Origin of the sequence: Klebsiella michiganensis, from assembly GCA_000963575.1 — a bacterium.
Taxonomy (GTDB): domain Bacteria; phylum Pseudomonadota; class Gammaproteobacteria; order Enterobacterales; family Enterobacteriaceae; genus Cedecea; species Cedecea michiganensis_A.
Genome location: CP011077.1, coordinates 5008764 through 5066233, shown reverse-complemented (window position 1 = coordinate 5066233; position 57470 = coordinate 5008764). Strand labels below are relative to the sequence as shown.

General features: G+C 56.9%; 53 protein-coding genes and 1 pseudogene (2 of these 54 cut by a window edge). 29 read left to right on the top strand and 25 right to left on the bottom strand.

What is annotated here, in order from left to right:
- Positions 1-543 carry the 3' portion of a phosphate ABC transporter ATP-binding protein gene (locus tag VW41_23495; GenBank protein ID AJZ91769.1) on the top strand. It extends 231 nt beyond the left edge of the window, so the window shows 543 of its 774 coding nt (coding positions 232-774); the start codon falls outside the window, past its left edge; it ends in the stop codon at positions 541-543.
- Between the two features lie 13 nt (positions 544-556).
- The gene (locus tag VW41_23490) at positions 557-1282 is read left to right on the top strand and encodes a transcriptional regulator PhoU (protein ID AJZ91768.1); all 726 of its coding nucleotides are present in this window, start codon (positions 557-559) and stop codon (positions 1280-1282) included.
- Positions 1283-1371: 89 nt separating this feature from the next.
- Here the strand turns inward: VW41_23490 and VW41_23485 are convergent, their stop codons facing one another.
- The 10 genes from VW41_23485 to hypA form a co-directional block, all read right to left on the bottom strand.
- Entirely contained in the window at positions 1372-2049 is a 678-nt protein-coding gene (locus VW41_23485) for a 6-N-hydroxylaminopurine resistance protein (GenBank protein ID AJZ91767.1), read from the bottom strand.
- 72 nt (positions 2050-2121) lie between these two features.
- Positions 2122-2742, bottom strand: a complete 621-nt coding sequence (locus VW41_23480; GenBank protein ID AJZ91766.1) for a superoxide dismutase — start codon at positions 2740-2742, stop codon at positions 2122-2124.
- A 312-nt stretch (positions 2743-3054) separates the two neighbouring features.
- Positions 3055-4023: a chemotaxis protein CheV gene (locus VW41_23475; protein ID AJZ91765.1), complete on the bottom strand. Its 969-nt coding sequence runs from the start codon at positions 4021-4023 to the stop codon at positions 3055-3057.
- Between the two features lie 146 nt (positions 4024-4169).
- Complete coding sequence (locus VW41_23470; protein ID AJZ91764.1) at positions 4170-4517, bottom strand: hypothetical protein; 348 nt, start codon at positions 4515-4517, stop codon at positions 4170-4172.
- Positions 4518-4563: 46 nt separating this feature from the next.
- A complete protein-coding gene (locus tag VW41_23465) occupies positions 4564-6648 on the bottom strand; it encodes a transcriptional regulator (GenBank protein AJZ91763.1) in 2085 nt (694 codons plus the stop codon).
- Between the two features lie 109 nt (positions 6649-6757).
- Positions 6758-7768, bottom strand: coding sequence for a carbamoyl dehydratase HypE (locus tag VW41_23460; GenBank protein AJZ91762.1), 1011 nt, complete (start codon positions 7766-7768; stop codon positions 6758-6760).
- The gene (locus tag VW41_23455) at positions 7765-8886 is read right to left on the bottom strand and encodes a hydrogenase isoenzymes formation protein HypD (protein ID AJZ91761.1); all 1122 of its coding nucleotides are present in this window, start codon (positions 8884-8886) and stop codon (positions 7765-7767) included. Before VW41_23455 ends, VW41_23460 begins: the two co-directional genes overlap by 4 nt.
- On the bottom strand, positions 8886-9146 hold the full coding sequence (locus tag VW41_23450) for a hydrogenase assembly chaperone (GenBank protein ID AJZ91760.1): 261 nt from the start codon (positions 9144-9146) through the stop codon (positions 8886-8888). The genes VW41_23455 and VW41_23450 overlap by 1 nt, the downstream gene beginning before the upstream one ends.
- Positions 9137-10000, bottom strand: a complete 864-nt coding sequence (locus VW41_23445; GenBank protein ID AJZ91759.1) for a hydrogenase nickel incorporation protein HypB — start codon at positions 9998-10000, stop codon at positions 9137-9139. Before VW41_23445 ends, VW41_23450 begins: the two co-directional genes overlap by 10 nt.
- Positions 9993-10355 carry a hydrogenase nickel incorporation protein gene (gene hypA / locus VW41_23440; GenBank protein ID AJZ91758.1) on the bottom strand — a complete coding sequence of 121 codons (363 nt, stop codon included), beginning with the start codon at positions 10353-10355 and terminating at the stop codon, positions 9993-9995. Before hypA ends, VW41_23445 begins: the two co-directional genes overlap by 8 nt.
- Positions 10356-10963: 608 nt before the next feature.
- On the opposite strand from hypA, the gene VW41_23435 reads away from it, so the two are divergent.
- The 13 genes from VW41_23435 to VW41_23375 all read left to right on the top strand — a co-directional run bounded on the left by VW41_23435 (position 10964) and on the right by VW41_23375 (position 25329).
- A complete protein-coding gene (locus VW41_23435) occupies positions 10964-11419 on the top strand; it encodes a formate hydrogenlyase regulatory protein HycA (GenBank protein AJZ91757.1) in 456 nt (151 codons plus the stop codon).
- An 88-nt stretch (positions 11420-11507) separates the two neighbouring features.
- On the top strand, positions 11508-12113 hold the full coding sequence (locus tag VW41_23430; protein AJZ91756.1) for a formate hydrogenlyase: 606 nt from the start codon (positions 11508-11510) through the stop codon (positions 12111-12113).
- Positions 12110-13918, top strand: coding sequence for a formate hydrogenlyase subunit 3 (locus VW41_23425; protein AJZ91755.1), 1809 nt, complete (start codon positions 12110-12112; stop codon positions 13916-13918). Before VW41_23430 ends, VW41_23425 begins: the two co-directional genes overlap by 4 nt.
- Positions 13919-13927: 9 nt before the next feature.
- The gene (gene hycD / locus VW41_23420) at positions 13928-14854 is read left to right on the top strand and encodes a hydrogenase 3 membrane subunit (protein AJZ91754.1); all 927 of its coding nucleotides are present in this window, start codon (positions 13928-13930) and stop codon (positions 14852-14854) included.
- Positions 14855-14871: 17 nt separating this feature from the next.
- Entirely contained in the window at positions 14872-16581 is a 1710-nt protein-coding gene (gene hycE, locus VW41_23415) for a hydrogenase 3 large subunit (protein AJZ91753.1), read from the top strand.
- A 155-nt stretch (positions 16582-16736) separates the two neighbouring features.
- Positions 16737-17279 carry a formate hydrogenlyase complex iron-sulfur subunit gene (locus VW41_23410; protein AJZ91752.1) on the top strand — a complete coding sequence of 181 codons (543 nt, stop codon included), beginning with the start codon at positions 16737-16739 and terminating at the stop codon, positions 17277-17279.
- Entirely contained in the window at positions 17279-18043 is a 765-nt protein-coding gene (locus VW41_23405) for a formate hydrogenlyase (GenBank protein ID AJZ91751.1), read from the top strand. The genes VW41_23410 and VW41_23405 overlap by 1 nt, the downstream gene beginning before the upstream one ends.
- Positions 18043-18453, top strand: a complete 411-nt coding sequence (locus VW41_23400) for a formate hydrogenlyase maturation protein HycH (protein AJZ91750.1) — start codon at positions 18043-18045, stop codon at positions 18451-18453. Before VW41_23405 ends, VW41_23400 begins: the two co-directional genes overlap by 1 nt.
- Complete coding sequence (gene hycI, locus VW41_23395; GenBank protein AJZ91749.1) at positions 18446-18928, top strand: hydrogenase 3 maturation protease; 483 nt, start codon at positions 18446-18448, stop codon at positions 18926-18928. Before VW41_23400 ends, hycI begins: the two co-directional genes overlap by 8 nt.
- A gap of 271 nt (positions 18929-19199) precedes the next feature.
- Complete coding sequence (locus VW41_23390) at positions 19200-19745, top strand: formate dehydrogenase (GenBank protein ID AJZ91748.1); 546 nt, start codon at positions 19200-19202, stop codon at positions 19743-19745.
- A 37-nt stretch (positions 19746-19782) separates the two neighbouring features.
- Complete coding sequence (locus tag VW41_23385) at positions 19783-21933, top strand: formate dehydrogenase (protein AJZ91747.1); 2151 nt, start codon at positions 19783-19785, stop codon at positions 21931-21933.
- Between the two features lie 104 nt (positions 21934-22037).
- Entirely contained in the window at positions 22038-24329 is a 2292-nt protein-coding gene (locus tag VW41_23380; GenBank protein ID AJZ92075.1) for a carbamoyl phosphate phosphatase, read from the top strand.
- Positions 24307-25329, top strand: coding sequence for a nickel transporter (locus VW41_23375; protein AJZ91746.1), 1023 nt, complete (start codon positions 24307-24309; stop codon positions 25327-25329). Before VW41_23380 ends, VW41_23375 begins: the two co-directional genes overlap by 23 nt.
- A 32-nt stretch (positions 25330-25361) precedes the next feature.
- On the opposite strand, the gene avtA is transcribed toward VW41_23375, so the two are convergent.
- The 3 genes from avtA to VW41_23360 form a co-directional block, all read right to left on the bottom strand.
- On the bottom strand, positions 25362-26615 hold the full coding sequence (gene avtA, locus VW41_23370; GenBank protein AJZ91745.1) for a valine--pyruvate aminotransferase: 1254 nt from the start codon (positions 26613-26615) through the stop codon (positions 25362-25364).
- A 210-nt stretch (positions 26616-26825) separates the two neighbouring features.
- Complete coding sequence (gene malS, locus VW41_23365) at positions 26826-28856, bottom strand: alpha-amylase (protein ID AJZ92074.1); 2031 nt, start codon at positions 28854-28856, stop codon at positions 26826-26828.
- Between the two features lie 118 nt (positions 28857-28974).
- Positions 28975-29730, bottom strand: a complete 756-nt coding sequence (locus VW41_23360) for a hypothetical protein (GenBank protein AJZ91744.1) — start codon at positions 29728-29730, stop codon at positions 28975-28977.
- Positions 29731-30077: 347 nt separating this feature from the next.
- Between VW41_23360 and VW41_23355 the strand changes: the two genes are divergently transcribed.
- Entirely contained in the window at positions 30078-30914 is an 837-nt protein-coding gene (locus VW41_23355; protein ID AJZ91743.1) for a hypothetical protein, read from the top strand.
- 288 nt (positions 30915-31202) lie between these two features.
- On the opposite strand, the gene VW41_23350 is transcribed toward VW41_23355, so the two are convergent.
- From VW41_23350 to xylF, 4 genes are all read right to left on the bottom strand, one after another.
- A complete protein-coding gene (locus VW41_23350; protein ID AJZ91742.1) occupies positions 31203-32381 on the bottom strand; it encodes a XylR family transcriptional regulator in 1179 nt (392 codons plus the stop codon).
- 110 nt (positions 32382-32491) lie between these two features.
- Positions 32492-33673: a sugar ABC transporter permease gene (locus VW41_23345; GenBank protein AJZ91741.1), complete on the bottom strand. Its 1182-nt coding sequence runs from the start codon at positions 33671-33673 to the stop codon at positions 32492-32494.
- Positions 33651-35192 (bottom strand): xylose transporter, encoded by a 1542-nt coding sequence (locus VW41_23340; GenBank protein ID AJZ91740.1) that lies wholly within the window; start codon positions 35190-35192, stop codon positions 33651-33653. The genes VW41_23345 and VW41_23340 overlap by 23 nt, the downstream gene beginning before the upstream one ends.
- A gap of 50 nt (positions 35193-35242) precedes the next feature.
- The gene (gene xylF / locus VW41_23335; GenBank protein ID AJZ91739.1) at positions 35243-36235 is read right to left on the bottom strand and encodes a D-xylose transporter subunit XylF; all 993 of its coding nucleotides are present in this window, start codon (positions 36233-36235) and stop codon (positions 35243-35245) included.
- Positions 36236-36604: 369 nt separating this feature from the next.
- Between xylF and VW41_23330 the strand changes: the two genes are divergently transcribed.
- Positions 36605-37927: a xylose isomerase gene (locus VW41_23330; protein AJZ91738.1), complete on the top strand. Its 1323-nt coding sequence runs from the start codon at positions 36605-36607 to the stop codon at positions 37925-37927.
- 45 nt (positions 37928-37972) lie between these two features.
- Positions 37973-39427: a xylulose kinase gene (locus VW41_23325; GenBank protein ID AJZ91737.1), complete on the top strand. Its 1455-nt coding sequence runs from the start codon at positions 37973-37975 to the stop codon at positions 39425-39427.
- Between the two features lie 10 nt (positions 39428-39437).
- Here VW41_23325 and VW41_23320 read toward each other — a convergent pair whose 3' ends face one another.
- Both VW41_23320 and VW41_23315 read right to left on the bottom strand, forming a co-directional pair.
- Positions 39438-40565 carry an NADH oxidase gene (locus VW41_23320; GenBank protein ID AJZ91736.1) on the bottom strand — a complete coding sequence of 376 codons (1128 nt, stop codon included), beginning with the start codon at positions 40563-40565 and terminating at the stop codon, positions 39438-39440.
- Between the two features lie 23 nt (positions 40566-40588).
- Positions 40589-41176 carry a hypothetical protein gene (locus VW41_23315; protein AJZ91735.1) on the bottom strand — a complete coding sequence of 196 codons (588 nt, stop codon included), beginning with the start codon at positions 41174-41176 and terminating at the stop codon, positions 40589-40591.
- 267 nt (positions 41177-41443) lie between these two features.
- On the opposite strand from VW41_23315, the gene VW41_23310 reads away from it, so the two are divergent.
- Together VW41_23310 and VW41_23305 are read left to right on the top strand one after the other, a co-directional pair.
- Positions 41444-41986, top strand: a complete 543-nt coding sequence (locus VW41_23310; GenBank protein AJZ91734.1) for a hydrolase — start codon at positions 41444-41446, stop codon at positions 41984-41986.
- Positions 41983-42906 carry an AraC family transcriptional regulator gene (locus VW41_23305; protein AJZ91733.1) on the top strand — a complete coding sequence of 308 codons (924 nt, stop codon included), beginning with the start codon at positions 41983-41985 and terminating at the stop codon, positions 42904-42906. Before VW41_23310 ends, VW41_23305 begins: the two co-directional genes overlap by 4 nt.
- Here VW41_23305 and VW41_23300 read toward each other — a convergent pair.
- Complete coding sequence (locus tag VW41_23300) at positions 42903-43898, bottom strand: acetyltransferase (protein ID AJZ91732.1); 996 nt, start codon at positions 43896-43898, stop codon at positions 42903-42905. The two genes, VW41_23305 and VW41_23300, sit on opposite strands and share 4 nt — an antisense overlap.
- 145 nt (positions 43899-44043) lie before the next feature.
- Here VW41_23300 and VW41_23295 point away from each other — a divergent pair, with 145 nt between their 5' ends.
- From VW41_23295 to VW41_23280, 4 genes are all read left to right on the top strand, one after another.
- On the top strand, positions 44044-44385 hold the full coding sequence (locus VW41_23295) for a lipoprotein (protein AJZ91731.1): 342 nt from the start codon (positions 44044-44046) through the stop codon (positions 44383-44385).
- Between the two features lie 108 nt (positions 44386-44493).
- Positions 44494-45405: a glycyl-tRNA synthetase gene (locus VW41_23290; GenBank protein AJZ91730.1), complete on the top strand. Its 912-nt coding sequence runs from the start codon at positions 44494-44496 to the stop codon at positions 45403-45405.
- 9 nt (positions 45406-45414) lie between these two features.
- On the top strand, positions 45415-47484 hold the full coding sequence (locus VW41_23285; GenBank protein ID AJZ91729.1) for a hypothetical protein: 2070 nt from the start codon (positions 45415-45417) through the stop codon (positions 47482-47484).
- Between the two features lie 303 nt (positions 47485-47787).
- Entirely contained in the window at positions 47788-49449 is a 1662-nt protein-coding gene (locus VW41_23280; protein AJZ91728.1) for a chemotaxis protein, read from the top strand.
- Positions 49450-49540: 91 nt separating this feature from the next.
- Here the strand turns inward: VW41_23280 and VW41_23275 are convergent, their stop codons facing one another.
- Positions 49541-50287 carry a transcriptional regulator gene (locus tag VW41_23275; GenBank protein AJZ92073.1) on the bottom strand — a complete coding sequence of 249 codons (747 nt, stop codon included), beginning with the start codon at positions 50285-50287 and terminating at the stop codon, positions 49541-49543.
- 92 nt (positions 50288-50379) lie between these two features.
- Between VW41_23275 and VW41_23270 the strand changes: the two genes are divergently transcribed.
- The gene (locus VW41_23270) at positions 50380-50772 is read left to right on the top strand and encodes a hypothetical protein (protein ID AJZ91727.1); all 393 of its coding nucleotides are present in this window, start codon (positions 50380-50382) and stop codon (positions 50770-50772) included.
- Positions 50773-50884: 112 nt separating this feature from the next.
- On the opposite strand, the gene VW41_23265 is transcribed toward VW41_23270, so the two are convergent.
- Positions 50885-51172, bottom strand: coding sequence for a transcriptional regulator (locus tag VW41_23265; protein AJZ91726.1), 288 nt, complete (start codon positions 51170-51172; stop codon positions 50885-50887).
- A 521-nt stretch (positions 51173-51693) separates the two neighbouring features.
- On the opposite strand from VW41_23265, the gene VW41_23260 reads away from it, so the two are divergent.
- From VW41_23260 to VW41_23245, 4 genes and pseudogenes are all read left to right on the top strand, one after another.
- The gene (locus VW41_23260) at positions 51694-52509 is read left to right on the top strand and encodes a structural protein MipA (protein ID AJZ91725.1); all 816 of its coding nucleotides are present in this window, start codon (positions 51694-51696) and stop codon (positions 52507-52509) included.
- A gap of 294 nt (positions 52510-52803) precedes the next feature.
- Positions 52804-53514, top strand: a complete 711-nt coding sequence (locus VW41_23255) for a hypothetical protein (protein AJZ92072.1) — start codon at positions 52804-52806, stop codon at positions 53512-53514.
- Positions 53515-53704: 190 nt separating this feature from the next.
- Positions 53705-53928, top strand: a pseudogene (locus VW41_23250) (hypothetical protein).
- Positions 53929-53943: 15 nt separating this feature from the next.
- Positions 53944-54288, top strand: coding sequence for a hypothetical protein (locus VW41_23245; GenBank protein AJZ91724.1), 345 nt, complete (start codon positions 53944-53946; stop codon positions 54286-54288).
- 24 nt (positions 54289-54312) lie between these two features.
- Here the strand turns inward: VW41_23245 and VW41_23240 are convergent, their stop codons facing one another.
- The 3 genes from VW41_23240 to VW41_23230 form a co-directional block, all read right to left on the bottom strand.
- Positions 54313-55287, bottom strand: coding sequence for a bifunctional glyoxylate/hydroxypyruvate reductase B (locus tag VW41_23240; protein AJZ91723.1), 975 nt, complete (start codon positions 55285-55287; stop codon positions 54313-54315).
- A 56-nt stretch (positions 55288-55343) separates the two neighbouring features.
- Complete coding sequence (locus tag VW41_23235) at positions 55344-56627, bottom strand: MFS transporter (GenBank protein AJZ91722.1); 1284 nt, start codon at positions 56625-56627, stop codon at positions 55344-55346.
- Positions 56628-56695: 68 nt separating this feature from the next.
- Positions 56696-57470: the 3' portion of a 2-dehydro-3-deoxygluconokinase gene (locus VW41_23230; GenBank protein AJZ91721.1), read on the bottom strand. It continues 161 nt past the right edge of the window; only the last 775 of its 936 coding nucleotides appear in the window; the start codon falls outside the window, past its right edge — the gene reads right to left on this strand; the stop codon is at positions 56696-56698.

Here is a 57470-nt window from a genome sequence, read left to right as displayed (position 1 = left end):
AATATCCTCACCCAGAGCCAGGACATCGCCCTGCTGCGTGCTAAAGTCGGCATGGTCTTCCAGAAGCCGACGCCGTTCCCGATGTCCATCTATGACAACATCGCATTTGGCGTGCGCCTGTTTGAAAAGCTGTCCCGCAGCGACATGGATGAACGCGTGCAGTGGGCATTGACCAAAGCCGCACTGTGGAACGAAACTAAAGATAAACTGCACCAGAGCGGCTATAGCCTCTCCGGTGGCCAGCAGCAGCGTCTGTGCATCGCGCGCGGGATTGCGATTCGCCCGGAAGTGTTGCTGCTGGATGAGCCGTGTTCCGCCCTTGACCCGATCTCCACCGGGCGTATTGAAGAGCTGATCACCGAGCTGAAAGAAGACTATACCGTAGTGATCGTGACCCACAACATGCAGCAGGCGGCGCGTTGTTCTGACCACACGGCGTTTATGTACCTCGGTGAGCTGATCGAATTCAGCGAAACCGATACGCTGTTTACTACGCCAGCGAAGAAACAAACCGAAGATTACATTACTGGCCGCTACGGTTGATTTGGAGAGCGCGATGGATAACCTCAACTTAAACAAACACATTTCTGGCCAGTTCAACGCCGAGCTGGAGTACATCCGTACTCAGGTTATGACGATGGGCGGGCTGGTGGAACAACAGCTCTCCGACGCGATCACCGCGATGCACAACCAGGACAGCGAGCTGGCGAAGCGCGTTATCGCCGGTGACCAGAAGGTCAACATGATGGAAGTGGCGATCGATGAAGCCTGCGTGCGCATCATCGCTAAACGCCAGCCGACCGCCAGCGACCTGCGCCTGGTGATGGCCATCATCAAAACCATCGCTGAGCTGGAACGTATTGGCGATGTGGCGGACAAAATCTGCCGCACTGCGCTGGAAAAATTCTCCCAACAGCACCAGCCGCTGCTGGTCAGTCTGGAATCGCTGGGTCGACACACCGTGCAGATGCTGCATGACGTGCTGGACGCCTTCGCGCGTATGGATCTGGATGAAGCGGTGCGTATCTACCGCGAAGACAAGAAAGTTGACCAGGAATATGAAGGCATCGTGCGTCAGCTGATGACCTACATGATGGAAGACTCCCGTACTATCCCAAGCGTGCTGACCGCGCTGTTCTGCGCCCGTTCTATCGAGCGTATCGGTGACCGCTGCCAGAACATCTGCGAATACATCTTCTACTTCGTGAAGGGGCAGGATTTCCGTCACGTAGGCGGGGATGAGCTGGACAAGCTGCTGGCGGGTAAAGATCCGAAAGAGTAAGACATTCAGCCTCCTCTTCTTTTAGGAGCGGAGGCTGGCACATCTTGTTTTCTCCCTCCCCCCTGGGAGAGAGCCGGGGTGAAGGGCCGTTACTTCCCGAACAAGCGCCGCGAATTATCCTCAATTTTCCCTGAAATTCTGCGTTTCTGCATCGTTCTGCTCCAGCTCACCGACAGCCCCGCCGCTGACAAAAGCCGATGATACTGCGAGTCATCAAACGGCATATGCCAGGCGATGGCGATGGCTTCTGCCACGGTCACGTCGCTAACGCGGGAAGCAAGCTCCAGCGGCGCATCGGCAGAGACATTCCCCGCCAGAATCACGCGATAAAGCCAGCCGCAGTAGCCTGATTCCTGCATCCGCGCGGACATATCCTCTACGCCAAAATGGTAGTTAAGCTTAAAGCACGGGGAGCGAGGCTGGGTCACCTGAATCAGTGCTTCACCCCAACGGTAAATATCGCCCATGTAGACGTTCTTTTCCGTCATCCCTTCCGTTGACAGGTTTTCGCCGAAGGCCGGGGCATTAAACAGCTCCGCTTTATCCGGGAAAATTTGCATCCAGTGCTGATAATGCTCGCGTGGATAGTGGCACAGTGCCCTGTCGGGCCCGCCGTGAATCACCTTCTCCGCCTGCTCATCGCCCTCCAGCCCTGACTCGGTTAAGCGAAGTTCGCCGTCCACCTGAACCTTGGCGATGGCGCTGGGCCGGCTCCCTTCGTAATCACGAATCTGGCCAGCGTAAACCTGAAGCGGATAGCGATGCATAAGCGACTCCCTGCTAAATAGACATAAAAAAGCGAGCCATCAGGCTCGCTTCTCTACGGTTGTATTGCAACCTTATTTTTTAGCGGCGAAACGTGCAGCTGCTTCGTCCCAGTTAACCACGTTCCAGAACTCTTTCGCGTAGTCCGGGCGACGGTTCTGGAATTTCAGGTAGTAAGCGTGTTCCCAAACGTCCAGGACCACAATTGGGAAGCCGGAAGCGCCGGAGATAGCTTCGCCCATCAGCGGGCTGTCCTGGTTTGCAGTAGAAACCACAGCCAGTTTGTCGCCTTTCAGTACCAGCCACGCCCAGCCGGAGCCGAAACGGGTAGCAGCAGCTTTTTCGAATTCAGCTTTGAATGCATCAACGCTGCCGAAATCGCGCTCGATAGCGGCTTTCAGGTCACCTTTCAGCTCGGTGCCTTTTTTCAGGCCTTTCCAGAAGAAGCTGTGGTTAGCGTGGCCACCAGCGTTGTTACGCAGTACGGTTTTCTTATCAGCAGGCAGCTGATCCAGTTTGGTAATCAGCTCTTCAGCAGACAGGCTGGCAAACTCAGGCAGGGATTCCAGCGCGGCGTTCGCGTTGTTGACATAAGCCTGGTGGTGTTTGCTGTGGTGGATTTCCATGGTTTCTTTGTCGAAATGCGGTTCCAGCGCGTCGTAAGCGTAAGGCAGGGATGGCAGTGTATAGCTCATATTCATCGTCTCCATTAACGTAGAGCGGCTGTAATGCTGTTAACGCCGCGTAATCAGTCGGTTCATTATAGTTAATTAAATGATATTGAAAATGTTTATCAATGCCGTACTTAGTTTGTGGTTATAACTTTTCTTCATGAAACCACGGCTTACGGCTATAACGCAGCGGGTAAAAAGTTATTTTTGCAGGGTAACGACGAATTGTTACCCGGTCGTGACGTAACGGCATGCAGGGGGAGCAGCTGGCGGTATTCGCCGAAAGACGTGTTCTGGCTCAAATAGAAAACAAGGCCCGGCTTCCGGGCCTTTTTCTTAGCGGGTGGCGGCGTCTTCCAGCGCTTTATGGATCACGGAAGACAGCTCGGCGACGTCAAACTTAGCGACATAGCCGTTGGCACCGACTTTGCGGACGTGATCTTCGTTGGCGCTGCCGGAAAGCGAGGAGTGGATCACCACCGGAATGTGCTTCAGCGAAGGTTCGGTCTTAATGTTGCGGGTCAGGGTAAAACCATCCATCTCCGGCATCTCGATATCGGTCAGCACCAAGCCTATTTTATCGGTGATCGGCGTGCCGGATGCTTTGGCATCGGCGGCAATAAGTTTGATTTTTTCCCAGGCCTCCAGGCCCGTTGCGTGCATGATGGCCGGAATGCCCATCCCCTTCAGGCCCTGCTCCAGCATCGAACGTGCAACTTTGGAGTCCTCAGCGACGATAGCCACGGCGCCCGGTTTCAGGGTATAGGTTTTCTCTTCTATGGCCGCGATATTCACATCTCTCCCGGACGGGATAATGTCATAAAGGATCTGCTCCACGTCCAGCACCAGCGCCAGATCTTTGCCGGTCATCGGGTCGTCAATATTGGCGATACTGGTGATATTGCGGCTGCTGACCCCGGCTTCGGCGGCGTGTACCTGACTCCAGTCGAGGCGAATAATATTTTCCACCGACTCGACGGCAAAAGCCTGGGTGCTGCGGGCATATTCGGTGATCAGTAATAAATTCAGACCGGTGGTTGGCGTGCAACCTGTTACCGCGGGCAGATCGATAACCGGGATAATCTGGTCGCGAATGTTAGCCATGCCCAGCAGCGGCGATTCCATACCCGCGGCGCGATTAATCTTCGGCATCGGCACAATTTCACGCAGCTTAAAAACATTGATGCCGTACAGCTCAGATTTGCTGTCATGCTGGCTGGTGCCTAAGCGGAACAGCAGAAGCTCAAACTTGTTGGATAACGCCAGGTTGGCCCTTTCATCGATATCTTTCTGAAAACTATCCATTTTAACCTCAAGTGATAACCCGGCCTCAGAACCCAACCGTACGGAGTGAATGCTTGTTTAAGTTATCGGCAGCAGCAGGAAAAAATGAAGGGAGAAGGTGAAATGATTTCGTTTAGAGGGAGACTCCCCCTCTAAACGGATAGCGCTTACTTCTTCTTGTTCAGCATCGTCTTTAGGTCGGCAAACGGATTATAAGTTGCTTCGCCTACATCCTTTTGCGCATCCTCGCCGGCAATCACCGTGGAGCCGTACAGATCGGCCTCGGTGTATTTCGAATGCTCATGATCGTGGCAATACAGGCATAAAAGCTCCCAATTGCTGCCATCTTCCGGGTTATTGGTATGATCGTGGTCCATATGATGAACGGTCAGCTCACGCAGATTGGAATACACAAACTCGCGCGAGCAACGCCCGCAGACCCACGGGAAAAGCTTCAGCGCCTTTTCGCGGTAACCGCTCTCCAGCCGCGTATAGTTCTTGGGAATAATCGCCATGATTCAGGTTCCAGACAAAAAATGTAGGGTTATGTCCAGTTTCCGGCTAAAGCGCGTCTTTATCAATCCCCAGGCGCTTCATCCGCGAAAGTAACGTGGTGCGCTTCAGCCCTAATCGCTGGGCAGCACCCCGAGGCCCGGCCACCACGCCGTTGGCCTCTTTCAACACGCGCAGGATGCGCTCGTACTCATCCTCGTCCTCACGTCTCTCCGCTTCCACCGACGGCGAGAAATGGCGTTCTACCGGCGGGCGGTGATCCATTTCCGGCAGGGAAAGATGCAGCACGCTGCCCCGGGTGAGTAGCACCGCCCGCTCAATCACGTTTTCCAACTCGCGCACGTTACCCGGCCACTCCATGCGGCTCAGGGCGCGCAGCGTTTCCGCCGGAATACTGTCGATGTTACGGTTCAGGCGGCGGGCGATTTTAAAGGTGAAGGATTTTACCAACAGCGGGATATCTTCCGGGCGTTCGCGCAGCGGCGGCAGAGTAATAGGAAAAACGTTCAGCCGGTAATACAGGTCGCTGCGGAACTCCCGGTCGGCGACCATCTCTTTCAGGTTGCGGTTGGTGGCGGCTATCAGGCGCACATCCACTTCCTGAACCTTATTGCTGCCGAGCCGCTCGAACTCCTGCTCCTGCAGCACGCGCAACAGCTTAGGCTGCAGCTCGAGCGGCATATCGCCCACCTCATCCAGGAACAGCGAGCTTTTGTCTGCCAGCTCAAAGCGGCCAATGCGCTGATTATTTGCCCCGGTAAACGCCCCGCGCTCATGGCCGAATAAATCGCTCTCCAGCAGCCCGGCAGGCATGGCGGCGCAGTTGATCTTCACCATCCGGCGGCCGTTGCGCTCGCTCAGGTTATGAATGGCCCGGGCAATCAACTCTTTACCGGTGCCGGTCTCGCCGAGGATCAGCACGGTGCTGTCGCTGCCTGCCACCATCTCAACCTGCTTAAGCACGATAGACATCGCCTCGCCGCGCCCGATAATTTCGCCAAAATCGCTGTCGACGTTATTAATTTGCTCTGTGAGGTAGAGGTTCTCATCCACCAGATTCTCTTTCAGACGGTTGATTTCCTGGTAGGCGAGGGCGTTATCCACCGCGATGGCGATACGTTCGGCAATCTGGCGCAGCAGCTTGAGGTTGGCCGGCGTAAAGCCCTGTTCGCTGCACCTGGCCAGCTTCAGCACGCCCAGCATATTGTTGCCAAACTTCAGCGGCAGCAGGCAAAGCGTCTGCGGTTTGTTGTCCCACATCTCCAGCAGCATCCGCTCATACGGCGCCAGCTTGTCGCCGGGGCAAAGGTTGAGCAGCAGCATTTCGCCGCTTTTAAAGACGCGTTCTGAAAGTGTGCCTTCCTCAAGCACGTCGCTTTGATCGTGAATCGGCGAGGTTTCATCAACAAAGTGGGTGGAATAGAGCGTGAGTCGCGACTTGCGGCTGCTTTTCAGCACTATGCTGATGGAATCAATGGCGAAGTGGTAGTGAATCTCGCGGGCAATCTCGCTTATCAGTTCGTCCAGGTCCAGCTTCGACAGCACCGCGTTGGTGACGGCCACCAGAATGCGAAAATCATCGCGCTCCCGGCACAATAACTGGTGATCGTGGCTCGAATTGAGCCGGGTCTGGATCTGCTCGGTCACCAGGCCCACAATTTGCGCCAGGGTATAAAGCCGGTTTAGCTCTTTTTCAGTCCAGGCGTCTGCCCGGTTGCGGATAAATTCGCAGCCGCCAAAAATTTTGCCTTCGGAGGCCAGCGGCAGCAGGCAGTAGCGGCCAAACGGGGCGTACAAATCAAGGCTCGCCATCTGCGGCCAGGTTTCATCAAACTCCTGCTGGCTGCAAATCAGCGCCTCCGGGCGCGACAGCATGCGGCGCACCGGGCCGTTGGCCAGCGCCATTTCATCTTCGTAGTGCAGTTCCTTGCCGTGTTTATCCTTGCCATAGAAGCTCACCCGCTGATGCTGGGGATGGTAAAGCAGGATGTTAACGCGATCGGCCAGCGCGCCCTGTTTCACCAGCTGCGTCAGGCTGCTGGCGAGTTCGTTGAGATCGGGCTGCTGGAGCAGCGTGCGGGTGATATCAAATAACCCCTGCTGCCCGAGATCGCTCATCGGCGTGTATGACATTTTTGCTTTCCATTGAAATGCCCCACGGCGGGCGCAGGGCTAAAAAATATAATTAATATAAATATTGTTTAAGTTTAGTCAGCGTTGCGTGAATACATACTGGTGCAGGTCAACAAATGCGCGGTAAGGGTTCAAAATGCGGCAGATCGAGCGAGCGTTTTACGCCATAAAGCCCCGTTACGCGCACGCCTTTTCGCTCCACAACCTCGCCTATGACTGCGGCCTTTTCGCCACAAGGATGCTGCTGCAAAGCGTGTAAAACCGCAGGGGCTGACTCGGGAGAAGCGGCGATAACCAGCTTGCCTTCATTAGCAAAATTTAACGCATCCAGCCCAAGCAGCTCGCAAACGCCGCGCACCGCCGGGGTCAGCGGCAGCTTGTTTTCGCTGATTTCCATCCCGCACCCGCTGGTCTCGGCAAACTCATGCAGAACGGCGTTCACGCCTCCGCGCGTGGCGTCCCGCAGGGCTTTTACGCCGGGGATGTGTAGCAGCGGGGCTATCATTGGCGTCAGCACTGCGCAGTCGCTCTGTAGATCGCCGTCCAGGCCAAGCTTCTCGCGCAGGTTGAGAATAGTTGCGCCGTGATCGCCTAGCGTGCCGCTGACGATAAGCAAATCTCCGGCTGTAATCTGAGCCGCGCCCCAGTTAACACCAGCAGGAATAGCGCCGATCCCGGCAGTATTGATAAAAAGCTTGTCCGCCGCGCCGCGAGGCACCACTTTGGTGTCACCGGTCACGATGGCGATATTTGCCGCGCGGGCGGCGTTCGCCATGCTGGTGACCACCCGTTCAAGGGTTTCCAACGGCAAGCCTTCTTCGAGAATAAAGCCGCACGACAGCCAGCGAGGCGTAGCGCCGCTCACCGCGACGTCGTTCGCCGTACCGCACACGGCCAGCTTGCCGATATCCCCGCCGGGAAAAAACAGTGGGTCAATAACGTAGCTGTCGGTAGAAAATGCCAGCCGGTCGCCGCCGGCGGTAAGCTCTGCCAGCGAAAGCCGCGCCTGATCTTCCTGCTCCGCCAGCCACGGGTTATCGAAGGCCTGCATAAACAGGCTGGCGATCAGCTGCTGCATCGCCAGGCCGCCGCTGCCGTGGGCCAGCTCAACGGTTTTCATACTTCACACTCCTGAGAACGGTATTGATACCACGCCGCGCAGGCTCCTTCAGAGGAGACCATCAGCGCGCCGAAGGCGTTTTGCGGGTTGCAGCCGCGGCCGAACAGCGGGCATTGCTGCGGCTTGCAGCGGCCGGTGAGCACGTCGCCGCAGCGGGCTTTGGGGTCGTCGTAAACCTGCTGGGGTTTGGGCTGGAAATGGTCTTCGGCGTCAAACCGGCGGTACGCTTCGGTGAGCTGCACGCCGGAATCGCCGATCACGCCCAGGCCCCGCCATTCCGCTTCGCCGCGCACCGTAAACACTTCGCCTATCGCTTTTTGTGCCAGCAGATTGCCTTCTTCCGGCACTACGCGGCGGTACTGATTTTCCACCACGCTGTGCTGACGTATTTTTTGCTCCACCAGCATCAGCACGCCCTGCAGCAGGTCGAGGGGCTCAAAACCGGCGACCACCAGCGGCCGCTGGTGCTCAGAGGCGATGAAGTTATAGGCTTCGGTGCCAATCACCATGCTGACGTGCCCTGGTGCCAGGAAAGCGCCGATGCCGTTATCGGGCTGGGAAAGCAGGCTGCGCAGCGTTGGGATCAGCGTGATGTGCTGGCAGAAGAAATAGAAGTTATCGATGCCCTGCGATTTTGCCTGCTGAAGGGTAATCGCCGTGGCGGGCATAGTGGTTTCAAAGCCGAGGCCAAAGAACACCACTTTGCGATCCGGGTTCTGGCGCGCCAGGGTCAGCGCGTCCATTGGCGAGTAAATCACCCTGACGTCCGCGCCTCGCGCTTTGGCCTGCATCAGCGAGCCATTTTTACCCGGCACGCGCATCGCATCCCCAAAGGTGCAGAAAATCACATCCGGGTGGCTGGCTATCTCAATGCAGCTGTCTATTCTGCCCATCGGCAACACGCAAACCGGGCAGCCTGGGCCGTGGATAAACTCAATGTTTTCCGGCAGCAGCTGGTCGAGGCCGAATTTAAAAATAGCGTGGGTATGGCCGCCGCAAACCTCCATGATGCGCAGCGGGCGGGCTGCCGTGTAGTCCAGCAGCGAGGCGCGCGCTTTCAGCGTCTCAATCAGCTGCATCACGCGGTCTGGATCGCGATATTCGTCGACATAGCGCATCAGCGATGTTCCTCGCCGTAGAGTAGGGCGCCGACGTCCGGCTCAACCTCAAACATGTTTTGCAGGGCATCGAGCGTGTCGCGCGCTTCGGCTTCGTCAATAATGCTCATGGCAAACCCGACGTGGACAAGCACCCATTGCCCCACGGCGGCGTCACCCACCAGGGTTAAATTCACGTCGCGCTGCACGCCGCAGACGTCCACTTTCGCGCTGCCGTCGGCCAGCCGCTCGACTATCTGACCGGGAATGCCTATGCACATCGTTCCGTCTCCAGCCAGCTAAGCCACTCGTCCATTCCTTCCCCGCTGGTCGCGGAAACCAGCATAATTTTGATGTCCGGATTGACCTCGCGTGCAAAGGCTATGCATTGACTGACGTCGAACTGCAGGTAGGGCAGCAGGTCTATCTTGTTCAGCAGCATCAATGACGCCGCGGCGAACATATGTGGGTATTTCAGCGGTTTATCTTCACCTTCCGTCACGGACAGCACCGCGACCTTATGGCGCTCCCCTAAATCAAAACTCGCCGGGCAAACCAGGTTGCCGACGTTTTCGATAAACAGCACGCCGTCACGCTCAAGCGGCAGGCGCAGCATGGCATCGCGGATCATTTGCGCGTCGAGGTGGCAGCCTTTCCCGGTGTTTACCTGAATGGCCGGGGTTCCAGTTTCGCGGATGCGCGCGGCGTCATTCACCGTTTGCTGGTCGCCTTCAATAACCGCGCACGGCATTTTGGCATTCAGGCGCTTCAGCGTTTCGGTGAGCAGGGTGGTTTTGCCTGAGCCGGGGCTGGATACCAGATTCAGCACCAGCTGATTCTGGCTGGCGAAGCGGTCGCGATTATGGGCGGCGAGTTGGTTGTTTTTATCCAGCACGTTCAGCTCGATCTCCAGCATCTTACGCTGAGTCATCCCCGGTGCGTGGGTGCCCGCCGCGCCGTGTCCGTAATGGAGATCGCCCTGTTCGTCGGCTGTGGGAGAAAATTTGACGCCGGTTATCTGCTGCAGCGGGCGTGCCGCCGGGGCAAACGGGGCGCTGCGAAAGCCTGAGTGGGGATTGCGTTCGTCCCCTTCAATGTACAGGTTGCCTTCACCGCAACCGCAAGTGCTACACATGAGCTATCTCCTGATCGATTTCCAGACGCTTAATCTGCATGCCGTCATCCGCCACGATGCGCAGGCTGCTGCCGTTGCAGTTGGGGCAGCACTTCACGCGCTGGGTCAGCAAGGTGACGAACTGCTGGCAGTCATGGCACCAGCATTCGGCTTCCTGCTGGTGGATATGCAGCTCGCAGCCTTCCGCCAGCGTGCCGCGGCAAACCAGATCAAAACAAAACTCCAGGGCGCTGGTTTCCACGCACGAGAAGGCACCGACCTCCAGCCAGACGCCGGTCACTCGACGGGCATTATTCTGGCGGGCGTGGTTTTCGATAAGTTCGACTGCGCGCTGGCAAAGAGTGATTTCGTGCATGGGGCCTCCGGGGTTAACTGGGGCTGGTAATGCAAGGACGGTGCCAGGCCTTTTCTTTGCCCCTCACCCCGGCCCTCTCCCCGAAGGGGCGAGGGGGAATTCTTTTAAGAAAAGGGCTGGGTGAGCCAGCCCTGTTTTTTATCTCCTCTCCCTTGCAGGGAAGAGTTTAGCCAGCCCTGTTTTTTATCTCCTTTCCCTTGCAGGGAAGGGTTAGCCAGCCCTGTTTTTTTTATCTCCTCTCCCTTGCAGGGAAGGGTGAGCCAGCCCTGTTTTTTTATCTCCTCTCCCTTGCAGGGAAGGGTGAGTCAGCCCTGCTTTTTATCCCCTCTCCCTTGCAGGGAAGGGTTGGCCAGCCCTGTTTTTTTATCCTCTCTCCCTTGCAGGGAAGGTTTAGCCAGCCCTGCTTTTTATCCCCTCTCCCTTCCAGGGAGAGGGTTAGGGTGAGGGTAAAAAAAGTCCGTCACTAAAAGTCAAAGATGACGAAATGACACGTCACCCGGCGAGCCAAAGACTCGTTTTTTCATTAAATGTTTTTAAAAACAATAAATTAAAAACATGGCACGAAACGTGCCTTACGGAGGGACAAGCACTAACAGAGTGAACAAAACATGAACATTTGGGAACTGAGCGAAAAAGCCGAGTACATCGCCGACAAGCACCAACGCCTGCTTTCACAGTGGCATCTGTACGGCAACACCCTGATTCAGGGGATCACCTTATCAAAAGCGAAGCTGCATCACGCCGTGGGCTGCAACCCGGACGAAAGCCTGCGCTTCTTTTTATTTGATCACTTCGTCATTCAAATCAACCTCGCCGAAGGCTTTAACAGCCACACCATCGAGTACAGCATCGAACTGCGCGATGGCAGCGATAACGTGCTGATTGCCAAGGCGACTATTGATGATGACGGACTTATTGATAACGCCGTCAGCAACCGCGATCGCGAGAAAGTGCTGGAACACTACCTCGAACTGATCCGCCCGGTGTACGACAGTCTTTATCTCGCCGTGCAGCAAAACACCCCGCTATCTATGGCGCTACTTCAGCAGTCCGCCGTGGCATGAAGAGATCTGGGGTGTCGAGAACTGTCGAACCGGCAGCTTTTCGGCATGTTTTCGTCAAAAATGACGACTGTCACCTGAGGAAGAACTGGTGAACCGTTTTGTAATCGCTGACTCAAAATTGTGTATGGGCTGCCATACCTGTGAAGCGGCCTGCGCCGAGACGCACCGACTGCACGGCCTGCAGTCCACGCCGCGCCTGAAAGTCATGCGCAACCTGAATGAATCTGCGCCGCAGATGTGCCACCACTGCGAAGACGCACCCTGCGCCGGGGTTTGCCCGGTCAACGCGATAACCCGCGTGGACGGCGCTGTGCAACTGAATGAAAGCCTGTGCGTAAGCTGCAAACTTTGCGGCATCGCCTGCCCGTTCGGTGCCATTGAATTTTCCGGCAGCCGCCCGCTGCATATTCCCGCCAACGTGAACAGCCCGAAAGCGCCACCTGCGCCTCCGGCCCCGGCTCGCGTTAGCCCGCTACTGGACTGGGTTCCCGGCGTTCGCGCCATCGCCGTGAAATGCGACCTGTGCAGCTTCGACGAAAGCGGCCCGGCCTGCGTCCGTACTTGCCCGACCAAGGCGCTGCGCCTTATCGACAACAAAGACATCGCCCAGGCCAGCAAACGTAAGCGTGAGCTGACGCTTGGTGCGTCGCTCGGCGACCTGACCCTGTTTACCCAGCCAGAGGCGAGAAAATGAATGCTTTTCTACTGATTCACTGGGCGCTTTTGGGGTTTGTCGTTAGCGCCGTGTTAGCCGGAGTTCTGGCATTTTCTAAGCCGCTGAGCGGCTTTTTCGGCGGCGTTGGCGGCGCAATCAGCTCCGTGCTTTTGCTTGTCGCGGGCGTTCAGGCGCTGCTGGGCTTCAGCGGAGACGCGCAAATCTGGCACTGGCACCTTCAGCTCAACGCCTTTAACGGCGTCTGGCTGGTCACCGTGGCGCTAAGCGGCCTGTTCATCTCCCTGTTTAACTGCGCCTGGCACCGCCACGCTGAAATAAAAGCCAACGGCCTGCTGATTAACCTAATCCTGGCGGCAAGCGTGGCGGCGCTGGTGGCCGATAATTTCGTCACGCTGGTGGCGATGGCGGAAATCATCTCTCTGGCAGGCTACTTCCTGACCGGCTGCCAGAAGTCCGGGCAGCTGTGGTTTGCGCTGGGCCGCCTCGGCACCGTGCTGTTGGTTATCGCCTGCTGGCTGATGTGGCAGCGCTACGGCACCCTGGGTTATGGCGATCTGCGTCATCTGATCGCCGGCGCGCCGCTACCTGCCCCGGTACTGATCCTCGCGCTGCTCGGCTTTGGGCTGCTTGCCGGGATCATTCCGCTGCACGGCTGGGTGCCGCAGGCGCATGCGAATGCCTCCGCGCCGGCCGCCGCGCTGTTCTCCGCCGTGGTATTGAAGATTGGCCTGTACGGCATCATGTGCTTCTCGCTTCTCAGCCACGTTTTGCCGCTGTGGTGGGGCGTACTGGTGGTTGCCGCTGGCATGGTCACGGCGTTTATCGGCGGGCTTTATGCGCTGATGGAGCACAACATCAACCGCCTGCTGGCTTATCACACCCTTGAGAACATCGGCATTATTCTGCTGGGCCTGGGCTGCGGCCTGATAGGTATCGCCCTGCATGAGCCGGTTCTGGTGGCCCTGGGCATGACCGGCGGTCTTTACCACCTGTTCAACCATAGCCTGTTTAAAACCACGCTATTCCTCGGCGCTGGCGCGGTTTGGTTCCGTACCGGTCATCGGGACATCGAGAAGCTGGGCGGGATTGGTAAACGCATGCCGGTTATCTCGCTGGCAATGCTGGTCGGGCTGATGGCGATGGCCGCGCTGCCGCCGCTGAACGGTTTTGCCGGGGAGTGGGTTATCTACCAGTCGTTCTTCCGTCTTGGCAGCCTGCCGCTGTTTGTGGGCCGCTTTATTGGGCCACTGCTGGCCGTGGGGCTGGCGATTACCGGCGCGCTGGCTGTGATGTGTATGGCGAAGGTGTATGGCGTGACCTTCCTTGGCGCGCCCCGCACTCAGGAGGCGGAAAATGCCACTTCTGCGCCCTGGCTAATGAATCTCTCAGTCGCCCTGCTTGCCGCGTGCTGCGTGGTTGCCGGGGTTGCCGCCCCGTGGCTGCTGCCTTTGCTGCAGCATGCCGTTCCGCTGCCGCTGCAAACGGCGCATACCGCCGTGTCTCAGCCGATGGTGACGCTGCTGCTGCTAGCCTCTCCGCTGCTGCCGTTTATTTTGATGATCGTTTTCCGTGGCGACCGCCTGCCAAACCGCTCTCGCGGGTCGGCTTGGGTCTGCGGCTACGACCATGAACAGGCGATGGTGATCACCGCGACGGGCTTTGCTCAGCCGGTAAAAGCGGCGTTTGCGCCTCTGCTTAAGCTGCGCCACACCCTGAACCCAGGGAAATGGGTGCCCGGCTGGCAGGGCGAGTGCCTGTCCGGCACGTTCCGCCGCCTGGCGATGGTTGAGCTGGCGGTCTTACTGGTGGCGATGGTGGCCTGAGGAACTGATATGACTACGTTTTTATTTGCTCTTATTCAGGCGCTGGCGCTGTTTTTTGCCGCGCCGCTGCTGGCCGGGATTACCCGCGTGACGCGCGCCCGCCTGCATAACCGCCGCGGCCCCGGCGTCCTGCAGGAATACCGGGATCTCTTCAAGCTGCTGGGGCGCCAGAGCGTGGCGCCCGCGGCATCTGGCTGGGTCTTCCGTCTGATGCCGTTCGTGATGGTAGGCGTAATGCTGACCATCGCCACCGCGCTGCCGGTGGTGACGATTGCCTCGCCGCTGCCGTCCTTAGGCGACCTGATCACCTTAATTTACCTGTTTGCCATCGCCCGCTTCTTCTTCGCCATCGCCGGGTTAGACACCGGCAGCCCGTTCACCGGGATTGGTGCAAGCCGTGAAGCGATGCTCGGCGTGCTGGTTGAGCCAATCCTGCTGCTTGGTCTGTGGGTTGCCGCACAGGTGGCCGGCAGCACGCACATCAGCAATATCGCCGGGGCTATTCACGCCTGGCCGACGGCGCAAAGCCTGACGTTGGTCCTCGCCTTCGCTGCCTGCGCCTTCGCGACCTTCATTGAAATGGGCAAGCTGCCGTTTGATCTCGCCGAAGCAGAGCAGGAGCTGCAGGAAGGGCCGTTATCCGAATACAGCGGCGCGGGCTTCGCGGTGCTGAAGTGGGGCATCTCCCTTAAGCAGTTGGTTGTTCTGCAAATGTTTGTCGGCGTGTTCCTGCCGTGGGGGCAAATGAGCACCTTTAGCTGGGGCGGGATGGTTCTCGCCCTGGTGCTGGCCGTTGTGAAGCTGGTGGTGGGCGTGCTGATCATCGCGCTGTTCGAAAACAGCATGGCGCGCCTGCGGATGCTTGAAACCTCAGCGGTTACCTGGGCCGGTTTTGGCTTTGCCTTTTTAGCCTTCGTCTCCTTGTTGGCGGCGTGATTTAAGAGAACCTATCGATGTCTGAAGAAAAAATTGGTCAACACTATCTCGCCGCGCTGCATCAGCAATTCCCGAATGCGGTGATCGACGAAGCCTGGCAGACCAAAGACCAAATCACCGTCACCGTGAAGCTCAACATGCTGCCGGAAGTGGTGGAGTGGCTTTACTACCAGCAGGGCGGCTGGCTGTCGGTGCTGTTTGGGAACGATGAACGCCAGCTGTGCGGCAGCTACGCGGTGTATTACGTCCTGTCGATGGAGAGCGGCGTGAAGTGCTGGATCACCGTGCGTGTGGAAGTGGATGCCGACAAACCGGAGTTCCCGTCGGTCACGCCTCGAGTGCCTGCCGCCGTCTGGGGTGAGCGTGAAGTTCGCGATATGTATGGTCTGCAGCCGGTTGGCCTGCCCGATGAGCGCCGTCTGGTGCTGCCGGATGACTGGCCGGACGATCTTTATCCGCTGCGTAAAGACAGCATGGATTACCGCCAGCGACCCGCGCCGACCACTGACAAAGAGACCTACGAGTTCATTAACGAACTGGGGACGAAAAAGAACAACGTGGTGCCGATTGGCCCGCTGCATGTCACCTCTGACGAACCGGGCCACTTCCGCCTGTTCGTGGATGGCGAAAACATTATCGACGCCGATTATCGCCTGTTCTACGTCCACCGCGGGATGGAGAAACTGGCGGAAACCCGCATGGGTTACAACGAAGTGACTTTCCTCTCCGACCGCGTGTGTGGCATCTGCGGCTTTGCCCACAGCACCGCCTATACCACCTCGGTGGAAAATGCGATGGGAATTGTGGTGCCGGAGCGCGCGCAGATGATCCGCGCCATCCTGCTGGAGGTTGAGCGCCTGCACAGCCACCTGCTGAACCTCGGCCTGGCCTGCCACTTTGTGGGCTTTGATTCCGGCTTTATGCAGTTCTTCCGGGTGCGTGAAATGTCGATGAAGATGGCGGAGATCCTGACCGGGGCGCGTAAAACCTACGGCCTGAACCTGATCGGCGGCATCCGCCGCGATCTGCTGAAAGACGACATGATCCAGACCCGCCAGCTTGCCCAACAGATGCGCCGGGAAGTGAAAGACCTGGTGGATATTCTGCTAAGCACGCCAAACATCGAGCAGCGCACCGTCGGCATTGGTCGCCTCGACCCGCAAATCGCCCGCGACTTCAGCAACGTCGGCCCAATGGTGCGCGCCAGCGGCCATGCCCGCGATACCCGCGCCGATCACCCGTTTGTGGGCTACGGGCTGCTGCCGATGGAAGTGCATAGCCTGGACGGCTGTGACGTGCTTTCTCGCCTGAAAGTACGCATCAACGAAGTCTTCACCGCGCTGAACATGATTGATTTCGGTCTGGATAACCTGCCGGGCGGCCCGCTCGCCGTGGAAGGTTTTACCTACATTCCAAACCGCTTTGCCCTTGGCTTCTCGGAAGCGCCGCGCGGGGACGATATTCACTGGAGCATGACCGGCGACAACCAGAAGCTATACCGCTGGCGCTGTCGCGCGGCGACGTATGCCAACTGGCCAACCCTGCGCTACATGCTGCGCGGCAACACGGTGTCGGACGCCCCGCTGATTATCGGCAGCCTTGATCCTTGCTACTCCTGCACCGACCGCATGACGGTGGTGGACGTGCGCAAGAAAAAAAGCCAGGTGGTGCCGTACAAAGAGCTGGAGCGCTACAGCATTGAGCGCACGAATTCGCCGCTGAAATGATTTTGATGCCTGGTATGTGATGAGCAGCCCCTCACCCTAACCCTCTCCCCAAAGGGGAGAGGGAACTGGATCGAGCTAGATTTTCTCCCTCTCCCTTTCAGGGAGAGGGCCGGGGTGAGGGTCAATCATTCACGCCAGGCAAACAAGGAAAACGCATGTTTAACTTCATCAAAAAAGCCATCAAGGGCGGCGTGGCAACCGAGTCTTACCCGCTCCAGCCCATTGCCGTAGATCCGAACTTTCGCGGCAAACCCGAGCACAACCCACAGCAATGCATCGGCTGTGCTGCCTGCGTGAACGCCTGCCCGTCCAATGCCCTGAGCGTTGAGACCGACCTTGCCGCCGGCCAATTGCAGTGGAGCTTTAACCTCGGGCGCTGCATCTTCTGCGGGCGCTGCGAAGAAGTTTGCCCCACGGCCGCCATCAAACTTTCACAGCAGTACGAGCTGGCGGTGTGGAATAAAGCAGACTTCCTGCAGCAGGCCAGCTTCCCGCTCTGCAACTGCCGCGAATGTGGCCGCCCTTTCGCCGTGCAAAAAGAGATCGACTATGCCATTGCGCTGCTTGAGCACAACGGCGATTCCCGCGCGGAAAGCCGCCGTGGAGCATTTGAAACCTGCCCGGACTGCAAGCGCCAGCAAAGTCTGGTGTCGTCCGACCGGATCGACTTTAGCCGTCAGATGAGAGAGGCCAGCTAATGAGTAACCTACTGGGGCCACGCGACCACAACGGCATTCCGGTGCCGATGACGGTGGACGAATCTATCGCCAGCATGAAGGCGTCGCTGCTGAAAAATATCAAACGTTCCGCCTACGTTTATCGCGTGGACTGCGGCGGCTGCAATGGCTGCGAAATCGAGATTTTTGCCACGCTTTCGCCGCTTTTCGACGCAGAACGGTTTGGTATCAAAGTGGTGCCTTCCCCGCGACATGCCGATATTTTGCTGTTTACCGGGGCGGTGACTCGTGCGATGCGCTCTCCGGCGCTGCGTGCCTGGGAGTCGGCGCCCGATCCTAAAATTTGTATCTCCTACGGCGCCTGCGGCAACAGCGGCGGGATCTTCCACGACCTTTACTGCGTCTGGGGTGGCACCGACAAAATCGTGCCGGTCGATGTGTACATCCCCGGCTGCCCGCCAACCCCTGCCGCCACGCTGTACGGTTTTGCCATGGCGCTTGGCCTGCTGGAGCAAAAGATCCACGCTCGTCCGGCAAGCGAGCTGGACGTCGAGCCGGCAAAAATCCTCCATCCGGATATGGTTCAGCCGCTGCGCGTGCGCATCGATCGCGCCGCTCGCCGTCTGGCGGGTTACCGCTATGGGCGCCAGATCGCCGACAGGTACATGACTAACCTGACGGCCGGGGGCGATGCCGTTCAGCAGTGGCTGAGCGCGGAAAACGACCCGCGCCTGACGGAAATCGTTACCAACCTTGAGCATCTGGTTCATCAGGAGCGTGTGTAATGAGCGAGTCGGTGGTGTTCTGTCAGCTCAGCCGCAAGTTTGTCGACGAGAACGACAACACCCCGGCTGATGCCCGGCAGGTGGTTTACTACAGTCTGGCAATCGGCCACCATTTGGGGGTGATCGACTGCCTGAAAGAGAGCCTTGTTTGCCCGCTGGAAGCCTATCAGGCGTGGATTGCCACGCTGGAGGCTGACGGCGAGGCGTGGCGCAAAATGAACGGCGTGCCGCGCTACGGCGAAATCGTTATCGACCAGAATCATGTGGTGATGCTGGCGCGAGCGCTGGATGCGGCTAAGCCGACGCAGACCCCGGCACAGCAGGCCTGGAGCCAGGCGCTGCTCGACATGCTGCAGGCCATTCAACAAGAACCCGCCATCTACCTGATGGTAAGGAGACGCTATGACTAAGGTGCTACTTTGCGTAGGCAACAGCATGATGGGTGACGACGGGGCAGGCCCGCTGCTGGCCGAGAAGTGCCAGGTTTCCCCGCAGGGGGACTGGGTGGTTATCGACGGCGGCAGCGCGCCGGAAAACGACGTGGTTGCCATCCGCGAACTGCGCCCGGAGCTGCTGCTGATTGTGGATGCCACCGACATGCTGCTCAACCCCGGCGAGATTCGTGTTATCGACCCGGATGACATTGCCGAGATGTTTATGATGACCACCCACAATATGCCGCTTAATTATCTGGTCGATCAGCTTCAAGAGGACGTCGGGGAAGTGGTGTTCCTTGGCATTCAGCCGGATATCGTCGGCTTTTACTATCCGATGACGGAGGCAGTGAAAGCGGCGGTGGAGCAGGTTTATCAGCGCCTGGCGACGTGGTCTGGCTTTGGTGGATATGAGCCACTCACTACTCCAGAGAGCGAAATGCCCGTCTAGTCTTTTCCCCCTCTCTTCCAGAGGTCGATGGCCTTTCCTTATCTTGTCCCTACTTACATGGCAGAAAGGGCCTGATTCTTTTCCCCCTCTCCCTTCCAGGGAGAGGGCCGGGGGGGAGGGTCATTAATGACTACGGTTACCAAAATGACATCGTCAAAAGTGTCGAATATCCCTCTGACCTCTCGCCAAACCCGCTAACCACGCGGCCTGCAAACCTGGCACGCTTTATGAATAACCCCTCGCAATAACACACTTATTGCAGGAGTTTATGATGAACCGCTTCATCATTGCCGATTCGGGAAAATGCATCGGCTGCCGCACTTGTGAGGTGGCCTGCGTGGTCTCCCACCAGGAGAATCAGGACTGCTCGGCGCTGACCCCACAGACCTTCTTGCCGCGCATACACGTCATCAAAGGCGTGAATGTCTCCACCGCTACCATGTGCCGCCAGTGCGAGGACGCGCCCTGCGCGAACGTCTGCCCTAACGGCGCAATCAGTCGGGACCAGGGCTTTGTTCACGTCATGCAGGAGCGCTGCATTGGCTGCAAAACCTGCGTCGTCGCCTGTCCTTACGGCGCGATGGAAGTCGTCGTCCGGCCGGTGATCCGCAATAGCGGTGCCGGGCTGAACGTGATGGCGGAAAAAGCCGAGGCCAACAAATGCGACCTTTGCTATCACCGCGAGGCTGGCCCGGCCTGCCTGGAAGCCTGCCCGACCAACGCCATCCTGTGCGTGGACCGTAACCGGCTGGAACAAATGAGCGCGGAAAAACGTCGCCGTGCGGCGTTGGATGCCCCTGCGGCGCTGACTTTCTAATCCCTTTGCATTTCAACTTTTAACAGGTCTGTTACTGATGAAAAAAATTACCAGCGTCTGCCCTTATTGCGGGGCCGGCTGCAAACTGAAACTGGTCGTTGAGAACAATAAAATTATTCGTGCCGAAGCGGCCGGGGGCGTGACCAACCAGAACGAACTGTGCCTGAAAGGCTACTACGGCTGGGACTTTCTTAACGACACCAAACTGCTGACCCCTCGCCTGACACAGCCGATGATCCGCTATGAGAAGGGCGGCAAGCTGCAGCCGGTCAGTTGGGCGGAGGCCATTAGCTACACTGCGGCACGCCTGAAGGCGATTAAAGAGCAGTTCGGCCCCCGCGCCATTATGACCACCGGCTCTTCGCGCGGAACCGGGAATGAAACCAACTTTGTGATGCAGAAATTTGCCCGCGCGGTGCTGAACACCAACAACGTCGACTGCTGCGCCCGCGTTTGCCACGGCCCAAGCGTTGCCGGGCTGCAGGCGACGCTGGGTAACGGGGCGATGAGCAACTCCATCGGCGATATCGAAAACTCCAAATGCCTGCTGGTGGTGGGCTACAACTGCGCCGATTCGCACCCTATCGTGGCTCGCCGGGTGATTAAGGCCAAAAGTAACGGCGCGAAAATCATCGTCTGCGACCCGCGCCGTATTGAAACCGCCCGCATTGCCGACCAGCATCTGCAAATCAAAAACGGCTGCAACATGGCGCTGGTGAACGCCTTTGGCTACGTGCTGCTGGAAGAGCACCTGTACGACAAAGAGTACGTCGCCAAATATGCCGAAGGGCTGGATGCCTACCGTGAAACCGTGAAGGGCTATGCGCCAGAGGACGTTGAGCACCTGACGGGGGTGCCCGCGCAGCAGGTTCGCCAGGCGATGCGTACATTTGCCGCCGCCCCATCCGCCACCATCATGTGGGGCATGGGCGTAACTCAGTTTGGTCAGGCCGTAGACGTGGTCAAAGGGCTGTCCAGCCTGGCGCTGCTCACCGGTAACCTGGGCCGTGAAAACGTCGGCGTTGGCCCGGTTCGCGGACAGAACAATGTGCAGGGTGCCTGCGATATGGGCGTACTGCCTAACCAGTTCCCCGGCTACCAGGATGTGGTTGATCCTGAGGTGCGCGCGAAGTTTGCCCGAGCCTGGGGCATCGATCCGGCGGTGATGGATGACAAGGTTGGCGTACGTATTACCGAGGTACCGCACCTGGCGATAGAGGGCAAGGTCAAAGCCTACTACATCATGGGCGAAGACCCGCTCCAGACGGAAGCGGATCTGGGCCTGGTGCGCAAAGGGTTTGAGGCACTCGACTTTGTGGTAGTGCAGGACATCTTCATGACCAAAACCGCTGAGGTGGCGGATGTACTACTCCCCGCAACATCCTGGGGCGAGCACGGCGGCGTCTTCACCTGTGCCGACCGGGGCTTCCAGCGTTTTGAGAAAGCCATCGAGCCGAAGTACAACGTGAAGCGTGACTGGGAAATCATCAGCCTGATTGCCACGGCGATGGGCTACCCGATGCACTATGAAAACAACCAGCAAATCTGGGATGAGCTGCGCGAGTTGTGCCCGCTGTTTTACGGCGTAACCTACGAAAAAATGGGCGATATGGGGCACGTACAGTGGCCTTGCCCGACGCTGGATCATCCCGGTACGCCGTACCTCTACAAAGAGAGCAAGTTCGATACGCCGAGTGGCAAAGGCCAGCTGTTTGCCGCCGCCTGGCGTGCGCCAGCCGAAGTGCCTGACGACGCCTACCCGCTGGTGCTTTGCACCGTCCGCGAAGTCGGGCACTACTCCTGCCGCTCGATGACCGGCAACTGCGCGGCGCTGCAAACCCTCGCCGATGAACCCGGCTTTGTGCAAATCAACCCGCTGGATGCGGATGCGTTAGGTATTAAGGACCGGCAACTGGTCTGGGTAAGTTCGCGTCGCGGCAAGGTTATCAGCCGCGCCGACGTGAACGAGCGTATCAATAAAGGCTCCGTCTACATGACCTATCAATGGTGGATTGGCGCCTGTAACGAGCTGACGCAGGACAATCTAGACCCTGTCTCCAAAACGCCGGAAACCAAATATTGCGCGGTGAAGGTTAACGCGATTGAAGATCAGACGTGGGCGGAGAACTACGCGCAAACCACCTATAACAGCATGAAAGCGCGGCTGCGCGAGGCGGTGGAAGCGTGATTTTTACCCTCACCCCGGCCCTCTCCCTGGAAGGGAGAGGGGGAAGCTCTAAGTCTGGGGTCCATCTTCGCTCTGAAGAGAAGGATGCCGGGCCGAAACGCGATCTGTCCCCTATCCCCTCAGAGGAGAGGGCTAGGGTGAGGGGCACCGAACTCCGCATTCGCGGCAAAGTGCAGGGCGTCGGCTTCCGCCCCTTTGTCTGGCAACTCGCTCAGCGGCTGAAACTGGTGGGCGATGTCTGCAACGATGGTGAAGGCGTTGTGGTTCGCCTGGCGGCCAGCCCGGAAGCGTTTCTGAGCGAGCTGGACCAGCATTGCCCGCCCCTGGCGCGGATCGACAGCGTGGCGCAGCAGCCCATGACCTGGGACGTTTTACCCCAGGACTTTAGCATTCGTCACAGCGGCAGCGGCGCGATGGACACCCAAATCGTGCCGGATGCCGCCACCTGCCCGGAATGCCTGCGCGAGCTTAACTGTCCCGCGGACCGTCGCTACCGCTACCCGTTTATCAACTGCACCCACTGTGGGCCGCGCTTCACCATCATCCGGGCGATGCCGTATGACCGCCCGTCCACGGTGATGGCGGCGTTTCCGCTCTGTAAGGCTTGCGATGAAGAATATCGCCACCCGATGGACAGGCGTTTTCACGCCCAGCCGGTAGCCTGCCCGGACTGCGGGCCGCAAATTATCTGGCAGCAGGGAGAGCGACGGCTGGACGGCGAGCTGGCGCTGGCACAGGCCGTTGCCGCGCTGCGCGAAGGTAAAATCGTCGCGGTGAAAGGCCTCGGTGGTTTTCACCTTGCCGTGGATGCCCGTCACGATGCCGCCGTGGAACGCCTCCGGGCGCGTAAGCAGCGGCCGGCCAAACCGCTGGCGGTGATGATTGCCACGCCCGAAGGGCTGCCTGATGAGGCCAGAGCGCTGCTTGCAACGCCTGCCGCACCGGTGGTGCTGGTGGCAAGTGATTGCCTACCGGGGGTGAGCGCTGCCGTAGCGCCGGGGAGAAACGAAACCGGCGTGATGCTGCCCGCTAACCCGCTCCAGCACCTGCTGGTTCAGGACTTCGGCGGCCCGTTGGTGATGACCTCCGGGAATCTCAACGGCAGACCACCGGCCATTGACAACGCTCAGGCGCTTCAGGATTTGGAAGGTATTGCCGACGGTTTCCTGCTGCATAACCGCGACATTCTCCAGCGGATGGACGACTCGGTTATGCGGGCCAGCGGCGAGATGCTGCGCCGTGCGCGGGGTTTTGTGCCGGATGCGCTGCCTTTGCCTGCGGGCTTTAAAGACCTGCCGCCGATTCTGGCCCTGGGGGGCGATCTGAAAAATACCTTCTGCCTGGTTCGCGGCGGGCAGGCGGTGCTCAGTCAGCATTTTGGCGATCTGGCTCAGGAAGGGGTAGAGGCCCAATGGCAAAGCTCGCTGGCGCTGATGAGCCACATCTACGGCTTTGCCGCGGAGTATGTCGCGCTCGACGCTCATCCTTGCTACCGCAGCGCGCAGGCAGGGCATGAAATGGCGCGGCCGGTCATCGAAGTGCTGCATCACCACGCCCACGCGGCGGCCTGCCTGGCCGAACACGGCTGGCCGTTAAACGGCGGGAACGTGATTGCCCTTGCGCTGGATGGCATTGGCTACGGCGAGACCGGCAAACTTTGGGGCGGGGAATGCCTGCTGGTGAACTATCGGCGATGTGTCCATCTTGGCGGGCTGCCCGCCGTGGCGTTGCCGGGTGGCGATCTGGCGGCCGTGCAGCCCTGGCGTAACCTGCTGGCGCAGTGCGAGGCGTTTGTACCCGGCTGGCAGCGTTATCCCGAAACGGAAGTTGTGCGGGCCCAGACGTGGCGTCCGCTGGCAAAAGCGGTGGCGCGTGGGGTTAATGCTCCTTTGGCCTCCTCCTGCGGGCGACTGTTTGATGCGGTTGCCGCCGCGCTCAAGTGCGCGCCGTACCAGCAAAGCTATGAAGGTGAAGCCGCCTGCCGCCTTGAAGCATTAGCCCTGGACGCAGGCCCCTGCTCGCATCCTGTCACGCTGCCGTTGGTGAACGGTCATCTCTGCCTGGCGGCCTTCTGGCGGCAATGGCTTGGCTGGCAGGGCGAGGTCGGATCGCGGGCCTGGGCGTTTCATGATGCGCTGGCGAAAGGCCTGGCGGCACTGGTTCGCCATCACGCCTTGCTCACCGGCGTGACCACCGTGGTCTGCTGCGGCGGCGTGCTGCACAACCGCCTGCTGCGAGAGCGCCTGGCGTTCTACCTCTCCGATTTTAAAACTCTCTTCCCGACGCGGCTTCCGGCCGGTGACGGGGCGCTTTCCCTGGGGCAGGCAGTGGTTGCCGCTGCCCGCTATTTGAATCACCACAAGGATAAAAAAGATGTTAATGCGTGTACTTCGTGACAACCCACGCGCCGGCCTGCTGCTGGCGGTTTTAGTGGCGGCTAACTTTGCCGCATGGGCCTGGGCGCTGGCGGCGTTTAATCACAGCTCTGCGCTGATGGCGGCAAGCCTGCTGGCCTGGTGCTACGGTCTGCGTCACGCGGTGGATGCCGACCATATTGCCGCGATTGATAACGTGACGCGCAAAATGATGCAGCAGGGGAAACGCCCGTTTGGCGTCGGGGCCTGGTTCTCGCTGGGTCACTCAAGCATTGTGATTCTGGCTTCTGTCGCCATTGCGGCGACGGCGGCGGCCTTCCAGCAAAAAATGAACTGGTTTCACGACGTTGGCGGCGTGATAGGCACCGCCGTGTCTGCCTGTTTCCTGTTGGCGATGGCGCTGATCAACCTGGTGATTCTGCGTGGCGTATGGCGCAATTTCCGCCAGCTAAAACGTGGTGAACCGCTGGCAGCGGACGCCACGGAAATGACCGGCGGCGGCATGATGAGCTGGCTGTTTAACGCTGTTTTTCGCCTGATCGGCAAAAGCTGGCATATGTACCTGGTTGGTTTCCTGTTCGGCCTGGGCTTTGATACCGCCACCGAGATTGGCGTGCTGGGTATTTCTGCCGCCAGCGCCTCCAGCGGCATGTCCATCTGGTCGATTCTGGTGTTCCCGGCGCTGTTTGCCAGCGGTATGGCGCTGGTAGACACCCTCGACAATGTGATTATGGTGGGTGCTTACGGCTGGGCGTTTAACAAACCGCAGCGCAAGCTCTACTACAACATGACGATTACCGGCACCTCTGTGGTGGTGGCGCTGTTTATTGGCGGGCTTGAAGCGCTGGGGCTGCTGGCTGATAAATTCCAGCTTGAGGGCGGTATCTGGCAGTGGGTTGGGGCGCTCAACGATAATCTCGGCAACGCCGGATTTGTCGTCGTCGGGCTGTTTATCGCCTGCTGGGGAATTTCGATGGTGAACTACCGCTGGAAAGGCTATGACGCTTTAGCGGTGAGATAAGAAAACGGGGCCTTGAGCCCCGTTTTATATTGTTACTCGGCTTCCGCCCAGGCTCGCTCAATCTCTTCGGCCAGGATTTTCACCCCCGCCTCAATCTTTTCCGGTTCCGGGACATAGTTCATGCGCATGCACTGGTGCGTGTGCGGCCAGGGTTTATCCAGTCCCGGGAAGAAGTAATCTCCCGGCACCATCAGCACGCCGCGCTTTTTCAGGCGCTGATACAGCAGTTCGGTGGTGATCGGCAGGTCTTTAAACCACAGCCACAGGAAGATAGCGCCCTCCGGCTTGTGGATCAGGCAGCGTTCCGGCGACAGGTAGCGGCGAATCACGGCGATAGTCTCATGCACGCGCTGGTAGTAGAACGGCTTGATAACCGTTTCCGACAGGCGCAGCAGATCGTTACGCTTAATCATTTCGCAGGCCATGGCCGGGCCAATACCGCCCGGAGCCAGGCTGATGATGCCGTTCATATTGCTGATGGCAGAGATGATTTTCTCGTTCGCGATAATGATCCCGCAGCGGCTGCCCGGCAGGCCGAGCTTGGACAGGCTCATGCACAGGATGATGTTCGGGTTCCACAGCGGGCGGGCTTCGCTAAAGATAATGCCTGGGAACGGCACGCCGTAGGCGTTATCGATAACCAACGGAATACCGTGCTGGTTTGCCAGCGCATCCAGCTTCATCAACTCTTCGTCGGTGATCACGTTGCCGGTCGGGTTAGTCGGGCGTGATACGCAGATCATGCCGGTATCTTCGCCGATATGCAGGTGTTCGAAGTCAACGTGGTACTTAAACTGGCCTTCCGGCAGCAGTTCGATGTTCGGGCGAGTGGAGACAAACAGCTCCTCTTCAAGCCCGGCATCCGCGTAGCCGATGTACTCCGGCGCCAGCGGGAAAAGCACCTTTTTGGTGCGGCCATCCGCATGACGTCCGGCAAAAAGGTTAAACAAGTAGAAAAACGCGCTCTGACTGCCGTTTGTTAGTGCAATATTCTGTGGTTCGATGTCCCAACCCAGTTCATCGCGCAGCATGCCGGCAAGCAATTTTAGCAGTTCACTTTTCCCCTGCGGACCGTCGTAGTTGCATAGCGTGTCGGTCAGTTTACCGCTGGCCAGCATCTCGGAAAGCAGCTGCTGGAAGTAGTCGTTCATCGCCGGAATTTGCGCAGGGTTGCCGCCGCCAAGCATGATGGCGCCTGGTGTGCGCAGGCCGTCGTTGAGATCCTCCATCAGGCGGGTAATGCCTGCATGGCGGGTGAATTTGTCGCCGAAAAGTGAAAACGTCATAACGTGGGTCTGCTGAATACTTTTGAAAAGAGGCTAACCATAGCGCTACAAATAACGCCGTGCAAACCCGGTAAGCATAGCCACTGTTGGCGAATATGCTGTGTGATTTGTGCTGTGTAGCAGGATGTGTTGGGGAATAAACAATGTTCTCCGTTACTTATTTTCCCCCTCGCCCCTCTGGGGAGAGGGCCGGGGTGAGGGGGTTAACGCCTACGGATTCCCCGCCCACACCACCATCACCCTGTCATCACCACTGACCCGGCTAAACGCATAGCCCTGTTTTACGCTCAGCGTCGTTTGTTTTCCTGCGCCGATGGCCTGGTGGCGGGCGCGGAACTGGCTCAGCTTCTGCCAGTGGGCAAGCGTCGCGGCCTGCTTGCCGGTGACATCCTGCCAGTTCATATCCGAGCGGGTGCCCTGCAGCGGGTCAGAGCCCGTCGGGCCAAACGGCCTTTGGGTTTCATCCCCGTAGAAAATCTGCACCGCACCTGGCGTGAGCAGCAACAGCTCCGCCGCTTTTTGCCCGCCTTCCCGGAACAGGCGGGTATCGTGGGAGGAGAGATAGCTCAGCACGTTAAATGGCTGAAGTTTGTCTGACATTTGCTGCCAGGTGGGGGCAATGGTGGCCAGGCAATCCACCGCTTTGGCCGCTTGCTCCTGATAGTCGAAGTTGATCATCGCGTCGAAGCCGCTGGTGTAATAATCGCTTTTCATCACGCCGTGCCCCCAGGCTTCGCCCGTCATCCAGAACGGTGCGTCATCGATTTTTTTGTCCGGGTTGGCCCGCTTCCATTCGGCCAGTGCCGCGCTGGACTGGGTTTTTAGCTGCAGCCAGGCCGCTTTTTCAACGTGTTTTGCGGTATCCACCCTGAAACCATCAATGCCATAGTCCCGCACCCACTGACTTAGCCAGTGGGTCAGGTAATCGCGAACCGTATAGCCAGGTATCGTCTTCGCGGCGGTGTCCGGCTTGTGGCGGTAAAACACCGGGAGTTCTGCCGGAGCGGTCGCTTCGGTTTTCAAATCGGGCAGGAAGGCGAGCGACATGGTTAAGTCGTCAAAGCCGGGGGTGTCGTAATCGCCGATATCCGTTCTGATCCAGGCTTTGCCCCACCACTTATCCCACGCGGCTTTGTCGCTGAAGTTAATGTAATCGTTAAAGCTATGCCAGCTTTGGCCGGGCGCTGGTTTCCAGTCAGTCCACCGTTCGCCGAGCGTTTTCTTAAGCTCATCACCTTTGAGATAGAGGGCGCCAAACTGATACTCCTGCATGTCAGCGAGCGTCGCATATCCGGTGTGATTCATGACGACGTCAAACAGAATGCGGATCCCGCGCCTGTGGGCTTCATCCACCAGCCGGCGGAGATCGGCTTCGTTGCCCATGTTGGCATCCAGGCGGGTCCAGTCCTGGGTGTAATAGCCGTGGTAGGCGTAGTGGGGGAAGTCGCCTTTGGTGCCGCCGCCTACCCAGCCGTGAATTTGCGCCAGCGGGGAGCTTATCCAGAGCGCGTTAACGCCAAGCTGCTGCAGGTAATCCAGCCTGTTGGTCAGCCCGGCAAGATCGCCACCGTGGAAAGTGCCAATCTCCTGCATGCCGTCTTTATGGCGGCCATAGCTGCGATCGTTGTCCGGGTTGCCGTTTTCAAATCGGTCGGTGAGAACGAAATAGACCGTCGCATTGTGCCAGCTAAACGGGGCTGGCTTCTCCACGGCGGCGAACTCCAGCAGCAATAAACCGCCGCTGTCGGCCGCGGGCATCAGGGTGATGTGGCCTTGCTCAACCTTGGCCGTGTTTCCACTGTAGAAATCCCGCACCAGTGAGCCTTCCGGGAAGGTACTGCTGACCTCAACGGTGAGCGGCTTTCCATCCCATTTCGGGCACTGCGCCACCTCTTGCTGAGGCTGGCCGCTTATCTCCGGCTTCAGGCTCAGCATCAGCGTTGGCGTCCCGCTTCGGGTATCGATTTGCGCCTGGTACTCTCCGGTGCGGAAAAGCCGCCACGCCGGGGCGTCCCCGGCGCAAGGCGAAAGGGACAGAACCTGATTCAGTTTGATGGCCTCTGAGGGCTGCCAGCATTGAGTATCCAGCGTCAGCCTGAGGGGAAGAGAGCCTTTTTCGAGGTGCGTAGCGCTGATAAACAGGCCCGGACTCGTAGCCTGAAAAGGAGAAAGCCCCGGCGCGTTCCAGCCCGCGTATGCGAGGCAGGGCGTGAACAACAGGCAGAGAGGAAGTCGTTTCATACGCATCATCCCGTGAGGATTTATTGCGCAGTTTGTCATTTCCCCGGGGAAATTCGCTCATCCTGCCCGTGGGTTTTGCAGGGTGGAGCCGTCGGGGTGAGTGACGGCGTTAACGTTTTTATTTATTCGTCAGCCAGTGGCCGAAGTGCGCGCTCAATGTATTCCGGGTGGCGAGCAGCTCATCGATCGTTTTGGTTAGCCTGGCGTTCAGGGTTTCACACTGCTCAAAGCTGTAGTGGTTATCGGCGCGCAGATTCTCGAGTTTTTCATGCAGGAGCGCCACTTCCGCCTCCGCTTTGTAGCGCGCTTCCTGCTGGGTTCTTATCAGTTCGTCTGCGGCTTCCAGGCGTTGATGGAGTTCGGCCTTTTCCCGCTGATGGGTTTCAAGCAACCCGGATCCGGACTCTTTCTGGCGGTTCAGCAGGCTTTTGAGCTCATCGATTTCCCGCTGCATCACGCTGCGCACCAGGGCGGATTCTTTAAGGTGCATTTCCTGGCTGATATTCAGCGCTTTCTGGAGCTCTGCGACCTGTTTTTCATATCTTTGCAGACGGGCGGTCGTTTCTACGGTGTCGCCCTGAGCGGAGCGCTGCTGGGCTTCCCGCAGCTGGGCAAGCAGGCTGGTGGAGAGAGACTCTGCCTCTTTCAGGCGACGGAGGGTTTCCGGCGAGTCCTGATAAACCGTTTTGGTGTGCGGCGGTTTTTCACTGATGCGAACAAGATTAACGTTGACCAATGCCGCGCTAACCTCGGCCTGAATCTGCTCTTTGTTATGCGATTTCATGCGGTTGCATGCGCTGGCAAGGAAGCTTGCGGCTTCGTTGGCATTCGCCGTCGCAAAGGCTTTTTTTATCAGGTTCTGCACCAGGCTCATGTTGCCAGTTTTCCTGTATCAAATGTTATTTGAGCGCCTTAACCCCGGTCGTACCGCCGCCAGGCTATTGCCGCCGCCACCGTAAAAATATAACCAATAATCTCACTCTCTAAACGCGGGAATCATCCTCAGCAAAGCATTTTTTTCCTGTGCCGAGAACTGTGATTAACCCCCGAATTTTACAATACTTTTTACCACCATAAGAAGTTCCCGGGTGACATCGTTTCGGAATAGTACTATTTCTAAACGTGCTCTGAGCGGTTAATTTTGATATAATTCGCCTCTATTTTTCTAAAACCTTTTAAAAAATAAGGCACTGGAAACGATCGATCCGACCAGGAGAGCTAATGATATCACCCCCATTCCGACGATTCGGGGCCGCGATACTCATGTTGCTGACCGTGGGCTTTTCAAGTCACGCATTCGCCAGTAAACATGAGCCTAAATCGCACAGCAAGGCCCATATAACGAAAGTAAGCAGTAAAAAAGCGGTAAGTAGTAAACTGGCAAGTAGTAAAAAAGAGTATTCTCGCAATAGTGAAAATGGTTCGCTTCCTGATTTGCGAAAATACCCTTCCGGGACACCAAGGAAAAAAGCGTTTCTCCGGACGGTCATGCCATATATTACCCGCCAAAATGCAGCGATAACTGCCGATCGTAACTGGTTGATTTCCAAACAGTACGAGAAGCGTTGGTCGCCGAGTGAGCGTACACGCCTGAAAGAGATCACCCAGCGGTATAAGGTGGCATGGCGCGGCAACACTAATCGCGTACCGTGGAACACGCTGTTGGAGAAAGTCGACATTATTCCTACCAATATGGTAGCGACGATGGCGGCGGCGGAAAGCGGCTGGGGGACTTCTAAGCTTGCCCGCAGCAATAACAACCTGTTTGGCATGAAGTGCACCAAACGCCATTGCAACAGCGAGCCGGGTAAAGTGAAAGGCTACCTGCATTACGGTTCTTTGAATGAAGGCGTGAATGCTTACGTGGCTAACCTGAATACCCATCCGGCCTATTCTTCGTTCCGTAAAGAGCGTGCCAAGCTGCGCAAAGCGGATCAGGAAGTGACGGCCAACAATATGATCCATAAGCTGAAAGGGTATTCGACCAAAGGCTCCAGCTATAATAATTACCTTTTCGCGATGTATCAGAGTAACCAGCGTTTCATGCTGCCGAATTAATTCTGGTTTGATCGTTCAGGTATATTAATGCCCTCTTCGGAGGGCATTGTTATTTATACTCGTCATACTTCAGGCCGCCAGCGCGTTAGCTGCGTCCGTTATTCGGCTCAGCCATGAGCCTCGCCCTAAAGGGCCGCCGCGAGCAGCGTTCAAATCTGTCCCGATGCATTTATCTCTGCCTTGCCGCGCTACTCGGCAAGCCTCGACTCTCCGGGGTCAGCGTAAACGCGACTCAAAAAGACCTGAAAGTCTTTTTGTCCTGCCACCCGAATTATCTGGTGTATGGTTTTAAACTAAAATTTCGCTAAATCTATCGCGGTGTTCTTTGGGCGTGGCGTCATATTCTTTTTTGAATACCGAATAGAAATATTGCAAGGACGGGTAGCCACACATCTGCGATATTTCATTGATAGATAAAGACGTTGAAATAAGAAGGCTGCGCGCTTTCTCCAGCTTCTCCGCATGAATCACCGCGTGAATCGTCTCGCCGACCTCCTCTTTAAATCGTTTCTCCAGATTTGAGCGCGAGATCCCCACGGCATCCAGTACTTGCTCGACTTTAATTCCCTTGCAGGCGTGATTGCGGATGTAATGCATCGCCTGGATCACCGCCGGGTCATGCAGCGAACGGTAATCCGTGGAGCGGCGTTCCACAACCCTGACCGGCGGCACAAGTACGCGCTGCAGCGGCAGTATTTCGCTATCCAGCAGGCGGTGTAGCAGTTTGGCCGCCTGATACCCCATCTGGCGTGTGCCCTGTGCCACCGACGAGAGCGCCACCCGGGATAAATAGCGGGTCAGCTCCTCGTTATCGATGCCGATCACACAAAGCTTTTCCGGGACGGGGATATGCAGATGCTCGCAGACCTGTAGCAGGTGGCGGGCGCGGGCGTCGGTGACCGCAATAATGCCGGTCTGGGGCGGCAGCGTTTGTACCCAGTCAGCCAGGCGGTTTTGGGCGTGCTGCCAGTTTTCAGGTGCCGTTTCGATGCCCTGATAAACCACGCCCCGGTACTTCTCCTTCGCAACCAGCTGACGAAAAGCGTGCTCGCGCTCGGCGGCCCAGCGTTTGCCGCTCGAGCCGGGAAGCCCATAAAAAGCAAAACGCTGAACGCCTTTTTCTTTCAATTGCAGGAAGGCACTTTCTACCAGCGCGTGGTTGTCGGTAGCGATGTAATGAACGGCGGGATAGTGCTCCGGCGTGTGGTAGGAGCCACCGACGCCCACAATCGGAACCTCGGCGCCCTCCAGCAGGCGTTCAATCTCCCGATCGTCAAAATCGGCAATCACGCCGTCGCCCAGCCATTCTTTGATGTTATCGATGCGGGCGCGAAAGTCCTCTTCGATAAAAATATCCCACTCTGATTGAGATGCCTGCAAATATTCCCCCACGCCTTCGACCACCTGGCGGTCATAGACTTTATTGGCGTTGAATAACAGCGTGATACGATGACGTTTCTCAAACATGCCGATAGTTTCCCGTAGCTAACCTGATGTCTGAATACCACAGCCGTGAGCGAGCCGGGGAACGCCACCCCGGCATTGTGATCGTTTGCACGTTTTGCCTGCCGGGCCCACTACGCCCGGCGTTTGGTCGCTGAATCCATCCACACCGCGAGCAGTAAAATGGCGCCTTTCACGATGTACTGCCAAAAAGTAGGGACGTCCATCATGCTCATGCCGTTGTCGAGCGAAGCCATAATAAATGCCCCCATCACCGCCCCGGCGACGCTGCCTATGCCGCCTGCCAGGCTGGTGCCACCAATGACGCAGGCGGCAATGGCATCCAGTTCGGCGATATTCCCGGCGGAAGGAGAACCCGCCCCGAGACGTGAGCTAAGAATCAGCCCGGCAATCGCCACCATCAGGCCGTTTATAGCAAACACGGCCAGCTTGGTTCGTTCGACGTTTATTCCCGAAAGGCGTGCCGCATCGATATTGCCGCCGATGGCGTAAATACGGCGGCCAAACGCAGTTCGGGTGGCCATAAACATCCCGGCGAGCAGCAGCAGGGCAAGGATCAGCACCGGCGTGGGGACGCCGCGATAATCGTTCAGGAGCCAGATGGCACCGAGCACGGTAGCCGCGGTGATTGCCTGGCGGCCAACAGCGCCACCCGACGCGGGTGTCGCAAGGCCGAGAGCCTGGCGACGCATACGAAGCCGCCATTGCCAGGCAATAAAGCCCATCAACCCGATAACGCCAACGGTAAAGCCAATGCCGTCTGACAGGTAGCTTTGCCCGATTTGCGACATGGCTGCGCTGGTCGGCGACACGGTGGTGCCATTGGTGATACCGATCAGGATGCCGCGAAATGCCAGCATGCCCGCGAGCGTGACGATAAACGAGGGCACCTTGCGATAGGCAACCCACCATCCGTTCCATGCCCCGAGAATAAGGCCCAGGGCCAGCGTGACGACAATCGTGAGTGGTAAAGGCCAGCCGAGCCAGACGTCAAAAATGGCCGCTACGCCGCCCAGGAGGCCCATCATTGAGCCAACCGAGAGGTCGATTTCAGCCGAAATAATGACGAACACCATGCCCACGGCCAGGATGCCGGTAATGGCCGTTTGCCGGAGCAGGTTGGAGACGTTGCGGGCGCTCAAGTAGGCACCGTCCGTCTGCCAGGTGAAGAACAACATGATGACCAGGATGGCGGCAATCATGACAAAAACCTGCAGATTCAGCGATTTTAATGCCCCAACGGAGGCGCGGCCTGGTGCCGTCATTTTCATTTCAGACAAATTGCTTTTCGACATGGGGGTCACTCCTCAGGGCGGCTTCCATGACCTTTTCCTGGGTCAAATTATGGTTAATCAAATCGGCTTTTATGCGGCCCTCATGCATCACCAGCACGCGATCGCTCAGGCCGAGCACTTCCGGTAGCTCAGAGGAGATGACAATGACGGCTATCCCCTGTTGCACTAGTTGATTGATAAGTTTGTAGATCTCGTATTTAGCACCAATGTCGATGCCTCGCGTGGGTTCATCGAGTATCAGGATGCGCGGATTGAGCAACAGGCAGCGGGCAAGAATCGCTTTTTGCTGGTTCCCGCCGCTCAGGCGGCCAATCGCCAGGTTGGGCGATGACGTTTTGACTTTCAGGCGCGTCAGCGACTGCAGCATGCAGCGCTGCTCTTGCGCCTCATCCAGGCTGCTCAGTACGCCAGAAAACTGACTTAATGCGGCAAGCGTGATGTTTTGCCCCACGGCCATGACCGGTACGATGCCGTCCTTCTTACGGTCTTCCGGCACCATGGCGATGCCGTGCGCGATGGCCTGCTGGCAGTTATTGATACTAACCTGCTGACCATCGATATAAATTTTGCCTTCCCAGCGCCCCGGCCAAACGCCAAACAGGCACTGCACCGCTTCGGTTCTTCCGGCGCCGACCAGCCCGGCAATGCCGAGAATTTCCCCTTTTCGCAGAGAAAAAGAGGCATCGTTGACCCGCTTGATGTGCCGGTTGACCGGGTGCCATGCGGTCAGGTGTTCGACGCGTAGGATCTCATCACCGGTTTGGTGCGGTTCGCTGGGGTACAGCGCGGTCAGTTCCCGGCCAACCATCATGGTGATGATATCGTCCTCACTCATCTGCTTCGCCTCACGAGTGCCGATGGGCTGCCCGTCGCGAATCACACAGATGGTGTCGGAAATGGCTTTCACTTCATTGAGCTTGTGGGAGATATAAATGCAGGCGATGCCGTGCGCCTGCAGATCGCGAATTATCCCAAGCAGAACGGCGGTTTCCTGCTCGGTAAGCGAAGCGGTGGGTTCATCCAGAATCAGCAACCGAACCTGCTTATTCAGCGCCTTCGCGATCTCCACTAGCTGCTGCTGCCCCAGCCCCAGCTCCCCCACGCGTGTTTCCGGGGAAAGCGTCAGGTTCACCTGGGCCAGCAGCTTCTGGCAGCGCAACGTCATGGCATCGAAGTCCAGCAGGCCGCGATGCGTAAGCTCTACGCCCAGGAAGATGTTTTCCAGTACCGTAAGATGTTTCACCAGCGCCAGTTCCTGGTGAATGATGGCGATACCCTTACGTTCGGTGTCGCGAATATGGTTTGCCTGAAGTGGTTCACCGGCAAACCAGATTTCGCCTTCATAGCTGCCGTGGGGATAAATGCCGCACAGCACTTTCATCAGCGTGGATTTACCTGAGCCGTTTTCACCACACAGCGACATCACTTCTCCTGCTTCCAGAGCCAGGCTCACGTTATCCACGGCCTTCACCGGGCCAAAGGATTTGGTGATGTTTTTCATTTCCAACAAATGAGGCATAAGGCTCCTCCTGGTGAAAGAGAAGGCCCGCGTATGCGCAGGCCCGGCGGCTATAGATCGCTCTTTTTGTGGAAACCGTCGGCAATGACGGTGCTGTCGATATTGGTTTTTTCCACCTCAATAGGCGTTAAGAGACGGGATGGGACATCTTTGAGGCCATTATTTAATGTGGCGTCAGCGGCTGGCTGTTTACCTTCACCCAGCTCGACGGCAATTTCAGCGGCGGTGTCCGCCAGTTTGGTAATAGGTTTATAGACGGTCATCGTTTGGGTGCCGGCAATAATGCGCTTAATGCCCGCAAGGTCAGCATCCTGGCCCGAAATTGCGACTTTCCCCGCCAGCCCTTGCGCGCTGAGCGCCTGGATTGCGCCGCCCGCCGTGGCGTCGTTAGACGCGACGACCGCATCAATCTTGTTATTGTTCGCCGTCAGGGCGTTTTCCATAATTTTCAGCGCGTTTTCCGGCAGCCAGCCGTCAACCCACTGATCGCCGACGACTTTAATTTTTCCTTCGTCGATATAAGGCTTCAATACTTTCATCTGCCCGGCACGGAATAATTTCGCATTATTATCCACCGGCGAGCCACCCATTAAGAAATAGTTCCCTTGAGGCACTTTGCTTACGATGCTTTTTGCTTGTAATTCACCGACTTTTTCATTGTCGAAAGAAATATAAAAATCAATGTCGGCATTATTAATCATGCGATCATAGGCAAGCACTTTAATGCCTTCGCGCTTAGCTTCTGCGACTACATTGCTTAATACCTGGCCGTTGTAGGGGATAATCACTAATACATCAACGCCGCGGTTAATCATGTTTTCAATTTGCGACATCTGAGTTTCTTCATTGCCATTGGCGGACTGGACAAAAACTTTCGCGCCTAACGATTCCGCTTTTTTCACAAAAATATCGCGATCTTTTTGCCAGCGCTCGAGGCGCAGGTCGTCAATCGCCATACCGATTTTCACTTCTTTTGCGATGCCACTTACGCTGGTAAGGATAAGTGAGGCACATAGCGTGACTAAGAGGTTCTTTATCTTCATATTATTTTACCTGTAGGGAAAGGGCTTATCGGAGTAAAGAATGATTCATATCAGCAGACGGTTTGAATTGTTATCGCTTCGGGGAAAAGCATCAATTACTGATTTTTATCTTCGCGTTATGTTTTTTTGTTTAATCGTAAAATTATGATGGTGATCTGGTTTTATATTGAATGGCTAATCCGTTGCACTAATTTATGGAAGAGGTTGTGCGATATTTATTTATTATTTTATTCGTTTTTTGCGAGGTGACGCACATTTGAGTATTCTCTCAACCCCAGTGTGAAATAACATAATTGAGCAACCGTCAGGGAAAATTCAGGATGAGCTGACCAGCTATCCTGCCGCAGTTTTCTGATGACGGAGTTAACTATGCAAGATTATTTCGACCAACTCGATCGCGTGCGTTTTGAAGGCCCTAAAACCACCAACCCACTGGCGTTTCGCCACTACAATCCAGATGCATTAATCCTTGGGAAACGCATGGAAGAGCATCTGCGTTTCGCTGCCTGCTACTGGCACACATTCTGCTGGACGGGCGCGGATATGTTCGGCGTGGGGGCATTTGAACGCCCGTGGCAGCAGGCCGGAGATGAGATGGCGCTTGCGAAGCGTAAGGCTGATGTCGCGTTTGAATTTTTCCAGAAACTGGGCGTGCCTTATTACTGCTTTCATGATGTTGACGTGTCGCCGGAAGGGGCGTCGCTTAAGAAATACCTGAACAACTTTGCGCAGATGACAGAAGTGCTGGCGCAAAAACAGCAGGACAGCGGCGTGAAGCTGTTATGGGGTACGGCTAACTGCTTTACCCACCCGCGCTATGGGGCCGGGGCAGCAACGAATCCCGATCCTGAAGTGTTTACCTGGGCGGCGACGCAAGTCGTGACAGCCATGAACGCCACGCATCAATTAGGCGGGGAAAACTATGTACTGTGGGGCGGGCGCGAAGGGTATGAAACCCTGCTGAATACCGACCTGCGGCAGGAGCGTGAGCAAATTGGCCGCTTCATGCAAATGGTCGTGGAGCACAAGCATAAAATCGGCTTCCGTGGCACTTTACTTATCGAACCGAAGCCGCAGGAACCGACCAAACATCAGTACGATTATGATGTGGCAACGGTCTACGGTTTCCTGAAGCAGTTCGGTCTCGAAAAAGAGATAAAGGTCAATATCGAGGCTAACCACGCGACGCTTGCCGGGCACTCATTCCACCACGAAATCGCCAGCGCGATTGCATTGGGTATTTTTGGCTCGGTGGATGCTAACCGGGGCGATCCGCAGCTGGGCTGGGATACCGATCAGTTCCCAAACAGCGTCGAGGAAAACGCGCTGGTGATGTATGAGATCCTGAAAGCCGGTGGGTTCACGACCGGTGGCCTGAACTTCGACGCCAAAGTGCGCCGCCAGAGCACCGACAAATACGACCTGTTCTATGGTCATATCGGCGCAATGGATACGATGGCGCTGGCGCTGAAAGTGGCTGCCCGCATGGTAGAAGACGGTGAGCTCGATAAACGTGTCGCCAAACGCTACGCCGGGTGGAATAGTGAGCTGGGCCAGCAAATTCTTAAAGGGCAGATATCGCTCACACAGCTTGCGCAGTACGCTGAGCAGCACAAGCTGTCCCCCCAGCATCAAAGCGGGCATCAGGAGCTGCTGGAAAACCTGATTAACCATTATTTGTTCGATAACTAAACTTGCCTGCGCCGCTGAAAAGCGGCGCGATATTAAGGAGCTACCATGTATATCGGCATCGATCTTGGCACTTCGGGCGTGAAAGTGATCCTGCTTAGCGAAGCAGGTGAGGTGATGGCAACACGCAGTGAGCCCCTGGCCGTCTCCCGACCTCATTCCCTTTGGTCTGAGCAAGATCCCGAACACTGGTGGCAGGCTACCGATCGTGCGATGCGCGCGCTGGGCACGGAGCACTCACTTAGCGGTGTAAAGGCGATTGGGCTTGCTGGTCAGATGCATGGTGCAACGCTGCTGGACAGCAAACAGCGCGTACTCCGCCCGGCTATCCTTTGGAACGATGGCCGTAGCGGCGAAGAATGTGCGCTGCTGGAGAGCAACGTGGAAGAGGCGAGGGAGATAACCGGCAACCTGATGATGCCCGGTTTTACCGCGCCTAAGCTGCTGTGGGTCGAGCGTCATGAGCCGGAGATTTTTGCGCAGATCAATAAAGTTTTGCTGCCGAAGGACTATCTGCGCCTGAGAATGACCGGCGAATTCGCCAGCGATATGTCCGATGCGGCAGGCACGATGTGGCTGGATGTGGCTAAGCGCGACTGGAGCGAGACGATGCTCGACGCCTGCCGCCTTTCCCGACGGCATATGCCTGAATTGTTCGAGGGCAGCGAAATCACAGGGGCACTAACCCGAGCCGTCGCTGAGGCCTGGAAAATGCCTGCGGTGCCCGTTGTGGCCGGCGGGGGCGACAATGCCGCCGGGGCTATCGGTGTCGGCATGGTCGATGCCGGGCAGGCAATGCTTTCGCTCGGCACATCCGGGGTTTATTTCGCCGTCAGCGACGGCTTCCGCAGCAAGCCGGAAAGCGCAGTGCACAGTTTTTGCCATGCGTTACCTAACCGCTGGCACTTGATGTCGGTCATGCTCAGTGCGGCCTCCTGTCTTGACTGGGCGGCTAAACTCACCGGCCTGGGCAGCGTGCCGGCTCTGCTGGCGGCGGCGGAACAGGCAAATCTGGACGCCGGCGTGGTTTGGTTCCTGCCTTATCTTTCTGGGGAGCGTACTCCGCACAATAACCCGCAGGCTAAAGGCACCTTTTTTGGTCTGACCCATCAACACGGCCCCGCCGAGCTTGCCCGCGCGGTGCTGGAAGGTGTGGGCTATGCGCTGGCGGATGGCATGGATGTTGTGCACGAGTGTGGCATTACGCCGGGCAGCATCACGCTGATTGGCGGCGGCGCACGTAGCCCGTACTGGCGCCAAATGCTGGCGGATATCAGCGGGCAGGTGCTGGATTACCGCACCGGCGGCGAGGTAGGGCCCGCGCTGGGGGCGGCGCGCCTGGCGCAAATCGCGCTTTCCCCAGGGCAGCCTTTACAGGCTCTGCTGCCTCAGCTGCCGCTGGAACAAAGACATCAGCCTGATTTTGCTCGCCACCAGCGCTATGCCGGTCGCCGCCAGGTATTTAACCAGATTTATCAGCAACTGCTGCCGCTGATGTCCTGAGCGTCGCCATTTACCTGAGTGCGTGGGGCTCCAGCAAATATTTAGTGCCGGTCGCGCCGGAGGAATAGGCCGTGATGATGACCGGATCCAGCGCTTCGCTCAGAGATATCTTCGCCGCATAAGTACTGGCAAAGGTGGTTGTCAGCTCTGCGGCAACCTTTTCACGGAGCCGCTGCGTGACGCTTGCCCCGGCTTTAGTGAGAAAGTGGGTCATCAGCCAACCGCCAACGCCCCATGCCGCGCCATAATCACCCTGCAGAAGACGAGGCGAAGGATCCAGTGCGCCATAGATATAAACCTGTTTATGCACGGGTGAACCGTATCGGCTGAACGGAAGTGAGCGCCGCTGGGCCTGTTCCATACATGCCAGTAGCGTGCTGGCCATGGTGCCTCCGCCGATGGCGTCAAAAGCGAGTGTCGCCCCTGTTTCCTCCAGCGCCTGGGTCAGGCGTAGCTCAAAGTCCGGGCGCGAACTGTCGATGATATGGCGAGCGCCCATGCCGGACAGAATATCGACCTGCGCCTGGCGGCGAACAATATTAACCAGCTCAATACCTTCCTGCTGGCATAGCCGGAGAAGCATTTGTCCGAGATTTGAAGCCGCGGCGGTATGTACCAGCGCGGTGTGCCCTTCCCGTCTCATGGTTTCAACCATACCCAGCGCCGTCATCGGGTTGATCGACGCTGCCGCACCTTCCACGGCGGTGACGCCTGCCGGCAGCAAAAAGCAATCTGCGGCCTTTGCCAGCCGATATTGGGCATACATGCCGTCACGCAAAGCCACCACCCGCCCCAGGTACTGCTGTGCGTCACGACCCGCCGCGACGACGGTTCCTGCGCCTTCGTTCCCGACAGCAAGCGCCTGGCCGATACGTCCAGACATCCTCTTTAGTACATCCGGTGGAATGACACCCTGAACCTCAGGGTGTCCATCACCCGTTATCGCCTCCAGCGCGCCTGGTTTCAGGCCGGGGAACATCATCAGGCAGTCGGCGGGATTTATAGGGGCGGCTTCAACCCGAATCACAATTTCGTCATTGGCCGGTGGTGGCACTATCTCTGATTTTGCTTGCAGCGTTAGCGTACCGTCCGGCATCAGGCTTGAGCGGATTACCAGGCCTTCGAAAGCGTCAGTCATGGGGAATGTCCTGAATTGCTGAATTAAGGCGTTATGCCGTCAAAAACGACGCGGCGGGTGTGTTCAACAAAAGCGGCATCCAGCGGAAAGATCCCGGTCAACATTCGGTAAATAATGGGGCCATAAAGCGCGTCAACCAGCGCTTCAAGATCCAGCCCTGAACGAAACTGGCCCAGTTCAATACCTCGCTGGAAAGCGGCCTTGGCGGCTTCACGCCTGGGCTTCAGGTAGCCAATGTAAAATGCGGTACGCATCTCTGCGTCGGCCTGGCTGGCGCCAATCATTTCACCAAAAAGCGCACCAGCGCGACCGCGGTAAACGTGCACCAGGCTATCAATTTGCCGCTCGATATCACGGCGGGCAGAGGCAGTTTCAGGAAATGCGAGCGTGGGGCTGATGGCGGTCAAAAAGGCTTCCACGGCTAAAACACCTTTGCTGGCCCACCAGCGGTAAATGGTCGCCTTTCCTACGCCAGCTCGAGCGGCAACACCTTCAATAGACATGCCCTGAAAGCCCAGGGCATTGAGTTGTTCCCAGGTCGCCTCAAGGATGGCCTGACGTGAAGCTTCGCTGCGTTTGCGCCCGGGGCTGGCGGTTACCTCGTTGTGCATGGGGCTTCATTCCTTTATTCAACCGGAGATATTAATTACGATACGATCCGTTTCATAATTAGGCGAGTGATTTCTGCATCCACCCCACAAAAAGAAAAAGAGCCACTTTTCATGCCGGCATGAAACCGTGGTCGGTGTCTGTGTAATCCCGACCCGCCGCGAGAGAAACACTGTCTTAAACCAGCAGCAATCTGTCCGTTTTTGGTATTAGCGCGTGCGGAATCCCCTGTCAGAATGGTTTTAACCCCATTAACAAGGAGTCCGAATATGTCATGTTCAGCCCTGATCAACATCGATACCCAACAGTCTTTCTTTCATCGAAGCTACTGGCAGCAGGATGATGTCCCGGCGTTCCAGGAGGCGATGCTGGAGCTTATTGCGGGCTGCCAGCGGAAAGGGGTGCCGGTAGTCGATATCTTCCATGTGGATGAAGACGATGTCTTTTCGCTGGCCTCCGGGTTTGTTACGCCGATGCCATTTTTACGCCATCAGCCAGAGGCCAGTTTCCAGAAGCACGTCCACAACGCGTTTACCGATACCGGGCTGGATCGCTGGCTCCGCTCGCGGGACATTAATCATCTGATTATCTGTGGGATCCGCACCGAGCAATGTTGCGAAACCACTGCCCGAGTGGCCTCCGACCTGGGTTACCGGGTTTCTTTTGTTAGTGAGGCAATGCTGACCTTCCCGATGAGCTGGAAAGGCGTTACGCTGGACTCCGCCACCCTGCGCCACCGTACAGAAACCGTGCTGGCGGGGAGGTTCGCCGAAATTCAAACCGTAGCCGAATGCCTGGAGTCGCTGGAATGAGTATAGGGGTCTGGTTTGTGGTGCTGCCGGGGGTTTTGTCCCTCGATCTGAGCGGCCCGGCGGAAACGCTGGTGCTGGCGAGGAACGCATTTGATCTGCACTACATAGGGCCGGACCCTGAGGTTGAAACCTCCATCGGCCTGACTTTCAGCGGCATTCAACCGTTACCCGAAAACCTTCCCCCCGGGAGCCTGCTGGTGCTGCCCGGCGTATGCGATTCAAACCGATTTTTTGCCACGCCGCAGGCGGAAGAGGTCCGACGCTGGTTAACCCGCCTGCAGCCGCAAATCCACAGCCAGCAGCTTAATCTGATGTGCGTTTGTTCCGGGGCGTTGCTGGCAGCCAGGGCGGGGCTGATGCACGGCATTCAGTGCACCACCCATCATGACGTGCTTGAGCGACTGAAAGCCGCGGCACCGGGCGCACAGGTCAAGGATAACCGCATTTTTGTGGAAGATCGGGGTATCTGGACCAGCGCAGGGATTACGTCGGGTATCGATCTCGCTTTGCATTTGATTAACCGCTACTGCGGCCCACGGATGGCGCTGGAAGTTGCCCGAGAGATGGTGGTCTGGTTCCGCCGCTCGGGCGATGACCCGCAGCTTTCGCCCTGGCTTCGCTACCGGAACCATATTCACCCGGCGGTGCACCGCGCGCAGGATCTGCTCTCGTCTGCGCCTGAGGTGGCCTGGCCTATCCCGGAAATTGCTAACCGGGTTCACGTCAGCCCCCGGCATTTATCCCGCCTGTTTCAGCATCACCTGGGCATTTCCGTGCGCGACTACCTCGAGCAGCTCCGACTGGCGGTGGCGGAACAGCGGCTGCAGCAGGGTCAGCGCATGGAGCAGGCGGCCAGCGCCGCAGGATTTTCTTCTCCGCGCCAGTTTCATCGAGCCAGAGGCCGGAGCCGTGACGCTTAGCTAACCAGTTTTTTGCGGTCGAGCTTTCCAACGCCAACGGCCAGTAGCAGGCTGCCCGCCAGCGTCGCGCCGAAAATCCACAGAATATCCAGCACCGGCCAGCGGGTCAGCTCGATATTATGGGTGCGCAGGTAATGGATAATCAGCGCATGAAAACCATAAATCCCCAGCGAGTAGCGTGAGATAAACGTCAGGCCGGGCAGCGGACGCTGGTTCAGGCAGTTCTTCGCGACGACCAGCAGGCTGATAGCCGCGATAAACACCAGCGGGCCGCAGTAGACGTAGAAGGTTTCGGCGAAATTCTGGTTGATGCCTAGCTGCCGGTGAGTGCCCAGGGCAATGGAGATAACGCAAATCACGAACAGGCCACCCGCCAGGCCGCTGACGCCTTTTCTTTGAGTATCGAACATACCAATCGCCCGCCCTAACAGCCCGTAAAGCACGTAGTAGAAGGTATCGCCGTTAATGTAGAGGTTAACGGGCAGCCAGCGCATGTTGCCCAACGTCTGCGGCACCGTGTTGGGGTTTGCCACCACGCCGAGCAGCACCATCAGCCCAAGGATTGTCACAGCGCTGACCTTCTTCACCTGTATTAGCGGAGAAAGCAGGTAAATCACCATAATCGCGAAGAAAAACCACAGGTGATAGAACACCGGCTTGACCAGAATGTAGCGCAGCGCAAGGCCGGTGCTGATAGGGGTAAACAGCCAGATATACAGCAGCGCAATTGCGCTATAAAACAGCAGGCAGCTGGCTATCCGCAAAAAGTGGCGCTGTTGTGCGCTGCGCTCGCCAAAAAACAGATACCCGGAAATCATGAAAAAAAGCGGGACGCTAACGCGTGAAGCCGAGTTCAGAACGTTTGATAAATCCCAGCTAAATGCGGTGACGGCGTGTGGATTCGTGATGTACCAGGTCGTGGTGTGGATCATGACTACCATCAGGCAGGCGATGCCCCGAAGGTTGTCTATCCAGTTTATTTTTTGCTGCATTCGTTCCCCTGAAGCCGCTTGCTTACCTGTGTCCGGAAATGTCTGAGTTTGCCCGGCGCACCTTGCTATCCCCGCGGCGGCTTCGCAAAATGCCTGCAGCACGAGGAGTTGATATAAGAAACCGAGTTTAACGTACTGGTAGCGAATGATGATGGCAGAAAGAAAAAATAGGCTCCTCTTAACCGCTTTTTTGGCGTTAATGCTCAGCGCCTGCAGTTCTACGCCGCAGGAAGGCCAGGCCGCGCAGAAGCTACGTCCGGTTGTTCACACCGCGGCGATGGAGCTTGCCTGTAAAAATCAGGCCGCTTATCGGTACAATACCCAGCCGCAGCGCATTAACCTGTCAGACTTTAAGCAGTACCAGGCCAGCTACGAAATGATGGGCAGTACCGCCCGTAAAGAAGGCTTTACCTGCTCGTTTGATGAAAGTGGTCAATTTTCACACCTTTCCAGCCGCGAAAACTTCAACCAACGCGCAACAACCTGACGCCTTTCTCCCTCACGGCCGTTCCGTTGCCGTGTTGATACAACTCGACCGCGTTTGCGTATATACTGGCCGCTTCTCTTAAATCCACCGAACGCGTGCGAATTCAACATGCAAAAGTTTGATACCAAGACCTTTCAAGGCCTGATCCTGACTTTACAGGACTACTGGGCTCGCCAGGGCTGCACCATTGTTCAACCTTTGGACATGGAAGTGGGCGCAGGCACCTCTCACCCGATGACCTGTCTGCGTGCCCTGGGGCCGGAGCCAATGGCCACCGCTTATGTGCAGCCGTCCCGCCGTCCTACCGATGGCCGCTACGGCGAAAACCCGAACCGTTTACAGCACTACTACCAGTTCCAGGTGGTGATTAAACCTTCTCCGGACAACATTCAGGAGCTGTACCTCGGGTCGCTGAAAGAGCTGGGTATGGATCCGGAGATCCATGACATTCGTTTCGTGGAAGATAACTGGGAAAACCCAACGCTTGGCGCATGGGGCCTGGGCTGGGAAGTCTGGCTCAACGGCATGGAAGTGACGCAGTTCACTTACTTCCAGCAGGTCGGCGGCCTGGAGTGTAAGCCGGTGACCGGCGAAATCACCTACGGTTTAGAGCGTCTGGCAATGTACATTCAGGGCGTAGACAGCGTTTACGACCTCGTGTGGAGCGACGGCCCGCTGGGTAAAACTACCTACGGCGATGTGTTCCACCAGAACGAAGTGGAGCAGTCCACCTATAACTTCGAATACGCCGACGTGGACTTCCTGTTCACCTGCTTCGAGCAGTATGAGAAAGAAGCGCAGCAGCTGCTGGCGCTGGAAACTCCGCTGCCGCTGCCGGCCTACGAACGTATTCTGAAAGCCGCTCACAGCTTTAACCTGCTGGATGCGCGCAAGGCCATTTCCGTGACCGAGCGCCAGCGCTACATTCTGCGCATTCGCACCCTGACCAAAGCCGTGGCCGAAGCCTACTACGCTTCTCGTGAAGCGCTTGGCTTCCCGATGTGCAATAAGAACAACTAAGAGGCCGCCATGTCTGAAAAAACTTTTCTGGTGGAGATCGGCACTGAAGAGCTGCCACCAAAAGCCCTGCGCAGCCTGGCTGAATCCTTCGCTGCCAACGTTACCGCCGAGCTGGATGCGGCCAACATCGCCCACGGCGAGGTAAAATGGTTTGCTGCCCCGCGTCGCCTGGCGCTGAAAATCGCTAATCTGGCGGCTTCTCAGCCGGATCGCGAAGTCGAAAAACGCGGCCCTGCGGTGTCTGCGGCATTCGATGCCGAAGGTAAACCAAGCAAAGCCGCCGAGGGCTGGGCTCGTGGCTGCGGGATCACCGTAGACCAGGCCGAGCGTCTGGCTACCGATAAAGGCGAGTGGCTGATGTACCGCGCCCATGTGAAGGGCGAAAGCGTGCAGGCTCTGCTGCCGAACATGGTAGCCACTTCTCTGGCGAAACTGCCTATTCCTAAGCTGATGCGCTGGGGCGCGTCCGACATTCAGTTCGTACGTCCGATTCATACCGTGACGCTGCTGCTGGGTGACGAACTGATTCCTGCCACCATTCTTGGCATTCAGTCCGCCCGCGTAATTCGCGGCCATCGCTTTATGGGCGAGCCGGAGTTCACCATCGACAATGCCGACCAGTACCCGCAGATCCTGCTGGAACGCGGGAAGGTCATTGCTGATTACGAGGCGCGTAAAGCCGTCATCAAACGTGATGCCGAAGAAGCTGCCCGTAAAATCGGCGGTCAGGCTGACCTGAGCGAAAGCCTGCTGGAAGAAGTCACCTCGCTGGTGGAATGGCCGGTGGTGCTGACCGCGAAATTCGAAGAGAAATTCCTGGCCGTGCCTGCCGAAGCGCTGGTTTACACCATGAAGGGTGACCAGAAGTACTTCCCGGTTTACGACAACAGCGGCAAACTGCTGCCGAACTTCATCTTCGTGGCGAACATCGAGTCCAAAGATCCGGGGCAGATCATCTCCGGTAACGAGAAAGTGGTTCGCCCGCGCCTGGCAGATGCCGAGTTCTTCTTCAACACCGACCGTAAAAAGCGTCTGGAAGACAACCTGCCGCGTCTGGAAACCGTGCTGTTCCAGAAAGAGCTGGGCACCCTGCGCGACAAAACCAACCGTATCGAAGCCCTTTCCGGCTGGATTGCCGGCCAGATTGGTGCCGACGTGAACCACGCGACCCGTGCAGGCCTGCTGTCCAAGTGCGACCTGATGACCAACATGGTGTTCGAGTTTACCGACACCCAGGGCGTGATGGGCATGCACTACGCGCGCCACGACGGCGAAGCGGAAGACGTGGCGGTTGCGCTGAACGAGCAGTACCAGCCACGCTTTGCGGGCGATGCCCTGCCGTCTAACCTGGTGGCCTGTGCGGTGGCGATTGCCGACAAGATGGACACCCTCGCGGGTATCTTCGGCATCGGCCAGCATCCGAAAGGCGATAAAGACCCGTTCGCACTGCGCCGCGCTGCGCTGGGCGTGCTGCGTATTATCGTCGAGAAAAACCTGCCGCTGGATCTGCAGACCCTGACCGAAGAAGCGGTTCGCCTCTACGGCAGCAAGCTGACCAACACCAATGTGGTGGATGAGGTTATCGACTTTATGCTGGGTCGCTTCCGCACCTGGTATCAGGAAGAAGGCCACGCGGTTGACACCATCCAGGCAGTACTGGCGCGTCGTCCTACCAAACCGGCTGACTTCGATGCTCGCATGAAGGCGGTTTCCCACTTCCGTACTCTGGAAGCGGCGGCGTCTCTGGCGGCGGCTAACAAGCGTGTTTCCAACATTCTTGCCAAGTCTGACGAAGTGCTGAACGACACCGTGCATGCGACAGTGCTGAAAGAAGCTGAAGAAATTCGTCTGGCGACCAACGTCGTCGTGCTGCGCGATAAACTGCAGCCGTACTTCGCCGAAGGCCGTTACCAGGAAGCCCTGGAAGAGCTGGCCAATCTGCGCGAGCCGGTGGATGAGTTCTTCGAGAAGGTGATGGTAAACGCAGAAGATAAAGAGCTGCGTATTAACCGCCTGACGTTGCTGACCAAGCTGCGCGAGCTGTTCCTGCAGGTGGCGGACATCTCTCTGCTGCAGTAATCCTTCAGCCCGCTTCGGCGGGTTAATTTGCCGACAAAGAGGGAAAACGTGGTTTTTCCCTCTTTGTGATTATCAGTTGAAAATCAATGAATTGATTTTCCAGGCTTATTCTAAAACCCATTCCGTGCAGTTCTTCTCGTCATTTTGATCGCCCTTCTCATAAAATCCCCTTCGAATTTTTATTAATTTTTTTACTTTCAAATATCAATGGATTAACAAAAAGTCGCGCCAGGGGCGGTAAGGGAAATCTGCGCCGGACCGATATATCTCATATCGGCCATTACCTCAGGAACGTTGGGCGCTATGAAAAATATCAAAGTTATCACCGGAATTATCACCACGCTGGGGATCTTCAGCGTGCTCTTGCTAGTGACCGGGGCGCTGTACTACTCCTCCGTCAGCAGCGATCGCCTGAACTTCCAGAATACCGGCCTGCTGAACTACCAGCAGCAGCAGCTTGGCGGCAGCTTCCAGACGCTGGTTGAAACTCGCGTCACCATCAACCGCGTGGCGATTCGCGTTCTGAAAAATCAGCGTGACCCAGCCTCGCTGGAGGCGATGAACAAGCTGTTGGCGAATGCCGGTGTGCTGCTGGCCGACGCGCAAAAGCAGTTTTCCAGCTACATGGACTCCGACGATGTGCCGGGCCAGGATAAAGCCCTCGACGACAAAGCGGCGGCCAGCTTCAAGCAAATGCATGACGTCATGGCCCAGTCCATTCAGTTCCTGAAGGCCGATAACTACCAGGCTTACGGCAACCTGGATGCCCAGCAGGCTCAGGACGATTTCAAAGCCGTTTACGGTCAGTGGCTGGCGCAGAACACCCGGCTGTTGAAGGCCGCCAGCGCGGAGAACCAAAGCAGCTACACCGGTATGCTCTGGACGCTGGGCACCATTTTACTGATTGTCATCGCGGCGCTGGTGGTTATCTGGCTGGGCCTGCAGCGCGTGCTGCTGGGACCGCTGAAAAATGTGATGGGGCATATCCAGGCTATCTCCGAGGGGGATTTAACCCGCGCGATCGACGCCGAAGGGCGCAGCGAAATGAGCCGCCTGTCTGCCGGGCTTAAAACTATGCAGCAGTCGCTGGCGAAGACCGTGAGCGTGGTGCGCGACAATGCGGATTCCATTTACACCGGGGCCAGCGAAATTTCCGCCGGCAGCAGCGATCTTTCTTCCCGCACCGAGCAGCAGGCGGCGGCGCTGGAAGAGACGGCGGCCAGTATGGAGCAGTTGACCGCGACCGTGAAGCAGAACACCGATAATGCGCGACAGGCAACCGGTCTGGCGAAAAACGCCTCCGAAACCGCGCAGAAAGGCGGTCGCGTGGTGGATAGCGTGGTCAGCACCATGAACGAAATCGCCGAAAGCTCGGGCAAAATCGTGGATATCACCAGCGTTATCGACAGCATTGCCTTCCAGACCAACATTCTGGCGCTTAACGCCGCGGTAGAAGCCGCCCGGGCGGGTGAGCAAGGGCGCGGATTTGCCGTGGTTGCGGGAGAAGTCAGAACCCTGGCCAGCCGCAGCGCACAGGCTGCGAAAGAGATCAAAGTGCTGATTGAAAACTCTGTGTCGCGCATTGATACCGGCTCCAGCCAGGTTCGTGAAGCGGGGGCCACCATGAAGGAGATCGTTTCGGCGGTCACCCGTGTGACTGACATCATGGGCGAAATTGCGTCGGCCTCTGAAGAGCAAAGCAAAGGCATTGAGCAGGTGGCGCAGGCGGTATCCGAGATGGACAGCGTGACCCAGCAGAACGCCTCGCTGGTGGAAGAGTCCGCTTCTGCCGCTGCGGCGCTTGAAGACCAGGCGAGCGAGCTGCGCCTGGCGGTGGCGGTGTTCCAGCTCCAGCAATCCGGCGGTCGCCGTGTGGAGCCGGCGCAGGAAAAACTCCGCCCACAGCCAGCCATATTAAAACCGCAGGCGGCCTCAGCCTCTGATGCTAACTGGGAAACGTTCTGATTTTTTGATTGCCAGCCCTGAACTAAGCCAGTCTGGGGGCGGTGTCCGAAAGCATATGCCTACGGATTCCGCCACCGCGAATATGCATTATTCATCCTGCTGATGGCTGGCAGGATGACACCTTAAATTGGCCGGGCGTCTTGCCAAATCTCAACCGAAACGCCTCGATGTAAGCGCTGATATTGCTGTAGCCGCTTCGCTCGGCGACTTCACTGATGGGCAAACCCGCAGTGATCCACTGAAGTGAAGACACTATTTTCGCCTGTTGTCGCCACTGACTGAAGCTCAGGCCGGTTTGCTGAGTGAACAAACGGCTAAGATTTCTGACGCTCAGCCCCCATTGTTGAGCCAGCTGTGCCTGACCGAGCCGGGTGGCGGGGTGTCTCAATAATTCCTCTGCAACGTTACGCGCCCGGCGGTCGGAGGGCAGAGTGAGCTCCAGAGGCCATTGTGGGAGCTGCTTTATTTCATGGCCCAGGAGTGTGAGAAGGCTACATAAATAATCTGATGGCAGAGATTGGTTAGCATTCAGTTCCAGGCGTGCCAGAAGCGCAAACACAAAATGGTCCGCCCCATAAATCCCTGGCACAGATGGGAATAAGGCGCAGGAGGCTGGAGAGAGATAAAGACTGCTTCCTTTTACGCTGCCAGGGAACCAGGCCCGGTGCTCTATTCCAGAGGGAAACCATCCCAACGTTCCCGCGGTAACGTGCCACTGCGCCTGCAGCGTTTCAATCACCATCACGCCCTGCTCAAGCCAATACAGTTGCCCCGAGGTATGTTTGTGCCAGGGCGTTGAGTGGTGGCGCAAATAATCAATTTTTTGTGTTTTTACCATATGGCTGGTTAACCGCATAAGTTGTCCTGATACGGATAATAGCGATTTATTAATGCTTCGTAGACTGGAGGCTCCAGCAAAAGGAGTTTTCTATGAAATCGCAAAGCCAAAGCGTCATTGACGCATTACAGGAAATTATTTGTTGCCCCGAGCATGATGAAAACAAAATTGCACGGTACTTTGCTCCGGATTACCGGCAAATCGTTGATGGCAAATTACTGAGCTATGATGACTTCATTAATCATATGAGCGCGCTAAAAGCGCAGACCCAAAAAATGCACCTGTTGGTCAAAGCAGCCGTTGCTGAAGGAGACACGGTATTTACGCAGCACTATGTAAAAGTCGAGAAAAATCAGGGTGAATGGAGTGAATTTGAAGTGTTCGCCCGATTTACCTTACTGGCTGGAAAAATTCATCGCTGTGAAGAGCTAACCCGGATGATTCGTGGGGGGAGCGAGGACAGTGATTTTGGCAGCAGGTGCTAATTTTTCTCATCGCCCATGGCGGATGTTGCCAGGGGCGGAGGCTACGAAGGTGGCTTATTAATGACAAACCCCGCATCACGGCGGGGTTGTTTTCTTTCGGCACAGCGATTTTCTAACTGATTAACTGTTTACTAAGGCCTGGGTTGGCCTGAATCAGACGCATTAATTTCAGTTCGGTGATGGAGGGCTTAAGTCTTCTGGACTCCCATTCCTGCACCATCGTTACGCTAACCCCCATCGCCTGAGCAAAATCATCGATTTTTAGTCCGGTACTTTTACGTAGCTGCTCAAACTCCGAGAAGGCGCTGGGTTTCTGACTCAGGCTAACGACCTGATTATCTTTAAAAACAATCTGCTCAAGACTGCTAAGCAGCTCAATCATTGGATCTTTATATTCCATTGAGAACTCCTCATAAATCACACAGCGAGAACGTGAACGCAAAGAAGCCTATTAACTGTAGCTGGATTTAAAGCGTGCGTGGGATCACGTTAGTGGCTAAACGTGCCGTAAAAGCAGGCTTATGCGTTTCAGCTGAATGTTTATCGTCATTAAGCGACTGAAAAGCCTGCAACCAGGCGGGGTTAGTATAAAAGTGTAAATAGTTATGCGCTCTCTGGCATTGCGACAGGGCTGCAGCCCGCGGCGGCACTGGGTGGAGATGAAATTTTTCTGGGCTGTATTATTAACTTATATTAAGAAATAACTCGCCGATTATCCGATAAATATCCTGAATAAATTAGATTGGATGTTATTTATTAGATATCTAACGAATTAATTGTGGTTTTTGTTTTGTCTCCGTTTATTAATGATGGGTTTCACTGTCATTGTTGTTCGGAATTATTATTTAAAAAAATAAATAAAGAGCTTTTGTTTTTGTATCTGGAAATCAATGGATTTAATTAACCAATATTAAATAAAGGATGATTATTTTGAAAAAACCTCTGGCCATCTCGACATCGGTATTACTCCTTTTACTGCCTGTTGTTTCCCATGCACAAGACGGTGAAGTGTTTTTTACTTTGGGCGGCGGCGTCGCGTATGCGCCGGCTTATGAGGGGGCTAAAAAATATCGGCCAGCCGCGATTGTCGATATTGGTTTGGGCTATAGCCACGCAAATTGGGGCCGCGTAGCTTTGTGGGATGACGGCCTGAGCTGGGCCTTGCCTCTGGATGGGCCGTTTGGTGTGGAGCTCTTGCTGGACTACGATCCAGGCCGTGATGAGGTGATTGACACGCTCAATGGGCGGGACAAAACGCTGATGGGCATGGGGGATTTAGGTGGCGCGTTACAGGTGGGCGTGGAGCTGAGTTACCAGCTTGACCCTTTCCGTACCTATGTTAGAGCCCTACAGGCAACGAAGAAAAGGCACTATGGCGGAGAGGATTTGGGCCGTACGCTGCTGGCCGAACTGGGGGTTGATACCCTTACGCCCCTTAACGATCGGCTTTCTCTGCAAACCAATCTCTATACAACATGGGCAAACAGCGGCTATCAACGCGGCTATTTTGGTGTGACCCCTGCACAGGCGCAGCGCACGGCTTTTTCTACCTGGCGGCCGGGCAGCGGTTTTAAAGATGTCACGTTTGCTGCGGCGCTTAATTATGAATGGACCCAAAATATAGCGCTGCAGGCGGGAGTGGGTGTCACAGCATTAGTGGGCGATGCAGCCAAAAGCCCGATTGTTGAAAAGAAAGTGGCCGGACTGAGTTTCGTTAGTGCCAGCTACAGTTTCTGATATTTGTTTTAGACGAGGTTGCGTTTCATTCTGCATACCCAGATGTATCGAGCGGCCAGATTACCGGTCGCTTTCTTTTTTGGCTTTTATTATTGTCCCATTACTAAATGTATGGCCTTTGATCTTGTTCAACCAGCGCCTGGCCGTCGCTGAGGGCAGTCAAGGTAAAACCCCGTTCGCCGCGGAAAGAGATTGTTGCGAAAGGGTATCTTGCGAAGGGCTGTTGGACTATTCTTAGCATCGTTATTGGGTGGCAATTTGCCAGGTAGTGCATTGGTGACAGGAGTAGAAATGATGGCGACAGGTAAGTCCTGGTCTCGCTGGTTTGCGCCGCTGGCGGCGTTATTAATGGTGGTGAGCCTGAGTGGTTGCTTCGATAAAGAAGGCGACCAGCGTAAGGCGTTCATCGATTTTCTGCAAAACACGGCCATGCGTAGCGGCGACCGCCTGCCGACGCTGACGTCAGATCAGAAAAAACAGTTTGGCCCGCTGGTCTCTGACTACGCCATTCTTTACGGCTTCTCCCAGCAGGTTAGCCAGGCAATGGACGAAGGTATGAAGCCGGTCGTGGATAGCGTGAACAGCATCCGCTCTCCGCAGGATTACATGACCCAGCGCGACGCGTTGCGTCAGGCTAACGGTTCGCTGAATGTTTTGGGTCAGCAGGTTCAGAATGCCAAAATGCAGGCCGACGGTGCGCTTGCGGCACTGAAGCAGCCTGACGATCTGAAAACCGTTTACTATCAGGTTTACCAGAAAGTGGTAACCGGGCCGGCTAACGCCATGGCGCCGCTGATCCCAGCCGCGCAGACCCTGACCCAGCAGCTGGTTCAGGTGGGTGATTTTATCGCCCAGCAGGGGACGCAAGTTGGCTTTGCTAACGGCGGGATTCAGTTCCCTACTTCCCAGCAGGCAAGTCAGTACAACTCGCTGATTGGCCCGTTGTCCGCTCAGCATCAGGCGTTTGCTCAGGCCTGGAGCGCAGCGCAGACCGCAACGCAGTAAGCTGTGTGAGCAAAAAAAAGCGGAGCGCTTAACGGCGACTCCGCTTTTTTTATGGGCAGCGAATGGTGACAAATTTAGTCTAAATTTGACCCCGTCTTTCATTGTTCATAAAACAGACGGCATCTGCGTTACTGGAGCGAAACGATGCCTAAAACAATGCCGCAAAAACGGCGCGTGAAAGTTTTAGCCCCCCGGGGTCTTTGCAGGGGGAGCCTGGATCACCAAAAACGGTGTGGCAGAGTTTATATGTTCAGACGGCCGCAGAGCGCCAGCTTGAAGAAGCAGAGAAGATGAGGGAGCGTCAGAATAATGCGTTACTGAAACTCATCATGAAGGCAAAGCTGGAAGCCGCCAGCGATGCTACTTTCATCTCCTGATGAGGCGCTGGCAAAACTGCGTCAATCCAGGAAATAAGAGGGGGCATCAAGGATGAGTCGATCCATAACTCTTGCTGAAACGGCGGCAACCAGCCTCCAGGATATCGCGTTTTTTAAAGCGCAGGTTATGGGTAATAACGAAGCAGCAAAGCTGATTGATGACCTGTTGCTACGTTCAGTTTCGGCCATTTCTCTCGATCCTGCCCGCGATTGGTTTAACGGTATTTTGGCCGATAAAGGAATACGTATCCGAGAATGGCCGGGTACAGATAATGAATACCGCTGCTTTTATGACGACGGCGATCCGCGCCGGGTAGTCATGCTGCTTTATGCCAGTATGAAGGAGGATTTTGAGTCCGCCTTATACCGGCATAACGTGATTTATTCGACGGGCTAGCGTTTCTCTGGCCCGCCGAAAAAACTATTTCAGCACCTGCGGGTTCACGCAGTTCACTTCCACCTTTCCGGTCAGCGCGGTAATCAGGTTTTCCACCGCACATTCCGCCATGCCGTAGCGGGTTTCATGGGTGGCAGAGCCTATATGCGGCAGAGCTACCACGTTTGGCATGCCGAGCAGCGGGGAGTCCAGCGGCAGCGGCTCCTGTTCGAAGACATCCAGCCCGGCGGCGTGAATTTTGCCCTCTTCGAGCGCCTGAATCAGCGCTTTTTCGTCAACCACCGGGCCGCGCCCGACGTTGATCAGAATGGCGGAGGACTTCATCTTCGCAATTTGCTCTGCGCCAATCAGGTGGCGAGTTTCTTCGCTCAACGGCAGCAGAATACAAACGAAATCAGACTCTGCCAGCAGGGTATCCAGGTCGCAGTAGCGGGCGTTAAAACGCTCTTCCGCCTCTTTATGATGGCGGCGGGCGTTGTACAGAATTGGCATGCTGAAGCCGAAATGCGCGCGCTGCGCCAGCGCCAGGCCAATACGCCCCATCCCCAGAATACCGAGCGTTTTATGATGCACGTCGATGCCAAACCAGTCAGCACCGATGCTGCTTTGCCATTCGCCGACTTTCACGCGTTCGGCGACTTCTACCACGCGGCGCGCGCTGGAGAGGATCAGAGCCATGGCGGTGTCGGCGACGGTTTCGGTCAGCACCGTCGGGGTGTGCATCAGCACTACGCCGTGCTCGTTCAGGGCGTCCACATTGAAGTTATCGTAGCCGACAGAGACGGTAGAAGCCGCGCGCAGCTTTGGTGTCCTGGCCAGAAACGCGCCGTCGACTTTGCCGCCGGAGCCCAGGATACCTTCCGCGTTGGCGAAAAGTTCTGCGTTCGCTTGCACGGTTTCCGGGCTGATATCGTCCAGTTGGGTGACGGTAAAGTGGCTTTCAAGCCGGGACAGCAGGTTGTCAGGCAGCGCCTTGTAGAGGATGACGGACGGCTTCATGAGATTCTCCGTTTTCGGTTAAACGCGAACCGGGCGGCGGGGCGCCCGGCGCGGGGTCAGGCGTGATGTGCGCCGGACGGAATTTGTTGATGGTTAGCAGGCTTAACAATCAGAGTAAGCCATACCGAGGCGAGCAGCGCCAGCCCCATAAAGACATAGGACGCCGCCGGGCTGCCGGTGGCCCCGTTCAGGTAGCCCACAAACCAGGAGCCGACGAAGGAACCCAGCGCGCCCATGCTGTTGATTAAGGCCATCGCGCCACCGGCAACGTTCTTCGGCAGCATCTCCGGGATAATGGCGAAGAACGGGCCATAAGGGGCGTACATGGCGGCGCCAGCAATCACCAGCAGCGTGTAAGACACCCAGAAATGATTGGCGCCGACCAGCCAGGAGCCGAGGAACGCCAGCGCCCCAATTAATAGCAGCGGCCAGACAAACAGCTTCCGGTTTTGCATTTTGTCCGATGCCCAGGAGACGGCTATCATCGCAATAGTTGCCGCCAGATAAGGCACGGAAGAGAGCCAGCCGACTTCCACCATTCCCATGCCTGCCGTACCCGCACTGCGGATAATGGATGGCAGCCACAGCACGAAACCGTACACGCCGATGCTCCAGGCAAAATACTGCATGCACAGAATAACCACGTTACGTGACCGGAAGGCTTCACTGTAGTTACGCACGGCTTTGATGCCTTCCTGCTCTTTCTGCAACTGCGCCTGCAGTGCGGATTTTTCACTGTCGGACAGCCAGCCCACCTGGGCAGGTTTATCTTTTACCAGCATCCACCAGGCAAACGCCCAAATCACCGCCGGGATCCCTTCGATGATAAACATCTCACGCCAGCCGAAAGCCTGAATCAGGTAGCCGGAAACGACCGACATCCAGAGCACGGTGACCGGGTTGCCGAGGATCAGGAAGGTATTGGCGCGGGAGCGTTCGGATTTGGTAAACCAGTTGCTGATATAAATCAGCATCGCTGGCATCACCGCCGCCTCAACCACGCCGAGGACAAAGCGGATGGCGGCCAGCATTGGAATGTTGCTCACCACGCCCGTCAGCGAGGCGCAGCCGCCCCATAAAATCAGGCAGACAAAGATAAGTTTGCGCACGCTGCGGCGCTCGGCGTACATCGCCCCGGGGATCTGGAAGAAGAAGTAGCCGAGGAAGAACAGCGCACCCAGCAGCGATGAAATGCCTTTGGTGATGCCGAGGTCGTCGTTGATGCCTGCGGCGGAGGCGAAGCTGAAATTGGCGCGGTCGAGGTAAGCCAGGCTATACGTGATAAACACGATAGGCATGATGTACCACCAGCGCTTTGGCGCGATTGTCTGGTTTTTCATGAGAGTGCCTCTATCTTGAGGTTAACCGTCTCGCTGTGTATGTAGGGTACAGAGCGAGGGAGTCGGGATTATTCGCCCAGTGCGCTTCGGGTCGGTAGCCCTTCGCTGTCACCGATGACTTGTATCGCCAGTGAGCCGATTTTATTGCCCCGGCTGACGGCCTGATGCAAAGATTTCCCTTCCAGCAGGGCGCTTATCACCCCGACCGCAAAGCCGTCTCCGGCACCCACGGTATCCACAACATTTTCCACTTTTACCGCTGCGACAGCGCCTTTCTCGCCGTCTGCGGTTTTATACCAGGCGCCGTCTGCGCCGGTTTTTAGCACCACGACCTTCACGCCCTGATGCAGATAAAAATCGGCGATCCCTTCCGGCGTGTTTTGACCGGTCAGCACAATGCCTTCCTTCACGCCGGGCAGTACCCAGTCGGCCTGGAATGCCAGCTGATTCAGCTGTTTCACCATTTCGGCCTCGCTGCGCCACAGCACAGGACGCAGGTTAGGATCGAAGGAGAGGGTTTTGCCCTGCTGCTTCATGGTTTTGGCCGCGTGGTTCAGCAGCGCCAGAGAAGTGTCTGAGAGCGCTGCCGCCACGCCGCTCAGGTGCAGGTGGCGAGCCGAGAGAAAGTACTCCGCGTTGAAGTCGGCTACCGACAAGTGGCTGGCGGCTGAGCCTTTACGGAAATACTCCACAATGGGATCGGTTCCATCTTCGACTTTGGATTTTAACTGAAAGCCGGTGCGGGACTGCTCGTCGACGGTCACACCGCGGCTGTCGATGTTTTCCTTCGCCAACTGTTGCAGCACGTAGCGGCCAAAGGAGTCGTTGCCTACGCGGCTTACC

What these genes read in the sequence shown, in the direction of transcription:
- VW41_23490 (AJZ91768.1), top strand. Translation starts at nt 557, where the DNA reads ATGGATAACCTCAACTTAAACAAACACATTTCTGGCCAGTTCAACGCC.
- VW41_23485 (AJZ91767.1), bottom strand. Translation starts at nt 2,049, where the DNA reads ATGCATCGCTATCCGCTTCAGGTTTACGCTGGCCAGATTCGTGATTAC.
- VW41_23480 (AJZ91766.1), bottom strand. Translation starts at nt 2,742, where the DNA reads ATGAGCTATACACTGCCATCCCTGCCTTACGCTTACGACGCGCTGGAA.
- VW41_23475 (AJZ91765.1), bottom strand. Translation starts at nt 4,023, where the DNA reads ATGGATAGTTTTCAGAAAGATATCGATGAAAGGGCCAACCTGGCGTTA.
- VW41_23470 (AJZ91764.1), bottom strand. Translation starts at nt 4,517, where the DNA reads ATGGCGATTATTCCCAAGAACTATACGCGGCTGGAGAGCGGTTACCGC.
- VW41_23465 (AJZ91763.1), bottom strand. Translation starts at nt 6,648, where the DNA reads ATGTCATACACGCCGATGAGCGATCTCGGGCAGCAGGGGTTATTTGAT.
- VW41_23460 (AJZ91762.1), bottom strand. Translation starts at nt 7,768, where the DNA reads ATGAAAACCGTTGAGCTGGCCCACGGCAGCGGCGGCCTGGCGATGCAG.
- VW41_23455 (AJZ91761.1), bottom strand. Translation starts at nt 8,886, where the DNA reads ATGCGCTATGTCGACGAATATCGCGATCCAGACCGCGTGATGCAGCTG.
- VW41_23450 (AJZ91760.1), bottom strand. Translation starts at nt 9,146, where the DNA reads ATGTGCATAGGCATTCCCGGTCAGATAGTCGAGCGGCTGGCCGACGGC.
- VW41_23445 (AJZ91759.1), bottom strand. Translation starts at nt 10,000, where the DNA reads ATGTGTAGCACTTGCGGTTGCGGTGAAGGCAACCTGTACATTGAAGGG.
- hypA (AJZ91758.1), bottom strand. Translation starts at nt 10,355, where the DNA reads ATGCACGAAATCACTCTTTGCCAGCGCGCAGTCGAACTTATCGAAAAC.
- VW41_23435 (AJZ91757.1), top strand. Translation starts at nt 10,964, where the DNA reads ATGAACATTTGGGAACTGAGCGAAAAAGCCGAGTACATCGCCGACAAG.
- VW41_23425 (AJZ91755.1), top strand. Translation starts at nt 12,110, where the DNA reads ATGAATGCTTTTCTACTGATTCACTGGGCGCTTTTGGGGTTTGTCGTT.
- hycD (AJZ91754.1), top strand. Translation starts at nt 13,928, where the DNA reads ATGACTACGTTTTTATTTGCTCTTATTCAGGCGCTGGCGCTGTTTTTT.
- hycE (AJZ91753.1), top strand. Translation starts at nt 14,872, where the DNA reads ATGTCTGAAGAAAAAATTGGTCAACACTATCTCGCCGCGCTGCATCAG.
- VW41_23410 (AJZ91752.1), top strand. Translation starts at nt 16,737, where the DNA reads ATGTTTAACTTCATCAAAAAAGCCATCAAGGGCGGCGTGGCAACCGAG.
- VW41_23405 (AJZ91751.1), top strand. Translation starts at nt 17,279, where the DNA reads ATGAGTAACCTACTGGGGCCACGCGACCACAACGGCATTCCGGTGCCG.
- VW41_23400 (AJZ91750.1), top strand. Translation starts at nt 18,043, where the DNA reads ATGAGCGAGTCGGTGGTGTTCTGTCAGCTCAGCCGCAAGTTTGTCGAC.
- hycI (AJZ91749.1), top strand. Translation starts at nt 18,446, where the DNA reads ATGACTAAGGTGCTACTTTGCGTAGGCAACAGCATGATGGGTGACGAC.
- VW41_23390 (AJZ91748.1), top strand. Translation starts at nt 19,200, where the DNA reads ATGAACCGCTTCATCATTGCCGATTCGGGAAAATGCATCGGCTGCCGC.
- VW41_23385 (AJZ91747.1), top strand. Translation starts at nt 19,783, where the DNA reads ATGAAAAAAATTACCAGCGTCTGCCCTTATTGCGGGGCCGGCTGCAAA.
- VW41_23375 (AJZ91746.1), top strand. Translation starts at nt 24,307, where the DNA reads ATGTTAATGCGTGTACTTCGTGACAACCCACGCGCCGGCCTGCTGCTG.
- avtA (AJZ91745.1), bottom strand. Translation starts at nt 26,615, where the DNA reads ATGACGTTTTCACTTTTCGGCGACAAATTCACCCGCCATGCAGGCATT.
- malS (AJZ92074.1), bottom strand. Translation starts at nt 28,856, where the DNA reads ATGAAACGACTTCCTCTCTGCCTGTTGTTCACGCCCTGCCTCGCATAC.
- VW41_23360 (AJZ91744.1), bottom strand. Translation starts at nt 29,730, where the DNA reads ATGAGCCTGGTGCAGAACCTGATAAAAAAAGCCTTTGCGACGGCGAAT.
- VW41_23355 (AJZ91743.1), top strand. Translation starts at nt 30,078, where the DNA reads ATGATATCACCCCCATTCCGACGATTCGGGGCCGCGATACTCATGTTG.
- VW41_23350 (AJZ91742.1), bottom strand. Translation starts at nt 32,381, where the DNA reads ATGTTTGAGAAACGTCATCGTATCACGCTGTTATTCAACGCCAATAAA.
- VW41_23345 (AJZ91741.1), bottom strand. Translation starts at nt 33,673, where the DNA reads ATGTCGAAAAGCAATTTGTCTGAAATGAAAATGACGGCACCAGGCCGC.
- VW41_23340 (AJZ91740.1), bottom strand. Translation starts at nt 35,192, where the DNA reads ATGCCTCATTTGTTGGAAATGAAAAACATCACCAAATCCTTTGGCCCG.
- xylF (AJZ91739.1), bottom strand. Translation starts at nt 36,235, where the DNA reads ATGAAGATAAAGAACCTCTTAGTCACGCTATGTGCCTCACTTATCCTT.
- VW41_23330 (AJZ91738.1), top strand. Translation starts at nt 36,605, where the DNA reads ATGCAAGATTATTTCGACCAACTCGATCGCGTGCGTTTTGAAGGCCCT.
- VW41_23325 (AJZ91737.1), top strand. Translation starts at nt 37,973, where the DNA reads ATGTATATCGGCATCGATCTTGGCACTTCGGGCGTGAAAGTGATCCTG.
- VW41_23320 (AJZ91736.1), bottom strand. Translation starts at nt 40,565, where the DNA reads ATGACTGACGCTTTCGAAGGCCTGGTAATCCGCTCAAGCCTGATGCCG.
- VW41_23315 (AJZ91735.1), bottom strand. Translation starts at nt 41,176, where the DNA reads ATGCACAACGAGGTAACCGCCAGCCCCGGGCGCAAACGCAGCGAAGCT.
- VW41_23310 (AJZ91734.1), top strand. Translation starts at nt 41,444, where the DNA reads ATGTCATGTTCAGCCCTGATCAACATCGATACCCAACAGTCTTTCTTT.
- VW41_23305 (AJZ91733.1), top strand. Translation starts at nt 41,983, where the DNA reads ATGAGTATAGGGGTCTGGTTTGTGGTGCTGCCGGGGGTTTTGTCCCTC.
- VW41_23300 (AJZ91732.1), bottom strand. Translation starts at nt 43,898, where the DNA reads ATGCAGCAAAAAATAAACTGGATAGACAACCTTCGGGGCATCGCCTGC.
- VW41_23295 (AJZ91731.1), top strand. Translation starts at nt 44,044, where the DNA reads ATGATGATGGCAGAAAGAAAAAATAGGCTCCTCTTAACCGCTTTTTTG.
- VW41_23290 (AJZ91730.1), top strand. Translation starts at nt 44,494, where the DNA reads ATGCAAAAGTTTGATACCAAGACCTTTCAAGGCCTGATCCTGACTTTA.
- VW41_23285 (AJZ91729.1), top strand. Translation starts at nt 45,415, where the DNA reads ATGTCTGAAAAAACTTTTCTGGTGGAGATCGGCACTGAAGAGCTGCCA.
- VW41_23280 (AJZ91728.1), top strand. Translation starts at nt 47,788, where the DNA reads ATGAAAAATATCAAAGTTATCACCGGAATTATCACCACGCTGGGGATC.
- VW41_23275 (AJZ92073.1), bottom strand. Translation starts at nt 50,287, where the DNA reads ATGGTAAAAACACAAAAAATTGATTATTTGCGCCACCACTCAACGCCC.
- VW41_23270 (AJZ91727.1), top strand. Translation starts at nt 50,380, where the DNA reads ATGAAATCGCAAAGCCAAAGCGTCATTGACGCATTACAGGAAATTATT.
- VW41_23265 (AJZ91726.1), bottom strand. Translation starts at nt 51,172, where the DNA reads ATGGAATATAAAGATCCAATGATTGAGCTGCTTAGCAGTCTTGAGCAG.
- VW41_23260 (AJZ91725.1), top strand. Translation starts at nt 51,694, where the DNA reads ATGATTATTTTGAAAAAACCTCTGGCCATCTCGACATCGGTATTACTC.
- VW41_23255 (AJZ92072.1), top strand. Translation starts at nt 52,804, where the DNA reads ATGGCGACAGGTAAGTCCTGGTCTCGCTGGTTTGCGCCGCTGGCGGCG.
- VW41_23245 (AJZ91724.1), top strand. Translation starts at nt 53,944, where the DNA reads ATGAGTCGATCCATAACTCTTGCTGAAACGGCGGCAACCAGCCTCCAG.
- VW41_23240 (AJZ91723.1), bottom strand. Translation starts at nt 55,287, where the DNA reads ATGAAGCCGTCCGTCATCCTCTACAAGGCGCTGCCTGACAACCTGCTG.
- VW41_23235 (AJZ91722.1), bottom strand. Translation starts at nt 56,627, where the DNA reads ATGAAAAACCAGACAATCGCGCCAAAGCGCTGGTGGTACATCATGCCT.